46 protein-coding genes and 2 pseudogenes are annotated in these 57,671 nt (G+C 64.3%); 28 read left to right on the forward strand and 20 right to left on the reverse strand.

The genetic code is table 11. The features are described 5' to 3' along the window. The coding region (locus ACIPY3_RS17820; protein WP_397323325.1) for a hypothetical protein at window positions 1–210 on the forward strand (210 nt) is incomplete at its 5' end. Window positions 211–326: 116 nt separating this feature from the next. On the opposite strand, the gene ACIPY3_RS17825 is transcribed toward ACIPY3_RS17820, so the two are convergent. Further along, window positions 327–518, reverse strand: coding sequence for a YegP family protein (locus tag ACIPY3_RS17825; RefSeq protein WP_397323327.1), 192 nt, complete (start codon window positions 516–518; stop codon window positions 327–329). A gap of 156 nt (window positions 519–674) precedes the next feature. Here ACIPY3_RS17825 and nboR point away from each other — a divergent pair, with 156 nt between their 5' ends. Together nboR and ACIPY3_RS17835 are read left to right on the forward strand one after the other, a co-directional pair. After that, a complete protein-coding gene (gene nboR / locus ACIPY3_RS17830) occupies window positions 675–1,313 on the forward strand; it encodes a nicotine blue oxidoreductase (protein WP_400336300.1) in 639 nt (212 codons plus the stop codon). 10 nt (window positions 1,314–1,323) lie between these two features. Beyond that, window positions 1,324–1,794 (forward strand): GNAT family N-acetyltransferase, encoded by a 471-nt coding sequence (locus ACIPY3_RS17835; RefSeq protein ID WP_400336302.1) that lies wholly within the window; start codon window positions 1,324–1,326, stop codon window positions 1,792–1,794. A 58-nt stretch (window positions 1,795–1,852) separates the two neighbouring features. On the opposite strand, the gene ACIPY3_RS17840 is transcribed toward ACIPY3_RS17835, so the two are convergent. The 5 genes from ACIPY3_RS17840 to ACIPY3_RS17860 form a co-directional block, all read right to left on the reverse strand. After that, a complete protein-coding gene (locus ACIPY3_RS17840; RefSeq protein WP_400336304.1) occupies window positions 1,853–4,663 on the reverse strand; it encodes a molybdopterin-dependent oxidoreductase in 2,811 nt (936 codons plus the stop codon). Then, entirely contained in the window at window positions 4,653–5,588 is a 936-nt protein-coding gene (locus tag ACIPY3_RS17845) for an FAD binding domain-containing protein (RefSeq protein WP_400336306.1), read from the reverse strand. The genes ACIPY3_RS17840 and ACIPY3_RS17845 overlap by 11 nt, the downstream gene beginning before the upstream one ends. Continuing rightward, entirely contained in the window at window positions 5,579–6,826 is a 1,248-nt protein-coding gene (locus tag ACIPY3_RS17850; protein ID WP_400336498.1) for an XdhC family protein, read from the reverse strand. The genes ACIPY3_RS17845 and ACIPY3_RS17850 overlap by 10 nt, the downstream gene beginning before the upstream one ends. A 315-nt stretch (window positions 6,827–7,141) precedes the next feature. Then, entirely contained in the window at window positions 7,142–8,692 is a 1,551-nt protein-coding gene (locus tag ACIPY3_RS17855) for an NCS2 family permease (protein ID WP_400336308.1), read from the reverse strand. 39 nt (window positions 8,693–8,731) lie between these two features. After that, window positions 8,732–9,226 carry a nucleoside deaminase gene (locus tag ACIPY3_RS17860; protein WP_400336310.1) on the reverse strand — a complete coding sequence of 165 codons (495 nt, stop codon included), beginning with the start codon at window positions 9,224–9,226 and terminating at the stop codon, window positions 8,732–8,734. A 424-nt stretch (window positions 9,227–9,650) separates the two neighbouring features. Between ACIPY3_RS17860 and ACIPY3_RS17865 the strand changes: the two genes are divergently transcribed. Next, window positions 9,651–10,991, forward strand: a complete 1,341-nt coding sequence (locus ACIPY3_RS17865; protein ID WP_400336312.1) for an 8-oxoguanine deaminase — start codon at window positions 9,651–9,653, stop codon at window positions 10,989–10,991. 139 nt (window positions 10,992–11,130) lie between these two features. On the opposite strand, the gene ACIPY3_RS17870 is transcribed toward ACIPY3_RS17865, so the two are convergent. Beyond that, complete coding sequence (locus ACIPY3_RS17870; protein ID WP_400336313.1) at window positions 11,131–12,129, reverse strand: hypothetical protein; 999 nt, start codon at window positions 12,127–12,129, stop codon at window positions 11,131–11,133. Window positions 12,130–12,193: 64 nt separating this feature from the next. Here ACIPY3_RS17870 and ACIPY3_RS17875 point away from each other — a divergent pair, with 64 nt between their 5' ends. Continuing rightward, complete coding sequence (locus ACIPY3_RS17875; protein ID WP_400336315.1) at window positions 12,194–13,036, forward strand: hypothetical protein; 843 nt, start codon at window positions 12,194–12,196, stop codon at window positions 13,034–13,036. A 158-nt stretch (window positions 13,037–13,194) separates the two neighbouring features. Here ACIPY3_RS17875 and ACIPY3_RS17880 read toward each other — a convergent pair. Both ACIPY3_RS17880 and ACIPY3_RS17885 read right to left on the reverse strand, forming a co-directional pair. Continuing rightward, window positions 13,195–14,124 (reverse strand): annotated as a pseudogene (locus ACIPY3_RS17880) (type IV toxin-antitoxin system AbiEi family antitoxin domain-containing protein). Between the two features lie 405 nt (window positions 14,125–14,529). Next, window positions 14,530–14,706 carry a hypothetical protein gene (locus tag ACIPY3_RS17885; RefSeq protein ID WP_400336317.1) on the reverse strand — a complete coding sequence of 59 codons (177 nt, stop codon included), beginning with the start codon at window positions 14,704–14,706 and terminating at the stop codon, window positions 14,530–14,532. A 379-nt stretch (window positions 14,707–15,085) separates the two neighbouring features. On the opposite strand from ACIPY3_RS17885, the gene pucL reads away from it, so the two are divergent. The 3 genes from pucL to ACIPY3_RS17900 all read left to right on the forward strand — a co-directional run bounded on the left by pucL (window position 15,086) and on the right by ACIPY3_RS17900 (window position 18,286). Further along, window positions 15,086–16,000, forward strand: coding sequence for a factor-independent urate hydroxylase (pucL, locus tag ACIPY3_RS17890; RefSeq protein WP_397323343.1), 915 nt, complete (start codon window positions 15,086–15,088; stop codon window positions 15,998–16,000). Window positions 16,001–16,193: 193 nt separating this feature from the next. Beyond that, entirely contained in the window at window positions 16,194–17,684 is a 1,491-nt protein-coding gene (locus ACIPY3_RS17895; protein WP_400336318.1) for a nucleobase:cation symporter-2 family protein, read from the forward strand. Window positions 17,685–17,821: 137 nt separating this feature from the next. Next, window positions 17,822–18,286: a DUF2867 domain-containing protein gene (locus tag ACIPY3_RS17900; RefSeq protein WP_400336320.1), complete on the forward strand. Its 465-nt coding sequence runs from the start codon at window positions 17,822–17,824 to the stop codon at window positions 18,284–18,286. 56 nt (window positions 18,287–18,342) lie between these two features. On the opposite strand, the gene ACIPY3_RS17905 is transcribed toward ACIPY3_RS17900, so the two are convergent. Then, window positions 18,343–19,098 carry an IclR family transcriptional regulator gene (locus tag ACIPY3_RS17905; RefSeq protein WP_400336322.1) on the reverse strand — a complete coding sequence of 252 codons (756 nt, stop codon included), beginning with the start codon at window positions 19,096–19,098 and terminating at the stop codon, window positions 18,343–18,345. Between the two features lie 221 nt (window positions 19,099–19,319). Here ACIPY3_RS17905 and ACIPY3_RS17910 point away from each other — a divergent pair, with 221 nt between their 5' ends. Genes ACIPY3_RS17910 through ACIPY3_RS17925 form a run of 4 tightly spaced genes read left to right on the forward strand, consistent with a single transcriptional unit; the run spans window position 19,320 to window position 24,437 of the window. After that, complete coding sequence (locus ACIPY3_RS17910; protein ID WP_400336324.1) at window positions 19,320–20,714, forward strand: NAD-dependent malic enzyme; 1,395 nt, start codon at window positions 19,320–19,322, stop codon at window positions 20,712–20,714. Between the two features lie 34 nt (window positions 20,715–20,748). Further along, window positions 20,749–22,347 (forward strand): malate synthase A, encoded by a 1,599-nt coding sequence (aceB, locus tag ACIPY3_RS17915; protein WP_400336326.1) that lies wholly within the window; start codon window positions 20,749–20,751, stop codon window positions 22,345–22,347. A 1-nt stretch (window position 22,348) separates the two neighbouring features. Next, window positions 22,349–23,611, forward strand: coding sequence for a DUF6986 family protein (locus ACIPY3_RS17920; protein WP_400336328.1), 1,263 nt, complete (start codon window positions 22,349–22,351; stop codon window positions 23,609–23,611). A 13-nt stretch (window positions 23,612–23,624) separates the two neighbouring features. Then, the gene (locus ACIPY3_RS17925; protein WP_400336330.1) at window positions 23,625–24,437 is read left to right on the forward strand and encodes a bifunctional allantoicase/(S)-ureidoglycine aminohydrolase; all 813 of its coding nucleotides are present in this window, start codon (window positions 23,625–23,627) and stop codon (window positions 24,435–24,437) included. Window positions 24,438–24,525: 88 nt separating this feature from the next. On the opposite strand, the gene ACIPY3_RS17930 is transcribed toward ACIPY3_RS17925, so the two are convergent. Then, a complete protein-coding gene (locus tag ACIPY3_RS17930) occupies window positions 24,526–24,825 on the reverse strand; it encodes a hypothetical protein (RefSeq protein WP_400336332.1) in 300 nt (99 codons plus the stop codon). Between the two features lie 151 nt (window positions 24,826–24,976). After that, window positions 24,977–25,282 carry an MmcQ/YjbR family DNA-binding protein gene (locus tag ACIPY3_RS17935; protein WP_400336333.1) on the reverse strand — a complete coding sequence of 102 codons (306 nt, stop codon included), beginning with the start codon at window positions 25,280–25,282 and terminating at the stop codon, window positions 24,977–24,979. 51 nt (window positions 25,283–25,333) lie between these two features. Here ACIPY3_RS17935 and ACIPY3_RS17940 point away from each other — a divergent pair, with 51 nt between their 5' ends. The 9 genes and pseudogenes from ACIPY3_RS17940 (at window position 25,334) to ACIPY3_RS17980 (ending at window position 34,887) form a co-directional block, all read left to right on the forward strand. Beyond that, window positions 25,334–25,693: a VOC family protein gene (locus tag ACIPY3_RS17940; protein ID WP_397323355.1), complete on the forward strand. Its 360-nt coding sequence runs from the start codon at window positions 25,334–25,336 to the stop codon at window positions 25,691–25,693. A gap of 128 nt (window positions 25,694–25,821) precedes the next feature. Then, on the forward strand, window positions 25,822–26,406 hold the full coding sequence (locus ACIPY3_RS17945) for a DinB family protein (RefSeq protein ID WP_400336335.1): 585 nt from the start codon (window positions 25,822–25,824) through the stop codon (window positions 26,404–26,406). 124 nt (window positions 26,407–26,530) lie between these two features. After that, window positions 26,531–27,496 carry a phosphodiester glycosidase family protein gene (locus tag ACIPY3_RS17950; RefSeq protein WP_400336336.1) on the forward strand — a complete coding sequence of 322 codons (966 nt, stop codon included), beginning with the start codon at window positions 26,531–26,533 and terminating at the stop codon, window positions 27,494–27,496. Window positions 27,497–27,498: 2 nt separating this feature from the next. Continuing rightward, complete coding sequence (locus ACIPY3_RS17955) at window positions 27,499–28,722, forward strand: GtrA family protein (protein WP_400336338.1); 1,224 nt, start codon at window positions 27,499–27,501, stop codon at window positions 28,720–28,722. After that, window positions 28,719–29,357, forward strand: a pseudogene (locus ACIPY3_RS17960) (DUF4956 domain-containing protein); the annotation flags it as partial. The gene ACIPY3_RS17955 and the pseudogene ACIPY3_RS17960, both read left to right, overlap by 4 nt. Window positions 29,358–29,530: 173 nt before the next feature. Beyond that, window positions 29,531–30,319: a polyphosphate polymerase domain-containing protein gene (locus ACIPY3_RS17965; RefSeq protein ID WP_400336340.1), complete on the forward strand. Its 789-nt coding sequence runs from the start codon at window positions 29,531–29,533 to the stop codon at window positions 30,317–30,319. 31 nt (window positions 30,320–30,350) lie between these two features. Further along, window positions 30,351–31,898, forward strand: coding sequence for a carbohydrate-binding domain-containing protein (locus tag ACIPY3_RS17970; RefSeq protein WP_400336342.1), 1,548 nt, complete (start codon window positions 30,351–30,353; stop codon window positions 31,896–31,898). Window positions 31,899–32,110: 212 nt separating this feature from the next. Next, complete coding sequence (locus ACIPY3_RS17975; protein WP_400336344.1) at window positions 32,111–32,584, forward strand: sensor histidine kinase; 474 nt, start codon at window positions 32,111–32,113, stop codon at window positions 32,582–32,584. A gap of 107 nt (window positions 32,585–32,691) precedes the next feature. Continuing rightward, window positions 32,692–34,887, forward strand: a complete 2,196-nt coding sequence (locus ACIPY3_RS17980; protein ID WP_400336346.1) for a transglycosylase domain-containing protein — start codon at window positions 32,692–32,694, stop codon at window positions 34,885–34,887. An 81-nt stretch (window positions 34,888–34,968) separates the two neighbouring features. Here the strand turns inward: ACIPY3_RS17980 and ACIPY3_RS17985 are convergent, their stop codons facing one another. Beyond that, window positions 34,969–35,700, reverse strand: coding sequence for a glutamine amidotransferase (locus ACIPY3_RS17985; RefSeq protein ID WP_400336348.1), 732 nt, complete (start codon window positions 35,698–35,700; stop codon window positions 34,969–34,971). A gap of 144 nt (window positions 35,701–35,844) precedes the next feature. Between ACIPY3_RS17985 and ACIPY3_RS17990 the strand changes: the two genes are divergently transcribed. Together ACIPY3_RS17990 and ACIPY3_RS17995 are read left to right on the forward strand one after the other, a co-directional pair. Next, window positions 35,845–37,107, forward strand: a complete 1,263-nt coding sequence (locus tag ACIPY3_RS17990) for an MFS transporter (RefSeq protein ID WP_400336350.1) — start codon at window positions 35,845–35,847, stop codon at window positions 37,105–37,107. A 175-nt stretch (window positions 37,108–37,282) separates the two neighbouring features. After that, window positions 37,283–38,629, forward strand: coding sequence for an ammonium transporter (locus tag ACIPY3_RS17995; protein ID WP_400336352.1), 1,347 nt, complete (start codon window positions 37,283–37,285; stop codon window positions 38,627–38,629). A gap of 127 nt (window positions 38,630–38,756) precedes the next feature. Here ACIPY3_RS17995 and ACIPY3_RS18000 read toward each other — a convergent pair whose 3' ends face one another. Then, window positions 38,757–39,362 carry a DUF1992 domain-containing protein gene (locus ACIPY3_RS18000; protein WP_400336353.1) on the reverse strand — a complete coding sequence of 202 codons (606 nt, stop codon included), beginning with the start codon at window positions 39,360–39,362 and terminating at the stop codon, window positions 38,757–38,759. A gap of 183 nt (window positions 39,363–39,545) precedes the next feature. Further along, window positions 39,546–41,825, reverse strand: a complete 2,280-nt coding sequence (locus ACIPY3_RS18005; RefSeq protein ID WP_400336354.1) for a SulP family inorganic anion transporter — start codon at window positions 41,823–41,825, stop codon at window positions 39,546–39,548. Between the two features lie 341 nt (window positions 41,826–42,166). On the opposite strand from ACIPY3_RS18005, the gene ACIPY3_RS18010 reads away from it, so the two are divergent. From ACIPY3_RS18010 to ACIPY3_RS18025, 4 genes are all read left to right on the forward strand, one after another. Continuing rightward, window positions 42,167–44,212, forward strand: coding sequence for an FG-GAP-like repeat-containing protein (locus ACIPY3_RS18010; protein ID WP_400336355.1), 2,046 nt, complete (start codon window positions 42,167–42,169; stop codon window positions 44,210–44,212). A gap of 147 nt (window positions 44,213–44,359) precedes the next feature. After that, complete coding sequence (locus ACIPY3_RS18015; protein ID WP_400336356.1) at window positions 44,360–45,427, forward strand: acyl-CoA dehydrogenase family protein; 1,068 nt, start codon at window positions 44,360–44,362, stop codon at window positions 45,425–45,427. Next, a complete protein-coding gene (locus tag ACIPY3_RS18020) occupies window positions 45,421–46,785 on the forward strand; it encodes a PIG-L family deacetylase (protein ID WP_400336358.1) in 1,365 nt (454 codons plus the stop codon). The genes ACIPY3_RS18015 and ACIPY3_RS18020 overlap by 7 nt, the downstream gene beginning before the upstream one ends. Continuing rightward, a complete protein-coding gene (locus tag ACIPY3_RS18025; protein WP_400336359.1) occupies window positions 46,782–47,660 on the forward strand; it encodes a glycosyltransferase in 879 nt (292 codons plus the stop codon). The genes ACIPY3_RS18020 and ACIPY3_RS18025 overlap by 4 nt, the downstream gene beginning before the upstream one ends. A 207-nt stretch (window positions 47,661–47,867) precedes the next feature. On the opposite strand, the gene ACIPY3_RS18030 is transcribed toward ACIPY3_RS18025, so the two are convergent. The 4 genes from ACIPY3_RS18030 to ACIPY3_RS18045 form a co-directional block, all read right to left on the reverse strand. Next, entirely contained in the window at window positions 47,868–50,168 is a 2,301-nt protein-coding gene (locus tag ACIPY3_RS18030) for a SulP family inorganic anion transporter (RefSeq protein ID WP_400336361.1), read from the reverse strand. Between the two features lie 249 nt (window positions 50,169–50,417). Further along, window positions 50,418–50,999, reverse strand: a complete 582-nt coding sequence (locus ACIPY3_RS18035; protein ID WP_400336363.1) for an adenylate kinase — start codon at window positions 50,997–50,999, stop codon at window positions 50,418–50,420. Between the two features lie 103 nt (window positions 51,000–51,102). Next, on the reverse strand, window positions 51,103–51,600 hold the full coding sequence (locus ACIPY3_RS18040) for an SRPBCC domain-containing protein (protein WP_400336365.1): 498 nt from the start codon (window positions 51,598–51,600) through the stop codon (window positions 51,103–51,105). Between the two features lie 12 nt (window positions 51,601–51,612). Next, entirely contained in the window at window positions 51,613–51,960 is a 348-nt protein-coding gene (locus ACIPY3_RS18045) for an ArsR/SmtB family transcription factor (RefSeq protein ID WP_400336367.1), read from the reverse strand. 146 nt (window positions 51,961–52,106) lie between these two features. Here ACIPY3_RS18045 and ACIPY3_RS18050 point away from each other — a divergent pair, with 146 nt between their 5' ends. Next, a complete protein-coding gene (locus ACIPY3_RS18050) occupies window positions 52,107–54,779 on the forward strand; it encodes a Tat pathway signal sequence domain protein (RefSeq protein ID WP_400336369.1) in 2,673 nt (890 codons plus the stop codon). Window positions 54,780–55,224: 445 nt separating this feature from the next. Here the strand turns inward: ACIPY3_RS18050 and ACIPY3_RS18055 are convergent, their stop codons facing one another. Next, complete coding sequence (locus ACIPY3_RS18055) at window positions 55,225–57,225, reverse strand: rhamnogalacturonan lyase (RefSeq protein ID WP_400336370.1); 2,001 nt, start codon at window positions 57,223–57,225, stop codon at window positions 55,225–55,227. Window positions 57,226–57,671: the final 446 nt, after the last annotated feature.

Here is a 57,671-nt window from a genome sequence, read left to right on the forward strand (position 1 = left end):
CTCGGAGCAGACGGCTTCGGCTTCTCCGACACCCGCCAAGCCGCACGCCGCTACTTCAAAAACGACACCCACTCCATCGTCACCAAAACCCTGCAGATGCTGGCGGCGAGGGGCGAGGTTGAGGAGGGCGCGCCGTCGTACGCGATTGACCGCTACAAGCTGCTCGACGTCAACGCGGGCACCACGGGTGGCGCCGGCGGCGACGCGTAACAAGGCGAGGCCTGACAAGGCGACGCCTGACAAGTCGACCCGCAAAAGCGCATGAAAAAGGTGGCGGCAGTGTTCCCAACGAACACTGCCGCCACCTTTGCGTTCAACCGGAAAAGCTACGTCCCCAGATTCCTCCGGTCCACGACGAATCCGGTGGCTGCGTTCTCCCGGACGGCATTGATCCCGGCAACCACGGCTGCCAGGCTCGGGAACTGTGGCGACACTGCCACAACGGTTCCGTCGTCGGCCGTGAGCCGGAAACGGAAGGTGTTGGTTCCTGCCTTGAGAATTTCGAAACTGCCCGCCATCTTGCTGACCTCCACGCGTCATTGCACCAGAGCTGATTTGAACGTGTCCCTTCAGACAGTAATCGCCGCCGGACGCCGCCAACAGCCCTACCCATGAGTAGTTTGCAACCGATTTTGGTAGATGTCCCGGAAAGCCTCGAAGGAGCTAGAGACCGCATGGAAGCCCGCGCGTATGGTGTGTTTATGACTCAATCCGGCACGGCGCCCATCACCGGCGTCCTGCTCGCCGCCGGGGCCGGCACCCGCCTGGGCCGCGGTCCCAAAGCCCTGCTGCCTTTCCGCGGGCGCACGTTGGTTGAAGTAGTTGCCGACACCCTGTTCGACGGCGGCTGCCGCGAGGTGGTGGTGGTACTCGGTGCCGAAGCCGAGCGCATCAGGAACAGCACGGACCTTGGGCGGTACACCGTGGTGGAAAACGCTGCGTGGGCCAAAGGAATGGCGGGCTCGTTCCGCACGGGAATCGAAGCAGCATCGCAGGGCAACAGCATCATGGTTGCGTTGGTGGACCAGCCCGGGTTAACCCCGACGGCGGTGAGCAGGTTGCTGGGCAGCCACCGTCCCGGCCGGATCACCGCGGCCGCCTACCCTGATGACTCAGGCCAGCTGAAGCGTCGGCACCCGGTGATTATCGACGTCGGGCTTCGCGACGAAGCTGCGGCGGCAGCCAGCGGTGATACCGGTGCGCGATCGTTCCTGAAGGCGCACCCGGGGCTGGTGGATCTGGTGGACTGCAGCGATCTCTGCTCCGGCGAGGACCTGGATACCAAGGACCAGCTGCACTTGCTGGAGGGGTAAATTTGGGGGCATGATCCGCATCGAAACCGACGATCCCGCACGCCCTGACGTCCACACCCTCTTGAGCGAGCACTTGGCCGATATGTTCGCCACGTCGCCGGCAGAGAGCGTGCATGCCCTGGATCATTCGGCGTTGCAGCACGAGTCCATCACGTTCTGGACTGCCCGCGAAGACGGGGTGCTGCTGGGTTGCGGGGCGTTGAAAGTACTGGGTGTTCCGGGCGAAGCGGAGATCAAGTCGATGCGGACCAGTTCCGGGGCCCGGGGTCGCGGCGTAGCCACGTTGATGCTGAACCACATTGTGGCCGAGGCACGCCATCGCGGCTATGACCGGGTGACCCTGGAAACGGGGACCGAGGAGTACTTCGCTCCCGCGCGGCGCTTGTATGCCAAACACGGATTCACGGAGTGCGCTCCTTTTGCCGACTACACGCTGGATCCAAACAGCGTGTTCATGGAACTCCCCCTCGCACCCAACTAGGTCGCATTTGTGCGCGTTTTCAGCGGTCAAAACGCGCACAAATGCGACCCAGTTGGGTTTACACGGAGGCGGTGGTGCGGTCGCGGAGGGCCAGGTAGATCTTGTCCCGGGCGATCGGCAGATGGCCGAAGCGGACTCCGGTGGCGTTCCGGATGGCGTTGGCCAGCGCTGGAGCCACGGGGTTGAACGGGCTTTCGCTCATGGACTTGGCGCCGAGCGGGCCGGTGGAGTCGTTGGTGGTGGCGAAGTACACCTCGCTCCGGGGCACGTCCGCGAAGGACGGAATGTGGTACTGGCGCAGGATGTCCGTGGTGACCTGGCCGTGGTCATCCACTTTCACTTCCTCGTACAACGTGGCGCCCAGGGCTTGGGCGATGCCGCCCTCGATCTGCCCCCGGCATTGGCGCGGGTTGACCACCACTCCGGCGTCGGCCGCCTGGACACTTTGCAGGATCCGCAACTCCCCCGTTCCCGTGTTCACGGCGACGCGGAACCCATGGACGTTGAAGGCCACCGAGCGCGGCGTCCCACCCCAGTTGCCGTCGGCGGCAAGCCGGACGCCCTGGAGAGTGCCGGCGTCGTAAATCTCCTTCAGCAGCACCGAACGGTCGCCGCATTCCACGGCCCCCTCAACCAAACGGCAGTCCGCCAACGGAACACCGGTCAACGAGGCCGCCACGGTCTGGATGCGGGTAGCGAGTTCCAATGCCGCGGCAAGCGTTGCCTTTCCGGCAACCACCGTTCCGGCCGAGCCGAACGCGCCGGTGTCGTGCTCAACGAGGTCGGTATCCGACTGCCGGACCTGAATCTTGTAAGCAGAAGAAGCCAGCGCCGTGGCCGCCAATTGCGCATGGACCGTGGTGGTGCCGTTCCCGAATTCCGCCGTTCCGACGTCGACGGCGAACCTTCCGTCCGCTTCCAGGCTCACCCGGGTGTGGGCGAAGTGGCCGCGCGGCGGAACGGTATCGATCATGGACAGTGCCGCGCCTTCACCGGTGACCCACTCCGGTCCGAGGTCATCGAGGCCCGCGGCACGGTAGCGTTCCTTGCCCCGGTCCAACGCGTCGCGCACCAAGGCCACGCACTGGTCCAGCCCGTAGCTTCCGTAGTGCACGTCCTCTTCCGGCTCGGGCGTGGTGGAGAGCATGTGGTCGCCCGAGCGGACCATGTTCTTGAGCCTGAACTCCAAGGGGTCCATGCCGATCCCGACGGCGAGCTCGTCGATGGCGGATTCGATGGCGAAGATCATCTGGCTCAGGCCGTATCCACGGAAAGCTCCCGCCGGGACCGTGTTGGTATACACGGACTGGGCATCCACCTTCTTGTTGGCGCACTTGTACACAGCCAAAGACTCGCCGCAGCCGTGGAACATGACGCCCGGCGCGTGGTTGCCGTAGGCGCCGGTGTTGGTGACCACATCCAGTTGCAGCGCGGTGAGGTAGCCGTCCCGGTTGGCACCCGCCTTGAGTTTGATGGTGAACGGGTGGCGCGTGGTGGTGGCAGTGAACTGCTCGGTCCGGGTGAACTCCACCTGCACGGGTCGCTTCAACGCCAGGGCCGCCAATGCCACGAGGTCTTCCGTCAGCACTTCCTGCTTGCCACCGAAACCACCGCCTACGCGGCCTGCGACCACGCGCACGTTTTCGGGCTGGAGGCCGAAGAGCCGGACCAGCGTGCGCTTCACCAGGAACGGAACCTGGCTGGAGGAACGGACCATGAGCCGGCCGTCCTCGTCCAGCCAAGCAATGGACGCGTGCGTTTCCATCGCCACGTGCTGCACGCGCTGGGTTTGGTACGTGTGCTCATGGATGAAGTCAGCGGCCGCGAACCCTTCCTCCACACTGCCGAGTTCCGCGTGGACCTCGGCCACCACATTGTCCAGGGGCCGGGCGATCCGGGACTGGACGCCGTCCTTCTCCCCGTGGATCGCGGGAGCGCCTGGCAGGATGGCTTCCTGCGGGGTGAAGACGGGCTCCAGGAGTTCATACTCGACTTCCAGGGCACGGGCACCGGCCTCGGCAGCCCCCACCGATTCGGCCACGACGGCGGCGACGCGCTGTCCGATAAAGCGGACCACGGTGTCCAGCACCCGGGTATCGTCCGGATCGTCCGTGTAAATCTCATGTTGTGCGGTCGAGAACAGCTGTTGCGGCGCGTCCTCGTGCGTGAAGATGGCAACTACGCCGGGCACAGCCAGTGCGGGTGCCTTGTTGATGGACAGGATCCGGGCGTGGGCATGCGGGGAACGCAGCAGCTTGAGGTGCAGCAGGCCCGGAAGTTGCTCGGCAGGGACATCCAGGGTGTACCGGGCGGCGCCGGTCACCACGGCCTGGCTGGCGGGTGCGGGGACGTTGTCGCCGAGCTGGCCTGCTTTCGGTTCGACGGCGGCAGGTGCCGGTGCCCCGGAACCGTCAGTTCCGGCGTCGTGCTTATGAGCGTCGTTTGAATGCCCGCACACGGCGTCCGCGATGGAGCGGTAACCGGTGCAGCGGCACAGGTTTCCCTTGAGGTTCCGCGGCAGGTTGGCGCGCTGCTCGTCGTCGAACGTCGCGGCGGTCATCATCATGCCGGCGGTGCAGAAACCGCATTGGAAGCCTTGGCCCTCCATGAACTGCTCCTGCACAGGGTGGAGTCCCTCGGCAGTGGCGAGGCCTTCGATGGTGGTGACGGCTTTGCCTTCGGCACGGACCGCCGGGTAGATGCAGCTGTGCACGGGAGTGCCATCGACGTGCACGGTGCAGGCTCCGCAGTCGCCGCCGTCGCAGCCTTTCTTGACCCCGAAGTTGCCTTGCTCGCGCAGGAAGGTGCGCAGGCACTGGCCGGGACGGGGTGTGGCCTGCGACGAAGCGCCGTTGATCTCAATTGCCATGGGAGGCCTCCTTCGAGGTGCCTGGGATTTCGGGTTGCGTGGACGGCTGCGGCGATGTGGCGTGGGGCGGCCAGAAGTCGCCGGACACGGTCATGGATTCGTCCAGCAGCTCCGCACGGATTTCCTCGGCGAGCCGCACCGTCATGTCATGCCGCCACTCGGGCAAACCGTGGATGTCGTCGTGGTACAGGTCAGCGGGAATTGAATGTTCGACGGCGGCTGCCAACGTGGCGGCGTCCGGAACCCGGTCCGCGGCGAACCTGAGTTGGACCGGCCGTTTGGTGGAAGCCGTCACGGTGATGACCAGGCCGAAGACGGGATCGAGCCGGCCGATCAGCAGCACGCCGGAGCGACCCAGGTTGCTCAAGGACAAACGCCGGAAGGCCACGCGGGCCGAGAGTGCCTCGGCCGGAAGGTGGATGCTGCGGAGGAGTTCGCCCGGCGCAAGGACATTCTGCATTTCGCCCGTGACGAAGTCCGCAACGCTGACAGTGCGGCTGGTGCCGTCCGGGCTGAGGATGGTAGCCACTCCATCCAGGCCGGCGCAGAGGGAAATCATGGGGCCCGCCGGAAGGGACGTGCAGATGTTGCCGCCCACCGTTGACATGTTCCAGATCTTGAAGGACGCCACGAAGGAATCGCAGCTGGGACGGATCAGGGCAAGCCCGGGCCATTCGCGGTGGGCTGTTTCCGCCGCTTCAGGGAGCGCATGGAGTTCCGCGACAGTACAGGTTGCCGCGAGTTCGATGCCGTCGTCCGTGACTGTGATGGCCGGCCAGCCCGTACTCCCGAGGTCGAGCAGGCGCTTGAGGACGGTACTTCCGTAGGAGAAGAGGACAGTTCCGCCAGCCAGCCAGGCGTCACCTTCACGCCACTCGGCAGGGTCCGTGGTGGGTACCACGGCCTCGATGGTGTTCATGTCCATGGGTCCTCCTGGGTTTCAGGGTCTGTAGTAGTGCTCGAGTGGATGGGCCCCGAGCTGTCTTTGAGGGAACGGAAGGCTGCGTTGCCCGGCCGGCTCCCGCGTGAGGCCACGATCTCCGCGGTGATGGAAACGGCTACCTCGGCAGGCGTCACGGCACCGAGCTCCAGGCCAATCGGGGAATGCAAACGCTCCAGGGCCTCGGCCGGGGTGCCTTTGTCCAGCAAGGCATCGATGCGTTGCCGGTGGCTGCGCCGCGAACCCATCGCGCCAACGTAGGCGAGCTTCAGGTTCAGGGCCGTCTCCAGCAAAGGGATATCGAATTTGGGGTCGTGGGTCAGGACGCACACCACCGTGCGGGCATCGATGCGTCCGGCCGCAGCTTCGCTTTCGAGGTAGCGGTGCGGCCAGTCCGTGACCACCTGGTCAGCGCCCGCGAAGCGGTTTTGGTGGGCAAAGGCGGGGCGGGCATCGCAGAGCGTGACGTTGTAGCCAAGCAATTGGCCGGCGGGGAGCAGCGCTGCTCCGAAATCGTTGGCACCGAAGACCAGCATCCGGGCGGCAGGAAGGCGGCTCTCCACGAACAATGTGATGGGTTGGGGCTCGGGTTCTTCACGGGGGTTGTCCCACCGGTCCAGCGTGACCCAGCCATCAATGCAGCCTTCGGGCGGAGCGAGCCGCACCAAACCGGCGCGGCCGCCCTGGAGCAACGGCTCAATCTGGGCAGCGGCAGCGAAAAGCGTAGCCGGGTGGTCCCCCAGCAGCTTGGCGAGGTCCTCGGACTCCATGGCCCGGAACCGTACCGGATCATGCACGACGACGGCCCCTCCTTGGGCGTCGAGCCTGCGGATCAGTGCCAAGGGAGGTGGGTTTTGGTGATCGTGGGCCGTGGGGCCTGTGAACGCGGAGAGCTCCGGCATTCCGGCCTTAAGGGGCTGGATATGGACTTCCAGTTCCCCTCCACAGGTGAGTCCGACGGCGAACGCGTCCTCGGAACTGTAGCCGAACGACTCCAGGCGCGGGCCGCCGTCGCGCATTGCTTCCAGGGCCGCTTCAACCACGGCGCCTTCCACGCAACCGCCGGACAAGCTGCCCAGGATTTCGCCGCTTTCGGAGACCATCATGGAGGTCCCCATGGGCCGCGGCACGGACCCGCCGGTCCCCACGATCGTGGCCACAGCGCAGAGCTGGCCGGAGACCGCAGGCCGCCAGCTGCCCAGTGAAGGCATCAGATCCAGCATGGCTACACGTCCTTTTTCCAGGTGTCCCGGCCAGGTGGCCCGGCCGGAGCAGTGCGCGATCTTGCCCCATGTTCTCATTCCCGGAGGGTGTTGAGGGGTAGTCGCGATTAATCAGTAAGAAGTCATAGGTGCGGGGGCAAGGGCTTCATCTCCCTGCCCCCGCTCCATGGCGGAGCATCGGGACCCAGCCGCCGCCCGCCGTCGTTCCCGTATGGAGCGGGACGACGACGGCGGGCGCCTATTCGTGCGGTGGGATCCAACGGACCGCCGTTCGTGGTGCCGGTTTGCCCGCCGGCCCGGGGTTTCGCGCGGCCGCTAGATGCCCATCAGGGCGTTGATCGGACCGCGGGCGAAGTAGATCACGAAGCCTGCCGTGACCACCCACATGAGCGGATGGACCTTCTTGGCCTTGCCCGATGCCGCGTTGACCACGGCGAAGGAGATGAACCCCACGCCGATGCCGTTGGCGATGGAGTACGTCAGCGGCATGGTGACGATGGTCAGGAAGGCCGGCAGTGCGATGGCGAACTTGGTGAACTTGATCTCGCGGATCTGCGCCATCATCATCGCGCCAACCACCACCAGGGCCGCAGCTGCGACTTCCAGCGGGACCACCGAGGTGAGCGGGGTGAAGAACATCGAGCCCAGGAAGAGCAAGCCGGTGACCACTGAGGCCAAGCCGGTGCGGGCTCCTTCGCCGATGCCCGCTGCCGAGTCGATGTACACGGTGTTGGACGAACCGGAGGTTGCGCCGCCCACTACCGCGCCCATGCCTTCGACAATGAAGGCGGACTTCAGCTTGGGGAACGTGCCATCCTTGTGTGCCACTCCGGCGCTCTTGGCCAGGCCGGTCATGGTGCCCATGGCGTCGAAGAAGTTGGTGAACACCAGGGTGAAGACCAACATGGTGGCCGCCAGGCCGCCAATGCGGGCGAACGAACCAAAGAGGTCAAACTGGCCTACCAGGCTCAGGTCAGGAACGGACACCAGCTGGCTCGACAGGATGGGGACGTTGAGGTGCCAGCCGCCGGGGTTGTCGGCGGTGCCTGGACCGATGTGGAACACAGCCTCGGCAACAGCGGCGAGGACGGTGGTGGCGACGATGCCGATCAGCAGGCCGCCCTGGATCTTGCGTGCCACGAGGATACCCATGGTCAGCAGTCCCACGATGAAGACGAGGGTGGGGATGGACGTGATGGATCCGTCATTGCCGAGCTGGACCGGTGGGCCACCAGCCGTGGGACGGACAAAGCCGGAATCGACGAAGCCAATGAAGGCGATGAACAGGCCGATGCCCACAGTGATGGCGGCTTTGAGTTCCTTGGGTACTGCCTTGAAGATCGCCGTCCGGGCACCCGTGGCACCGAAGAGGACAATCAGGATGCCGTTGATGACCACCAGGCCCATGGCTTCGGGCCACGTGACCTCCTGGATCACTGCGACGGCAAGGAAGGAGTTGATGCCCAAGCCTGCTGCGAGTCCGAAGGGAAGGTTGGCCACAAGGCCGAAGACGATGGTCATGACACCAGCGGTGAGGCCGGTGACTGCACCGACTTGTGCTGCCGACAGCCATCCACCGGCTACATCCGTGGGGGCGTTCTCGGCAGAGAAGCCACCCAGGATGAGCGGATTGAGGATGACGATGTAGGCCATGGTGAAGAACGTGACCAAGCCGCCGCGGAATTCGCGGGCCAACGTGGAGCCGCGCTTGGTGATCTGGAAGAACTTATCCAGGAAGTTCGGCGGCTTCTTACCGCCTCCGTTGGCGAGGGCCGTAGCCGTGTGCTTTGCTTGTGCCGCTGTGGGCTCTGCGTTCTTGTCCCCGTTGGGGAAGAGCGCAGCCTGCTTTTCAGCTGCTGTCTGCATTTCTGCGTTTTCCAGGATTTCCATGTCAGCCGCCGGGCCCTAGTAGTCAATCCTGGAATCAAGCGTGTTCCATGTGTTGAACGGCTGGAGGGCCGCCGGTGCCTGGGGGTCGCCCAGTTCCAGCTTGGCTACCGGCATCAGCGCGTCCCGGTTGTCGTTCTCGAAGTACTCGTAGAAGACGGCGTCGTCGAAGCCGACGGAGGCGGCGTCGTGACGGTCTGCAGCGAAGAACACGCGGTCCACGCGTGCCCAGAGTGCGGAGGCCAGGCACATGGGGCAAGGCTCGCAGCTGGTGTAGAGGGTTGCGCCGCTCAGATCGAAGGTTCCCAGTTCGCGGCAGGCGTTGCGGATGGCCGTAACTTCTGCGTGGGCGGTGGGATCGTTCGTGGCGGTTACGCGGTTGACGCCTTCGAAGGCTTGTCCATCCGCGGTAACAATGACGGCGCCGAAGGGGCCCCCACTGTTCAGGACATTGGCCGTTGCCAGCTCAATGGATGTGGCCAGGAATTGCTCGGCCGTGACGGTTGTACTCATGTTGCGACTTCCTTAGTGCTGTGGAAGCCGGGTGACCTGTTCGGGGGCGCTGCAAAAAACAGCTCCAGTTAGCTTGGTTACCAGGCTTCAGCATGTGCGATGAAGGTTAAGTTGCGCCTGGTAGATAGCTTCCCGAGGTCCGGGTGCCCGCCTTTGGCAGTAAGAGCGTAGCACCAGATTTGTGAGCCGCGCCATAGTTTTTTGAAAACTTTATTTCGTCATGCGAAATTACGAATCCAGCGTGCCTGACTGGTCGCTGGCGCGCCAATGTGACCGGGGACCTTTCCCAAGGGCGTTGACGGCCGCCGTCGGGCGCTTTTACGCTTGGTGGACCGGCGCCGCGTTGGCGGGCCGGTTCCTGGATCAGCAGACAGGGCCGAACTGAGCTGGAACGCATTCATGCCGACCAGACAAGGAGCCCTCCGTGCTTTGGATCAAAAACCCCTTGGGTATCTTCACCGCAAACAACCTCGACGCCGGCAACGGCCTGGTGGTTTCCGACTCCGGAACGATCGTTGAGCTGGTGCCGTCCGGCGCCCGCCCGTCCATGCCCTGCACCGAATTTGATGCATCAGGCCACGTGGTGCTTCCGGGCCTGATCAACACACACCACCACTTCTACCAAACCCTCACCCGCGCCTGGGGACCCGTGGCCAACGTCCCCCTGTTCCCGTGGCTGCAGAACCTCTACCCCGTCTGGGCGCGGCTCACTCCCCGGAGCCTGGAACTCGCTGTCCAGGTGGCGTTGGCGGAACTTTTGTTGTCCGGCTGCACCACGGCCGCGGACCACCACTATCTCTTTCCCGACGGCATGGACGACGCCATCGACATTGAGGTGGCCGCCGTACGCTCCATGGGCATGCGGGCCACCTTGACGCGCGGCTCCATGACGTTGGGAGAGGACGACGGCGGGCTGCCGCCCAGGACCACGGTCCAGTCACCTGAAACAATCCTCGAGGACAGCGAACGGCTCATCCGCACCTATCACGAAGCCGGTCCCGGGGCCTCTGTGCAGATCGCGCTGGCACCTTGCTCGCCCTTCTCGGTGACGAAGGAAATCATGGCCGAATCCGCCGCCATGGCCGAGCGCTACGACGTCCGGTTGCACACGCACCTCGCGGAAACCATCGACGAAGAAGACTTCTGCCGGTCCATGTTCGGCCTCCGGACCGTCGATTACCTGGAATCCGTTGGCTGGCTGGGATCCCGTACCTGGCTTGGACACGGCATCCACTTCAACGACGAGGAGATCGCCAGGCTGGGAGCTGCGGGCACCGCCGTCGCGCATTGCCCCACCTCCAACATGCGGTTGGCATCCGGTACCGCACGCGTCCTGGAACTCGAGGATGCCGGCGTTCCCGTGGGCCTGGGCGTGGACGGCTCCGCCTCCAACGATGCGTCCAACATGATCCTCGAGGCACGGCAAGCCCTGTACTTGCAGCGGCTCCGCTATGGCGCCTCGGTTCCCGTGTCCCGGGCATTGGGCTGGGCCACCCGCGGGTCTGCCGCCGTTCTTGGACGTTCAGATATTGGGCAGCTGGCTCCGGGCATGCAGGCTGACCTGGCCCTATTCAAGCTGGATTCACTGCGCTTCTCCGGAAGCCACGATCCCGTGGCAGCCCTGTTGCTCTGCGGCGCGGATCGGGCCGATCGCGTGATGGTGGGCGGTTCATGGCGTGTGGTGGACGGGGCGATTCCCGATCTCGATGTTGCTGGGCTGATCGCGGAGCACTCGGCCGCGGCACGGAAGTTGGTGGCGGGGTAGGTTTTCCCCGTTCGTCTCGGTGGCGCGAAAACGCCGGAACGCGTCCCTTTCGTAGGGAACATTCCGGCGTTTTGGCACCTTTCCAGCGCTTTCGCGGGTTGGTTAGGTCGCGTCGATCTCCAGCTTCGGCGCGGCTTCGCTAGATCGCGATCTTGTAGATGTGGTGGGTGTACTCGTTCGCGAAGGAATCCGTGAACTTGCCGTTTTGGATGGTGATAGTGCGGTTCTCGCCCACAACCTCAACCTGCGTTCCCGTAATACCTGACGGGAGGGTGAAGGTCTTGGAGCCTGTGCTGCCATTCAGCCCGATGCCGGCAAACAAGTAGGCGTTGCCGTCCTTGGCCTTCAGCATGGTGTCAGCGCCCGCAGCGCCCGCGTTCCAGGCGTAGCTCTGTGTGTTCAAAACTGGCGCCAAGGACTGGATACCGGCCAAGGCGGTCTTGATTTTCGCCTTACGATCCGCCGGAATATCAACCAGGCTATACGTCCCGAACTGGGGATCGTTGTTGTGCTGGAAGATATTGATGCCCCTCGCCTCGTGAATGATGGCCGACCACATGGCGCCTTCCATCTGCTCAGGCGTGATGGTCCGGTCATTGTTGCTTTCCAGGAACGGACGGGCCGATTCAACAAACACCCAGTTCGGCTGGATTCCCGGACTCGACTGGTAGACCCTCATCCGGTCCGCGACCCAGCCATATGCAGCGCTGCTCGCGGCCTTGGCCCCATCAGGCCACGACGGAGTCCGATCAGCCTCGAACTGCAGGTCGGCGCGGGTATAGAAGTACTGGTCGTTGCTGCTCGCATCCACAGCCGCCATGAAGTCATCCATCAATCCCGGCGCCCAATACGTTCCGAAGATCCCCTTGCTGTAATTGGCGAAGGCCGGGCGGCCATCGTTCTTGGCGCGGATGTTGGCGACGAGTTGCTTCATGATTTCCAGGTTCTGCGCGGCTGAGACATTGCCGCAGCCCAGGCCCACCATCTCGCACTCGTCATCCGTGTCCCAGCCAACTACGCCGGGGTCCGTACCAACCTCGGACTGCTTCCACTCCCCGCCGGGAATGACCAGCATGCCGGTATCGGTGATGGACTTCATGGTTGATCCATCGTGTTCGGCGTTGTGATAGACATTCACGCCGATGTCCTTGAGCTGTGCCGCGTGTCCGGGCTTTCCGTACCAAACACCGATGGGGAACAGGTTGGGATTATTCAGCTTCGCCGCGCCCGGGAACTTGGCCCAATACGCCGGTCCGCCGTCCCACGGAATGCGGGCCAGGTTGGCGAGGCTGCCGTTGGATGGAGGCGTGGTGGGGGTCGGCGTGGGAGTAGCGGTCGGGGTCGGCGTAGCCGTCGGAGTAGCCGTCGGCGTAGGCGTGACCGTCGGCGTGGGCGTGACCGTCGGCGTGGGCGTAGCCGTCGGCGTAGCTGTCGGCGTAGGCGTGACCGTCGGAGAAGCCGTCGGCGTAGGCGTGACCGTCGGAGTAGCTGTCGGCGAAGGCGTGACCGTCGGTGTTGCCGTTGGTGACGCTGTCGACGTCGGGCTCTCGGTCGGCGTAGGCGAGGCAGTCGCCGTCGGCTCCTCCGTTGGAGAGGAGGTGGAGGTTGGTTCACTGCTCGGAGACGGTGAGGCTGTCGGTTCCGTCGTTGGGTCCGTGGGACTCGACGTCGGCTCTGACGTAGGTTCCGCCGTCGTTGTTGCAGTCGGGCTTTCGGTGGGCGGTGGCGTGCCGGGGTCCGTGCATCCTGCAAGCGCCAACGCGATCACCGCCCCCAGCGTAGCGAGGGTGGGTTTCAATGACATTGTTTTCCTTTGGGGAAGCAGCGTTCATGCTGCTGCTGGGCGGCGCCAGACCCCCAGTCCGGCTCTTTGTTTCCACCTGCCAGGGCAGGGGTTGTCAGCCGGAAATCCCAGGTTCCGGCATAGCCCGATGACGAGCGTCAGTCATTGCTCGACCTGCTGCGATGCGACGCGTGCGGACGAACGCCCGGCGCCATCGAGCCAGCAAGTGCGGCCCAAACAAAGGGGCCACGGCGACCTTTAAGACCCGAAGGGTGGCCGTTTGCCCAGCTTACGCGAAGCCCTCAGGCTCCTGCCGATTGTTACGTGGATCACATTTTGAGCCGTTTCGATAGACGCGTCCCGCTTAGACGGCTTCCTGCATGCTAGACGGCAGGGTGCGTCTAATGCGCAGCGGGTCGTCTAACCGGCCTGCCGGAGAGCCCGCACAACCTGCGCCTTCAACTCCTGTTCCCGGAACAAATCGCGCCATGTAAGCCGAATGAAGGTCCAACCCTGCTCAATAAGGGCCTTCTCCCGCTGCCTCTCCCGGAATAAGACCTCGTCAGTGGGCGCAAAGTCGAAATACTTGATCTTCCCGTCAAACTCCAAAGCCACCCTCTTTGCCCGCCAAGCCAAGTCGATCCGATGATTTCCTTCATTCGTCCGGACCTTCACCTGCAGGTCGGGTCGCTCAATGCGAAGCCTGACGATTATCTCCCTGGTCAGGGTCTCGCCGGGAGACTCCGAACGAGGATCCGCGTACTTGAGTGCGCGCCGCAAGGTAAGTACTCCATTCCGCCCAGCGAGCGCGTGGCACACATCCCACAGTTCAGTGCGATCGACACCCATGCGCAGCGCATGATCCATCAAGATCAATGCCTGCCGATAGTCGAGCATGCGGCAACAGTCCACCACTGTGCGCGCCAGGGATGTACATGGAAGTCCATCGACCAGCCCGATCTCTCCCGGTTGCAGCAGCCGCGTGTGCGGGACCACATCCTTGCCATGCGATACGGGAGATGGCGGCGTCTTCTGGGTGATATGGATCCGATCATCGACATCCCAAGAAACAGGCGATGGAGGCGGGCAGCTGAGGTGTGGCTATAGACCAGGCCACCTCCCGACGTCGATAGCGTCCCATGGGCATGTGCAGCAATGAGTTGGCGGCTCTGAACCCAGGGTTTTTGCGCTGACCACACCGCCCCCCTGATGTAACAGCCTCGCCTCAGCCTTACGAGCTCACCGGCCCGAACCAGGGTCGCGATCTTTGGAATTGAACCCGGACTCTTCCAGTTCAGCGGTACGCCAAAGTTTCATGCCGACCGGGAGTTCGTGAGGTGATTTGGTCATGCAACAAGACTCGTGGACCGTCCAGAGTGCTCAAAGACTCGACTCTTGCTATGTGGAGAAAGGCAGCCGCACGGCACGACCTGCCACGAAGACTCACGCCGCCCAGGCAACACCATTTCGATGGCTCCCTGCGCGGTAGACGACTCCTGCCGTCTAACGGGCAGCCAGGCATCGAAACGGCCGACGGCGGAGGGGCGGGGGGCAGGGTGGTGGCGGAGGGGGCGGGGCGCGGGGTGGGCGGGGGCTGGTGGTGGCGGAGGGGCGGGGGCGGGGCGCGGGGTGGGCGGCGGGGGCCCACGGGGGCAGGGTGGTGGCGGAGGCACAACAAAGCGGGCGGCACCTCCCCAGGTGCCGCCCGCCTCGTTGGCTCTGTTGCGCAGAGTCCGCGCCCCGTCAATGCAGGAATCAGGGGCGCTGCCGACCGAAGACTGGGAGCGCCCGCAGCCAGCGGGAGAATCCGCCGGCCTTGCGATCGCAGTCGGCCGGAATGTAAAAGTCCGGATCGGTAGCACCGAAGGGCAGGTACAGTTCCTGGCCCGGCGCCGGGAATTCCACGACGTTGTTCGTATCCCTCGAGTCCATCTGTTCCTCCTCTTTCCAGTGCTCGCATGCTTCAAAGTTCCGCATATTGGAAATTTTCTTTTGTTATGTGAAAAGTCTAGGAGAAGCCGAAAGCAAGCGTCAAGACCCACTTTCACTCCGGCGAAGTTGCCCCGGTCACATTTGGCTGCTTCATAACGATCCCCAGGAAGCCGTATACACATCCCCGAACCATGCGCTACTCTCGAATGAGTTCGTGGCGTAGGTCACGTAACCTGAGAGCAGCAGGCAGGGTCGTAATGAGCTGGCATCCATGGATGCCGGCTCTTTTTTGTTGGGGTCGGCTCCACCAGAAACGCAGTGGAAACACGCGCTTAATTTCATTGATGGAACGTAGTTTCCACCGCATAGAAGTTGGGATATGACCATGAGCAACAACATCGTCCTCGGCGAAAACCAGTACGGCAAAGCAGAAGTCCGCGTCGTCAAGGTCACCCGGGATACGGACCGCCACCAGATCGAAGACCTCAACGTCACCTCGCAGCTCCGTGGTGACTTCGAGGCAGCCCACCTCGAGGGCGACAACGGCCACGTCGTTGCCACCGACACCCAGAAGAACACCGTCTACGCCTTCGCCCGTGAAGGTGTGGGCTCCCCTGAGGCCTTCCTGCTGCGCCTCGCCAACCACTTCACCGGCGAGTTCTCATGGGTTACCGGCGGACGCTGGGAAGCTGAGTCCTACAGCTGGGACCGCATCCAGGCCCACGGCGAAAGCCACGACCACAGCTTCGTCCGCAACGGGCAAGAGGTGCGCACCGCCGTCGTCGTCCGCGATGGCGCAACCACCCACATTGTTTCCGGCCTCAAGGACCTGACCGTCCTGAAGACCACGCAGTCCGGCTTTGTCGGCTACCCGCGCGACAAGTACACCACCCTCCCCGAGACCACGGACCGCATCCTCGCCACCGACGTATCCGCCCGCTGGCGCTACAACACCAACCTGGACGCCTCGGCCACGGACTTCAACAAGAGCTACGAGGACATCAAGGCCCTTCTTCTTGAGGGCTTCACGGAGAACTACTCGCACGCACTGCAGCAGACCCTCTTCGACATGGGCAAGAAGGTCCTCGAGGCACATAGCGAAGTTGCCGAGATCAAGTTCTCCATGCCGAACAAGCACCACTTCCTGGTTGACCTGGGCCCGTTCGGCCTGGACAACCCCAACGAGGTCTTCTACGCCGCGGACCGCCCGTACGGCCTCATCGAAGCAACCGTCCAGCGCGACAACACCACGGCCGCGCCCGTTGCCTGGAGCGGCATCGCCGGCTTCTGCTAAGCACCGCCCGGCTTAGGCCCGCGAAGCAATCGCGGGCCTGGCCACCCGGAGTTCGTGTGCAGGTTCCGCCAGAGGGACGCCCCCGCAACAGCGGAACCTGCACCCAAACCCGACCCCAAAAACACCCACACTTTTGTTAGCCAGACACAGTTAGCCAGACGAAGGCGTCTGCCATGAACCCAGAAAGTCTGCCATGAACACCAAGAAGAAGTCCCGCCCCGCCAATACCACCGCCGCGCGTCCCGAGGACCAGCGGCTCTCGATCGGAAGCACCTTCGCTTACGGCTTCCAGCACGTTCTCACCATGTACGGCGGCATCATCGCTCCGCCACTGATCATTGGCGCGGCCGCGGGCATGTCCTCGCAGGACATCGGCCTCCTGATCGCAGCCTGCTTGTTCGTCGGCGGCCTGGCCACCATTCTCCAGACGGTCGGCATTCCGTGGTTCGGTTCGCAGCTCCCGCTGGTCCAGGGCGTCTCCTTCGCCGGCGTTTCCACGATGGTGGCGATCGTGCAGGGCGGCGGTGGTATCCAGGCGGTCTTCGGCTCGGTGATCGTGGCCTCGCTGATCGGCCTGGCCATCACTCCCCTGTTCTCGAAGATCATCAAGTTCTTCCCACCGGTGGTTACCGGCACGGTGATTACCACCATTGGCCTGACCCTCATGCCGGTTGCGGCCAACTGGGCCATGGGCGGCAACGCCAAGGCTGACAACTACGGCAGCATGGCCAACATCGGCCTCGCGGCACTGACCATGGGCGTCGTCCTGCTGCTGAGCAAGATCGGCAACGCCGCCATCTCCCGCCTTTCGATCCTGCTGGCCATGGTCATTGGCACGGTCATCGCAACCGTCACCGGCATGGCCGACTTCTCCAAGGTTGGCCAGGGCGACATCGTAGCCTTCCCCACCCCGTTCGCTTTCGGTGCTCCCACGTTCGAAGTCGCCGCGATCATCTCCATGCTGATCGTCATCCTGGTGACGCTGACGGAGACCTCAGCTGACATCATCGCCGTGGGCGAGATCGTAGACACCAAGGTTGACTCCCGCCGGATCGGCAACGGCCTGCGGGCCGACATGCTCTCCAGCGCCATCTCCCCCTTGTTCAACTCCTTCACCCAGAGCGCCTTCGCCCAGAACGTGGGCCTGGTGGCCATCACCGGCATCAAGAGCCGCTTCGTGGTCAGCGCCGGCGGCCTCATCCTGGTTGTCCTGGGCCTCCTGCCGATCCTAGGCCGAGTCGTCGCAGCGGTTCCGACGCCCGTCCTGGGCGGTGCCGGCGTCGTGCTCTTCGGTACGGTTGCCGCCAGCGGTATCCGCACCCTCGCGAAGGTCGAATACAAGAACAACATGAACCTGATCATCGTGGCCGCCTCGATCGGCTTCGGCATGATCCCGATTGCTGCCCCGAAGTTCTACGACCAGTTCCCGTCCTGGTTCTCCACGATCTTCCACTCCGGCATCAGCTCGGCCGCGGTCATGGCGATCATCCTGAACATCCTGTTCAACCACTTCAAGGCCGGCAACTCGGACAACCAGTCGGTGTTCGTGGCAGGCACGGAGCGCGTGGTCACTCCCGAGGACGTCAAGTGCCTGGAACATGGAGACCGCTTCGAGAACGGCAAGCTGATCGACGCCGAAGGCAACGAGGTCCCGCTCAAGAGCACCTCGTCTTCAGAGCACTAGCACCCTCCCGCACGCGACAGGCGGCAGTGTTTTCCTTGGGGGACACTGCCGCCTTTCGTCGGCTTAGCCGCGCCTTTGGGCAAAACGTACGACGGCGGCAGGCGCCACCGGGACCTGGTCGCCGATAGGCTCGGCTCATGACTGAGCTGCCGTGCTTCCGTTCACTGGCCCTTAGCACAATCCCCGCGCCTGACTATGCGGACGTTTGCCTGGCCGCTCTTCCCGACGGCGCCGGCACGGATCCAACCGAGTGGGCGGAGCGGTTGTTTGCCCTCGAGTCCATGCCGCGCTGGGTTGCTGGAGCAATGCGATTAAGGCAGGCGCTGGTTCCGCTGATCGGCATTCCGAAGGCCCCCAAGGACACCTTCAAGGTGAGCGAACAGTCCGGCGAAGAAGCCCTGATCTACGTCCAGGACAAGCACCTGAACTTCGCGGCCGCAGTCGGTGTTGATCCGGTGCGCCGGCTGCTGAGGGTGACCACCGCCGTCGAGCTCAAGGGGTGGCGCGGAAAGCTGTACTTTGGCATCGTTCGGGCGGTACACCCGATCGTGGTGAATTCCATGCTGAAGAAGGCCACGCGCTCAGTACGCGCGCCGAGATAACAAAAGATGGCAATGTTCACGGGGAACATTGCCATCTTCTGCCAACTTGGCGCGGGTTAGTTCTGGTTGAGCTCCGCGGAGATTGCCATGGCGGCCTCCCGCAGCATGGGAACCGCGCGGTCGGCGAAGGTCTGGTCCACACGCGTGATCGGGCCGGAAACGGAGATCGCCGTGGGCGTGGGAGCGTTCGGCACGGCCATGGCGAAGCAGCGTACGCCGAGCTCCTGCTCTTCCTCGTCAATGGAGTAGCCGCGTTCACGGATGAGCTTCAGGTCGGCCAGGAGCGAGTCGATGTCCCCGATGCTCTTGGCCGTCGGGGTGGGCATGCCGGTGCGGGCCACGATGCCGCGGACCACCTCGTCGTCCAGCTGGGCCAGGATGGCCTTGCCCACGCCGGTATCGTGCGTGTGGGCGCGGCGGCCGACTTCGGTGAACATGCGCATGGAGTGCATGGAAGGGACCTGGGCCACATAGATGACCATGTCGGAATCGAGGACGGCCATGTTGGACGTTTCGCCGAGCCGCTCCACGAGGGTCTTCAGCTGCGGGCGGGCCACGGCACCAAGTTGCTTGCTGGCGGCCTCTCCCAAGCGAATGAGACGGGGGCCCAGCGCGTACCGGCGGTTGGGCAGCTGGCGGATGTAGCCGAGCGCCACCAGGGTCCTCAAAAGGCGGTGGATGGTGGGCAAGGGCAGGTCGGTTGACGACGACAGCTCGCTGAGCGTGACATCCCCGCCTGCATCCGTGATCAGTTCCAGCAGTTCAAAGACGCGCTCAACGGACTGCACGCCTCCGGAGGCTTTTTCAGCCATTCCCTTGTCTCCAATGACTCAGATTCCGACAACTCTTATCCGCATCGTGAAAAGAATTGCTTAGAACACCCAAGATACAGCACGCCGGACACCTTCGCGACGACACCGAACATGACCGGGCAAGGGGTTGTGTTTCCACTTTGTAGATAATAATATCCATAATACGAAAACATTCAGTTTGGAACGGCGGCCCGGGAACGGGCCTAACAGGAGGAATTTCAATGGCGAATCCGAGCCCCGGTAACTCGATCACCCTGCGCGTCTCCGCGCCGTCGAGCTTCACCGCGACCAGCGAACTGGCAGCCGCGGTAGGCGCAGCCGGTGCAGCAATCACCGCACTGGACGTCACGGAATCCCACCACGAGACCATCGTCGTGGACGTCACCTGCAACACCACCGACGATGACCACGCCGCTCGCGTGAAGGACGCCCTGAACGCCCTTGAAGGCGTCAAGGTCCAGCACGTCTCCGACCGCACCTTCCTGATGCACCTGGGCGGCAAGCTCGAGGTCGTCCCGAAAGTAGCCCTGCGCAACCGCGACGATCTGTCCCGCGCTTACACTCCCGGCGTCGCGCGTGTTTGCCTGGCGATCGCCGAAGACCCGGCCGCGGCCCGCAATCTGACGGTCAAGCGCAACACCATCGCCGTCCTCACGGACGGTTCCGCTGTCCTGGGCCTGGGCAACATCGGCCCCGCCGCAGCGCTTCCCGTCATGGAAGGCAAGGCCGCACTGTTCAAGCAGTTCGCCAACGTTGACGCCTGGCCGGTCTGCCTGGACACCCAGGACACCGAAGAGATCATCAAGATCGCCAAGGCCATGGCCCCCGTCTACGGCGGCATCAACCTCGAAGACATCGCGGCTCCCCGCTGCTTCGAGATCGAAAACCGCCTCCGCGAAGAACTCGACATCCCGGTGTTCCACGACGACCAGCACGGCACCGCGATCGTCACGCTCGCGGCCCTGGTCAACGCCCTCCGTGTGGTGGACAAGAAACTCTCCGAGGTCAAGATCGTGGTCTCCGGCGTCGGCGCTGCCGGCTCCGCCATCATCCAGCTCCTCAAGGCACAGGGCGCGCAGCACATCGTCGCCGCGGGTCGTTCCGGCGCCATCCACTCGGGTGAAAAGTACGACGACGAGCACCGCAGCTGGATCGCCGCGAACACCAACGAGGAAGGCTTCTCCGGCAGCCTCCACGACGCCCTCAAGGGAGCCGACGTGTTCATCGGCGTCAGCGCCCCGCACGTGATCGGCGAAGAGCAGGTTGCCTCCATGGCCGAGAACGCGATTGTGTTCGCCATGGCCAACCCGACTCCGGAAATCGACCCCGCCATCGCTTCCAAGCACGCAGCGGTTGTGGCTACCGGACGCAGCGACTTCCCCAACCAGATCAACAACGTTCTGGCCTTCCCGGGCTTCTTCCGCGGCCTGCTGGACGCCGGAGCCTCGGACATCACGCCGAACATGCTGGTGGCCGCGGCCGAGGCGATTGCCAACCGGGTAGCTGACGACGAGCTCAACGCGAGCTACATTATCCCCAGCGTCTTCGATCCCCACGTTGCCGGAGATGTGGCCGCCGCTGTTGCAGCTGCAGCCCACGCAAACGCAGCCAGCTAGCACCAGCGCACTATAGACAAAGGAATCCGCTCCCATGGCTATTACAGTCACTGATCCCCGGCCGATCGAACGCGCCGAGGAAATCCTCACCCCCAAAGCCTTGGCCTTTATCGAGGAACTGCACAAGCGCTTCGCCGGCACCCGCAACGAACTGCTCCAGGCCCGCAAGGCCAAGCGGGATACCGTGGCGAAAACCAGCCGCCTCGATTTCCTCCCGGAAACCCAGGAAATCCGCGACGGCGACTGGAAAGTCGCCGAAGCACCGGCAGCCCTGCAGGACCGCCGCGTTGAAATGACCGGCCCGGCCACTCCGGCCAAGATGGCCATCAACGCGCTGAACTCCGGCGCGAAGGTATGGCTCGCAGACCTCGAAGACGCCTCCACCCCCACATGGCCCAATGTCATCGACGCGATCCTCAACCTCCGCGACGCCGCCCAGGGAACCCTCGCCTACACCTCCCCCGAAGGCAAGGAATACCGCCTCCGCACGGACGCTCCCCTGGCCGTCGTCGTAGCCCGCCCCCGCGGCTGGCACATGGAGGAAAGCCACCTCCTGATCGACGGCGAACCCACCGTCGGCGGCCTGGTGGACTTCGGCCTGCACTTCTTCCACATCGCCAAGCAGCTGCTCCTGAACGGCCACGGCCCGTACTACTACCTGCCCAAGATGGAAAGCCACCTCGAGGCCCGCCTGTGGAACGACGTGTTCGTCTTCGCCCAGGACTACCTCGGCATCCCGCAGGGCAGCATCCGCGCCACGGTCCTGATCGAGACCATCCCCGCCGCGTTCGAGATGGACGAGATCCTCTACGAACTCCGCGACCACGCCTCCGGCCTGAACGCCGGACGCTGGGACTACCTCTTCAGCATCATCAAGTACTTCCGCGATGCCGGCGAAGAGTTCGTCCTCCCGGACCGTGCCACGGTTGCCATGACGGCGCCCTTCATGCGCGCCTACACCGAACTCCTGGTCAAGACCTGCCACAAGCGCGGCGCCTTCGCCATGGGTGGCATGGCCGCAGTGATCCCCAACCGCAAGCAGCCCGACGTCACCGCCGCAGCGTTCGACAAGGTCCGCGCCGACAAGACCCGCGAAGCAAACGACGGCTTCGACGGTTCCTGGGTCGCCCACCCGGACCTGGTCTCCACCTGCCGCGAAGTGTTCGACTCCGTGCTCGGGGACCGCCCGAACCAGATCGACAAGCAGCGCCCCGAGGTGAACGTCACCGCCGAGCAGCTCATCGACGTCGCCTCCGCCGGCGGCACCGTCACCGAAGCCGGACTGCGCCTGAACCTCTACGTCGCCGTCGCCTACACCGGCGTCTGGATCTCCGGCAGCGGTGCGGTTGCTATCCACAACCTCATGGAAGACGCCGCAACCGCGGAAATCTCCCGCTCCCAGGTCTGGCAGCAGCTGCGCAACAAGTCGATCCTCGCGGACACCGGCAACACGGTGACCCGCGAATTGGTCAGCCGCATCCTCGGCGAAGAAACCGAACGCCTTCGCATCGAATTCGGCGACGAGAACTTCACCAAGTACTACGAGCCGGCTTCCAAGCTGATCGAGGACATCTGCCTCTCCGACGACTACACGGACTTCCTCACCACGCCCGCGTATGAGCTGGTGGGCTGAGATGGGTTCACTTTCGTCTTCCGATCTGGCCCACATCGAGTCACAGCTCGCCGGCACGGACCAGTTGCTTGACCGCAACTACCCCGGCGACGACGGCTCACGCCAGCCGATCCACACCGTCTATGTCCCGGCCGACCGCTTCACTGCTTCCTTTGCGGCCGAGTGGGGAGCCCAGGCGCTCGCGACGGCGGAGGCGCACGGTGGTCTCGAGAAGCTCGGTCAGCTTTTGGGCCAGGAGCCCGATCTTGCTGCCGCTGTCGCGGCCCGGGTTGCTGCCAAATTGCAGTCCGAGCCCATCGAGGACCTCCGCCTGGACTTCGAAGACGGCTACGGCGACCGCGGCGATGAGGCAGAAGATGCCGACGTCGTTGCTGCCGCCACGGCCGTGTCTGCTGCGGTGGCTGCCGGAACGGCTCCGCCCTTCATCGGCATCCGCTTCAAGTGCTTTGAGGCCCCCACCCGGGCACGCGGTCTTCGCACCTTGGATTTGTTTGTGTCCACGCTCGCTGCTTCCGGGGAACTCCCGGCCGGGCTGATCCTTACCCTGCCGAAAGTCACCACGGTGGCGCAGGTGCAGGCCATGGATTACGCCGTCTCGCGGCTTGAAGAAGTTCACGGACTCCCGGCGGGACGGCTTCGCTTTGAGGTGCAGGTGGAAACCCCGCAGCTCATCCTCGGCGCCGACGGAACTTCCCCGGTGGCCCAGCTCCCCCACATGGTTCCCGGCCGGATCAGCGCCCTGCACTACGGGACGTACGACTACAGCGCATCATTGGGGATCTCCGCGGAGTACCAGTCCATGGAACACCCCGTGGCCGACTTCGCCAAGGAAGTCATGCAACTGGCTGTTGCAGGCACGGGCATCCGCCTTTCCGACGGTTCCACCAACATCATCCCCGTGGGTGACGCGGTGGAAGACGCGTGGAAGCTGCATGGCCGCCTGGTACGCCGCTCCCTGGAAAACGGCTACTACCAGGGCTGGGATCTCCACGCCGCCCAGCTCCCCAGCCGTTTCTCGGCGTCGTACGCTTTCTACCGCGAAGGCCTGCCGGCCGCGGCGCTGCGACTGCGCAACTACGTCGAACGCACCGAAGGCGGCGTCATGGACGAGCCCGCCACCGCGCGTGCCCTTGCAGGCTTCGTCCTCCGCGGCGTCCAATGCGGCGCAGTGGGGACCGACGAGGTCAAGGCGCTTGCCGGCGTCGAACTTTCCCAGCTGACCGCACTGGCGCACCCGCGGCTCGCACAACCAACTTCGCACTGATTAGGAGCACCGTATGGGCAACTACTACTACCCGCAGGGCGGGCTGCCGCCGCAGACCCACCTGACCACCGAACGGGCCATCGTCACCGAGGCCTACACCGTGATCCCCAAGGGCGTCCTCACGGACATCGTCACGAGCAACCTGCCGGGCTTCACCAACACGCGTTCTTGGATCATCGCGCGTCCGATTTCCGGCTTCGCCACCACGTTCTCGCAGCTGATCGTGGAGATCGCTCCGGGCGGCGGCGCTCCGAAGGCCGAGTTCGAGTCCGGCGTTGAAGGCGTGGTCTTCGTGACCAAGGGCAAGCTGAACCTGACCCTCGACGGCGAACTGCACCACCTCGAAGAGGGCGGCTACGCCTACCTCGCGGCCGGTGCCGAGTGGGGCGTGGAGAACGTCTCCGACGACATCGTGTCCTACCACTGGATCCGCAAGGCCTACGAGCGGCTCGAGGGCTACGAGGCCAAGTCCTTCGTCACCAACGAGAAGGACATTGAGCCCACGTCCATGCCGGACACCGACGACGTCTGGAAGACCACGCGGTTCACGGATTCCAGCGACCTGGCCCACGACATGCAGGTCAACATCGTCACTTTCCAGCCCGGCGGCGTGATCCCCTTCCCTGAGACCCACGTCATGGAACACGGCCTGTACGTCCTTGAAGGCAAGGCCATGTACCTCCTCAACAACGACTGGGTTGAGGTTGAGGCCGGCGACTTCATGTGGCTGCGCGCGTTCTGCCCGCAGGCCTGCTACGCGGGTGGGCCGGGCGAGTTCCGGTACCTGCTGTACAAGGACATGAACCGCCAGGTGAAACTGACTTAGTCTGCGCCGAAGTCGCCGGAACGCTGCCCTTTCGCAGGGAACGTTCCGGCGATTTCGTCGTTTTCGGGCGGTTTCGGCGCAGCTCAGCTCAGCGGCGGCGTCGTCCAAGGGTGAAGCCGGACCAGAACGTCAGGGAAAGCAGGCCCAGCACAGCGATGAGCAGGCCGATCTGCGTTCCTTGGCTGACGAATGCCCCGCCGGATGGTTGAAAGACCGTATCGCTGAGGGGCGCGTAGGCGAACCAACCAATGGGTTCGTCTTTCCCGTTCCACGCCACGATCAGCCCGGCTATCACGGCGATCAGCGCCAGCAAAGGCACGACGACGGCACGGACTTTGCGTGCAGGCTGCGGTGAGTTGTGTTCCCCACGTGAGTTGTTGTCCCCCATGCGTGCAAGCCTAGCCCGCCCCGTTCCGCGCTGGAGCGCCGAAATCGCCGGAACACTGCCCCTTCGCAGGGAACCTTCCGGCGATTTCGTCGTTTTCCAGCGACTGCGGAGGCACGGGCCAACGGGACGGACGGAGGCGCGGGTCAAACGTTTACTTCGGGCCGCCGGCGATCCGGTACGACTCTTGGAGCAGCTCGGCGAGTTCACCGACGTCGATCTTGGTGAGGTGCACGAGGACGAGGTTCGGGGAACGGTCATGGTGGGGAGTCCAGAAGAACTTGTCCGGTCCCATGGCTGCCAGGGCTTCGCGTTCGTCGGTCTTGACCGTGACCACGCCGTCCTCCCAGATCCGGGCCATGAGGGTCTTGGCGAACCACGCGGGTTGCCCCCAACTGGGTCGCTCGGTAACCCCTGGCAGGCCAAGGCAGATCTTCCGGACGTCCTCTTCGGTGGCCATGGTTCACTGTGGCACCCACTTAGCGCCCAAACAAGGGACTACGCTGGGCACATGTTGACCATCGGCAGTACAGTCCTGGGCGTCAACGACCTCGCCCGTGCAACGGAGTTCTGGCAGGCGGCCCTGGGCTACGTACCCCGCGAGCCCGGCGATGACACGTGGGTGATCCTGGTGCCGGCCTCCGGTCCAGGCGCGCAGCTCGCCCTGATGTTCAGCGAAACCCCTGTCCAGGAACACCCCCGGATCCACCTGGACCTATACGCGGATGACCAGGCGGCCGAGATTGAACGGCTTGTCTCCCTTGGCGCCGGGCACGTCGACTGGGACCTGTACCCTGAAGACCCCGACTTCGTGGTTCTGGAAGATCCCGACGGCAACCGCTTCTGCGTCATCGACCGGGCGCCGCGGTAGCACCGCCGTCGGGCACTTCGGGGTCGCGGGAGAGGTGCGAAAACCGATGCAAATTTCCGTGCGACAGGACCGGTTTCCAGCGAAGTCGCGTCCCACACGGCGCCGCAGGGAATCGGTAGAGTGCTCCCATGGATGAGAAAGCAACGTTGCTGAACTACCTCCGCACACGCCGGGCCGACCTGCTCGGCAAAGTGGAAGGCCTGAGCGAATACGACGCCCGCCGGCCCATGACTCCCACCGGGACCAACCTGCTGGGCTTGGTGAAGCACGTGGCCAGCGTGGAGTTGGGGTACTTCGGAGAGACCTTCGGGCGGCCCGACGGGAGGGAACTCCCGTGGTACGAGGCCACAGCCGAGCCCGACGCCGATATGTGGGTTCCGGCCGACGAAAGCATGCTGAGCATTATCGAGTTGCACCACTTCTCCGCCCAGCACAGCGACGAAACCATTGAGTCCCTCCCCTTGGATGCACCCGGTGTGGTGCCGTGGTGGTCCGAGGAAAAGAAGAACGTGACCCTGCACCAGATCCTGGTGCACATGTGTGTGGAGACCGCCCGGCACGCAGGCCACGCCGACATCATCCGGGAACTCATCGACGGCCAGGCCGGCCAGCGACCGAACGATCCGAACATCCCGCCGCGGAACTCCGAAGAGCTCGCTGCCCACCGCTACCGGATCGAGGAGGCCGCGCTGCAGGCCGACCGCAGGCGCTGACAACAGCGCCGGGACCAGCCTCAGGACACTGCCGGCAAACCCTTCACAGCCAAGGGGCACCCTTCACAGCCCACGCATAAGCCCAGCAAACCTCCGGCGTAGCCTGCCTCCGTAAAAAGGAGGCATGACTCCTCCACAGACCGAACACCGAAAGGGCAGCCGGACCCGGCGCCCCGTCGTCTCCGCTGTCCTGGCGGTCACTCTCTCTGCGGGAGGCGCGGCTGCATGGGCCCTGGACCGCTTCGTCATCCCACACGCCCAAATCACCAACGTCTCCGCTTATGAGGCCAGCCAGGCCGGGACAACCACCACCTCGGACACAACCAACGAATCAGCCGTTGTCACCGACAACAGTTACACCCAAGGCGACACAGGCGTCACCATCTCCACTGTGACCACCGGCAGCGGCGACAGCACCGTGACCTACTACGTTGCCGACGTCGTCCTCAGCGACGCCACCACACTGAAGTCGGCCTTCGCGCAGGACACTTTCGGCGAGAACATCACCGAGAACACCTCGGACATAGCCGCCGACAACAACGCGATCTTCGCCATCAACGGCGACTACTACGGCTTCCGGGACACGGGCATCGTGATCCGGAACGGTGTGGTGTACCGGGACGAGGGCGCACGGCAGGGCCTGGCGTTCTACAAGGACGGCACCGTGAAGGTGTACGACGAGACCACCACCACGGCCGAACAACTCGTGGCCGACGGTGTGTGGAACACGCTCTCCTTCGGCCCGTCGTTGCTGGACAACGGCGAGATCGCCTCGGGCATCGAGGATGTGGAGGTGGACACCAACTTCGGCAACCACTCCATCCAGGGCGAGCAACCACGCACGGCTGTGGGTGTGATCGACGAGAACCATTTGGTGTTCGTGGTGGTGGACGGCCGAAGCCCGGGCTATTCCGCCGGCGTCACCATGACGGGCCTGGCCCAGATCATGAAGGACCTCGGCGCCACCACCGCGTACAACATCGACGGCGGCGGCTCCTCCACCATGTACTTCAACGGATCCCTGGTGAACAACCCGCTCGGTGAGAACAAAGAGCGCGGCACCTCGGACATCCTCTACATCGCCCAGTAGCCATGATCATCCTGATACCGGCGTACCAGCCGGACCAGCAGCTCATTTCCTTGGTCAGCAACCTTCGGGACGCGGATCCGTGGATCACCATCGTGGTGGTTGACGACGGTTCCGGCCCCGCCTTCCAGGACGTGTTCGACGGCGTCACCCGGCTTGGGTGCCACGTCCTCAGTTATGCGGCAAACGGCGGAAAGGGCCACGCCCTCAAGAGCGGCTTCGCATTCATCGCGGACAGGTTCCCCGGCCATGACGTGGTCTGCGCGGACAGCGACGGCCAGCACGGAGTGGCCGACATCCTGGCTGTAGCGGACAGGGTGCGGAGCGTGACGGCCTCGATGGTGCTGGGCTGCCGCTCCTTCAGCGGCGATGTTCCGGCGCGGAGCAAGTTTGGCAATACGGTGACGCGGTGGCTGTTCAAGCTCGCAACGGGCCAAGGGATTCCCGATACCCAGACCGGGTTGAGGGGGTACCGCGCGGACATGATCCCTTGGCTGTTGACGGTCCGTGGGCAACGCTACGAGTACGAACTCAACTTGCTCCTCGAGGCCAAGCAGGCCGGCTACGGCATTGATACCGTGGAGATCGCCACGGTGTACCTGGACCACAACTCAGGCTCGCATTTCCGCCCCGTAGCGGACTCGGTCAGGATCTATGCACCTTTGCTGAAGTTCCTGGGCTCGTCGTTCTCTGCCTTCCTGGTGGACACCATCGTCTTCCTGATGCTGACGGCGCTCTCAGATTCCCTCCTGCTGGCTGTGGTTGGTGCCAGGGCCGTCAGCGCGGGCGTGAATTTCCTGGTGAACCGCAATCTGGTGTTTGAACACGGCAAGGAGAAATCCCTGCGTTCGGCGATCTCCGGCTACGTGGCCTTGGTGCTCGTCCTGCTCACAGCCAACTACGCCATCATGTGGTCGCTGACGTCACTGGCCGTACCCGACCTGCCCGCGAAGCTCGCCACGGAGCTGGCCCTCCTCGGTGTGAGCTATGCCGTCCAGCAGCGCTTCCTGTTCGCCGGCAGGGTCCGTGCTTCGCAGCGGGCCTCTTCGGGGGAAGATCCGGCGGAGGTGCTTACGGAGGCCGGGTATGGGCAGACGGGACCTACGCGTGGACGCCCCAGGGCCGACGTCGAAAGTCATATCCCAGCCTTGGCCCCGGCACAGTTTCAGCACAGCAGCACCGGGAATCGTGGAAACCAGCCCACCAACAGATTCCGGAGAATCCGATGAACACCATCATCCTCATGGCAGCAGACCTTATTGCCATCACCATCCTCACCTTGGCCCTCTACCTGCGCCGGCACCGGCGGCGTGACCTGGTGGTTTCCTACCTCGGCATGAACGTGGGAGTCCTGGCAGTCGCCACGGCCCTCTCCGGATCCGCGGCCGGCGTTGGACTGGGGCTGGGACTCTTCGGTGTCCTCTCGATCATCCGGCTCAGGTCCACGGAACTGGCCCAGCACGAGGTGGCCTACTACTTCTCGGCGCTGGCCTTGGGTTTGATCGCCGGTATCGGAGTGGAGCCACTGTGGCTGACGTTGTCCCTCATGGGCCTGGTGCTGCTGGTGATGTTCATCGGCGACAACCCGGCCGTCCTTCCCGCGTACCGCCACCAAACCGTGGTCCTGGACCGGGCCATCAACAATGAAACTGAACTCAATGCCCGGCTGGAGGAAGTCCTCAACGGCACGGTTCACTCGGCCACCATCCAGGAGCTGGACCTGGTCAATGACAAGACGATCGTGGATGTGCGCTACGCAGTCCGGGCACGGCGCTCCGTCCAGGCGAGCGCGCAGCTCGGCTTCGACCGGCCCGCGGGTGCACTGGCCCCGGCACCGCAGGAGCTTCCGGGCTCCGTGTTCCCGGGCTCTGCAGCACAGGCAGCCCAACAGGCGGCGCAGCCCCACCAGCAGGCGGCGCAGCAAGCCTGGCACTCCCAGCAGCAAACACCGCCGGCCCACCAGCAAGAGGCACAGCCCCACCAGCAAACCGCGCAGCAAGCGGAGCAAGCCGAGCGCCACACCTCGGCAGGTGTCGCATGAGCCGCCCCGACGCAGCCCCCGTCATTCCGCACCTCAGCCAGCTTCCCGCCGTCGGGCTTGAAGAACTGACAACCGAAGCCGCGCTGCTGACCCGGGTGGACCGCAAGTACCTGGTCCCCTCGGCGAGCGCCCGCCGGATCTTCGCCGGCTTCACCACCGAGGCACGAGTGCTGGAGATGGACGGCAGCCGGACGTTCGCCTACGACTCCGTCTACTTCGACACCCCGGAACTGGACAGTTACATGATGGCGGCTCATGGCAGGCGCCGGCGGTTCAAGGTCCGTACCCGAACATACGTGGACAGCGCCGTGAGCTTCCTGGAAGTCAAGACCGAAGGAGCCCGCGAAGCCACCGTTAAGGAACGGATTCCCTACGAACCCTGCGACCGTGACCGGCTCACCGACGAAGGCCTGGCCTATGTGAACGAAACCCTGGCCGCGGCGATCGGGGACGTGGAGTTCGGCCCCATGGAGCCCGTGCTGTCCACCGCCTACCACCGCACCACGCTGTACCTGCCGGACTCGGGCAGCCGCGCGACGATCGATACCGATGTCACGTGGCAGCGTCCCGACGGCCAACCGTGGGTGCTGGACAACGCCGTGGTGGTGGAGACGAAGTCCGGCTCAGCCCCCGGGCCGCTGGACAGGCATTTGTGGGCACATGGTGTCCGCCCCTGCCGGATCTCCAAGTTCGCCACGGGCATGGCAGCCCTCCATCCCGAGCTGCCGGCCAACCGCTGGAACCAGACCCTACGACGCCGCCTGCCCCTGCGGCCCGCCAACTGACCTCTACCCCTCCCACCCTTAGGAACACACCATGCGCTCCCTCCGTACCTATCTTTCCGTTGCCGCCGTCGCCCTTGCTGTTTCGCTGGCCGGCTGCTCGTCCGCCACGACGACAGGCACCACTACCTCCACGGCCACCACTTCAACCCAGCAAGTCGTCACCGCCGCCACCATCGAGGAGGACACTCATTTCGACAGCGACGACCTCACGTGGGACACCGCCTCCGAGGTGGCAGTCACCCTGTCCGACGGCGGCAGCAAAGTGACGTCGTCAAACACCAGCGGGGTGGCAGTGGACGGCACCACGGTGACCATCAGCGCCGCCGGGACCTACCGCCTGAGCGGCTCGCTGACGGACGGAAAGATCGTGGTGGCCGCCGGTGACTCGGATACGGTGCGGATTATTCTCGACGGCGTAGAGCTGGGTAACTCCACCGGCTCGCCTTTCGTGGTCCAGAGCGCCGATGAGGCCATTGTGTATCTGCAGGACGGCACCACCAACACGCTCACGGACGCTTCCACGTACGCCGACCAAGGTGACGACGCACCCAATGCCGCCCTCTATTCCATGGCCGACCTGACCATTGCCGGCCCCGGCTCGCTCAGCGTCAACGGAAAGTACAAGGACGGCATCGTCTCCAAGGACGGATTGGTCCTGGCCTCGGGGAACGTCACCGTGGACGCCGCCGACGACGGTATCCGCGGCAAGGACTACACGGCCCTGCTGGATGGCACCTACACCGTGACGGCGGGCGACGATGGCGTGAAATCGGACAACGACACGGACGAAGGCCGCGGCTGGCTGCTGGTGAGCGGTGGATCGTTGACCGTCAATGCCGGCGACGACGGCGTCAAGGCGTACAACACACTCACTGTTTCCGGTGGGACTGTCACGGTGGCCACATCCGAGGAGGGCCTGGAAGCCCAACACATTGTGGTCTCCGGCGGCGACACCACCATCACGTCCAACGACGACGGCGTGAACGCAGCGGGCGGTTCGTCCTCCACTTCCGCTGATACGGGCATGGGCGGACCGGGCGGCGGCTCTCAGGAGGCCGGCGACTACACCGTGGACGTCTCCGGTGGAACCTTGACCATCAACTCCGAGGGCGACGGCCTGGACTCCAACGGCAGCGCCACCATCTCCGGCGGAACCATCGTGGTGAACGGTCCCACGAATGACGGCAACGGCGCGCTGGACGTGAACGGAGACCTCACCGTCACTGGTGGAACGGTTGCCGCGGCCGGCAGCGCGGGCATGGCCGTGACCCCGGTAACCACGTCCACCCAGTCCGGCGTGCAGCTGACGTTCAACTCCTCCGTTGCGGCCGGGACCCCGATCCACCTTGTGGATTCCTCCGGCAAGGTGGTGGCAACGTTCGTGACCACCAAGACCATCGCGTCCCTGGTCTACTCCTCCTCCGCCATCAGTGACGGCCAGACGTACACGGTGTACACGGGAGGCAGTGCTGACGCCAAGGCCGGGCTGACCACAGGTTCCATCGACGGCGCCGAGTCCATGGGGACCGTTACCGCCGGGCAGTACACCCAGGCTCAGGGCCCTGGAGGCCGGCGGTAAGTCTCAGGGAGATACGTCCCCGGGCGCACGAAGAACAGCGCCCGACGGCGGTACGCACCTGCCGCCGTCGGGCCCCACAAACTTGATGGGAAATTGAGCCAAACGGACCTGTTCCTTGATGTTGCGGCGTGACTCTGGTTTCAGGCGAAGCACCCATACCTGGGGGTTTCGGCAACGAATAACCAGCAGGACACAACGACGTGGGGGAAGAAATGGAACAGGCAGAAGCTCCAACGGATGTGAGGGCCGTGAAAGGCATCATCCAGGACCAGCATCCCGTGGATTTCCACGCACTGGGTGTGGCGGGATGCATCGACCGGCTGGCCGAACCACTCCGGCGCTCGGGCGTTGAGGTCCACTGGGACATCCCCCACCACGGCATCGAGATCTCTTCGGCCTCCGCAGGACTGCTCTACCACGTGGCCCAGGAGACTTTCAGCAACACCCTCAACTACGCCGATGCCAGCCAACTCACCATCCGGCTCAACGCGGTGTACCACGGCATCCAACTCACGGTCTCGGACGACGGTACTGGCTTCGAGATCCACGCGGCCCCCAGCGGACGGCGTCACGGCTTTGGCCTCCTGCTCATGTCCCTTGCAGTTCACGACGCCGGCGGGACAGTCGACATCGCATCGGAACTTGGGCGCGGCACCAGTGTGAGCGTGACGCTGCCGCTGGATTGAGTCCTTATTGGGACCTTGTTTGGCCACCCCAACCATGGATCGATGGCCGGACCGGACGTATTCTGTAGCTACTTTTCAGCCAGGAATCCGGACGGAACGGCAGGAAAATGGCACGGAACAAGGGTCAACGCATCGGTTTGGGCAGGTTCCTGTTCAGGCTCTTTGGGTTCTTCTTCATCAGCTTCCTCTGTGGCGTGTTGATCTCCGGGCTGGTGGTCCCGGTGGTTGCGTTCACCAGCACCACGGTGGGTGGGTCCATCGGTTTCTACGAGAGCTTGCCCAGCCAACTCGACGTCAACTCCCCGTCCCTGTCCAGCACCGTGGTGGCCTCCGACGGGACGCCCATCGCCACCTTCTACGCCGAGAACCGCGTCAAGGTTCCACTGGACCAGATGTCGCCGTTCATCCGGCAGGCAATCGTTGCCATTGAGGACAACCGCTTCTACCAGCACGCTGGCGTGGACGCGCAGGGCATCATGCGCGCGCTGACCTCCAATCTCACCAAAGGCACCCGGCAAGGGGCCTCCACGCTGACCCAGCAGTACGTCACCAACGTCCTCAACGAATCCCGGCTCTCGCAAGGCAGACCGGAGGACGTGGTGCTCAGCGGCCAGAAGACCATGGGAGACAAACTCCGCGAAATCAAGCTGGCATTGGAATTGGAGAAGCGGTTCAGCAAGGACCAGATCCTCGAGGGCTACCTCAACATCGTGTTCTTCAACCGCAACGCCTACGGGATCGAAGCTGCCTCACGATACTTCTTCAGCGTTTCCGCGAAAGATCTCAACCTGCCGCAAGCGGCCATGCTGGCGGGCCTGGTCAACGGACCCAGCATCTACGACCCCACGGTTGACCCCAACGCAGCCATTGCACGGCGCAACATCGTCCTGGACCGGATGCTGGAACAGCACGTGATCAACCAGGCGGACCACGACGCGGCCGTGGCAACGCCGGTGGAACTCAAGATCACCCCCTCTCTGCAGGGTTGCGCCGGGGCCGTGATCGCCACCTACTTCTGTGACTACGTATCCCACCTGATCCTGAACAACGACGCCTACGGCGCCACCATGGCAGACCGCGAGCGCCTCCTCTACCGCGGCGGGCTCGTCATCAAGACCACCCTGGACAGCCGCTTGCAGGCCGCGGCCCAGGCCCAAGTGGATGCCTCCGCCGGGGACAACCCGGACAAGTGGGGGGCGGCCATGACCACTGTGGAGCCGGGGACCGGGCGAATCCTGGCCATGGCCCAGAACACGGTGTTCGTTCCAGAGCCGGGCAAGTACGATACCCAGCTGAACTTCAACGTGGACGCCAAGGACGAGAACGGCTACGACCTCAACGGTGCGGGCGGCTTCCAGCCAGGTTCCACCATGAAGCCCTTCATCTATGCAGAGTGGCTCAATGAGGGCAAAAACCCCACGGCCGTTGTGGATGCCTCACGCAGGGTGTACCCCGTGGGCTTTCCGTGGCGTGACAGTTGCGGCCGCGTCCTTGGCGGTTACAGTTCAGCGCAGAAGGCCCAGAACCTCGGCGCCGACGATGACCTGCAGAACAACGACGCCGGCTACTACCGTCCCATGCCCATCAACTACGGGCTCTACAACTCCATCAACACGGCCACCTTCGCCACGGCTGCCCAGCTGGACTTCTGCGGCATCCAACGCATGGTGGACACCGTGGGCCTGCACAGCGGCCTCGACAACGCCCCCGTGAACATGCACCAGATCGGCAACCTGTTGGGCTCCATCGGGGTTGCGCCCGTGGTGTTGGCTTCCGCCTACGCCACCTTCGCCAATGACGGCACCTACTGCAAGCCCATCGCCATCTCCGACATCACCGATTCCCAAGGCCGCAAGTACGACGCCCAAAAAACCGAATGCCGCGATGCCGTGAAGCCGGCCGTGGCGCGGGGCGTCACCTCCGTGTTGCAGGACGTGTTGAAGATGGGATCGGGCGTCTACATCAACCCGAAGGTGCAGAGCCAGGTGCCGGTAGCGGCCAAGACAGGAACGTCCAACAACAACGGCGCCACCTGGGTTGCCGGGTACACCACACGTTTGGCCACGGCTTCGTTCTTTGGTGACACCTCGGCGGGCCAGCAGCGCGCGGGGCAGGGCGTCACCATCAACGGGAAGTTCTACAAGTCCTTGGACGGCTACATGATCGCCGGGCCGCAGTGGGCCAATTACATGATGGAGGCCACGGCGCTCTACCCCAGCGGCGCCTTCAATGCCCCGGCTCCCCCGCCGGCGCCCGCGCCCATCACCACGGCACCCGCCGTACCCCGGTTGACGGGGCGGTAAGCTCACCCGGGCGTAGCGACAGCCGCTGCGATCGACAGGCGGGTTAACCCACGACGGCGACCTGCCGCCGTCGTGGGTTGGTTAGCGGGCGTAGCGTTCCGTGAAGTTCCTCAAGACCCGCATGGGTTCGGTGATCGAGGTCTGCCGGGCGGTCTCGATGAGCTCCTCGGCCTGGTGTGGCGGGAAGTAGCCTGCGTCCTTGTAGATGGTGATCCGGGTGACCAGGCCCTCGACGTCGAGTTCGGGGTGGAACTGGGTGGCGTAGAGGTTGCTCTTGATGCGGAACATGTGCACAGGGCAGGCGGCGGAACTCGCCAGGAGGACGGCGTGGCCGGGGAGTTTGCTGCAGGCCTCCTTGTGCCCCACGAAGGCTTCGAAGGTGTGCGGCAACCCGGCGAGCAGCGGATCACGTTCACCTTCGGCGGTCAGTTTGATCTCAGCAGGTCCCACAGGTTCACCAAATCGTCGGTCGATGGTGGCGCCCTGATGTACACCCAGCGTGCCGACCCCGTAGCAGGCGCCCAGGAAGGGGAAGTCCTGCTCAACAATGCGGTCCAGGAGCTCGGAAAGTTCGGCTTCGACCCGTAGTTGGGCCGGGCTCTTCTCCTCCACAGGATCGCTGGAGGTGTAGGGGCTTCCTCCCACGATCACGCCGGAGTAGTGGCCCAAGTTAAGGGCAGGCATTGGCCCTGCTTCCAGCCTCACACGGACCAATTCAGATTCTTCGAGGCCGCAATAACGCAGATAGGCCAGGTACTCGTCGTCGGCTGCGGCGTCTTCGGCCCGGGTCGCCAGCAAAAGGAAGGGCTTCACAGCCCCAGTCTGCGGGAGGACGCCGCGACATTCCAAGTAAATGGGTCGGTCTGGCAGACACTCCCTGCGCGGGAACAAATTGCGTAGCGTTGGAATTGTTCACGCTAACGCCTCGAATACGTGATTCATCCCCAAGGAGCATCTTTGACGCAGGACCCCGCCGTGGTCACATCCCAGCACAACAAGTCACCGAACGAGGTGACGCCCCAGAATCCAGCACCCAGCCAACGCCCCACCAAGATCCCGTGGGGCGGTTTGTTGGTGCTTGCGGCCGCCGGGTTCACGGCGGTGACCACGGAACTCCTGCCTTCGGGGCTCCTGCCGCAGATCAGTCGCGACCTTGGAGTGGATGAATCGGCGGTGGGTTCGCTGACCGCTGCCTACGCAGCGATCATTGTGTTTACTGCGCTGCCCTTATCGCGCCTTCTGGGCGGCAGGGTTCCCCGCAAGACCCTGCTCATCGGCACCGTCTTGGTCTTTGCCCTCAGCAACATCCTGTTGGCACTGAGTCCGACGCTGGCTGTAGCGGTAGTTGCCCGTTTGCTCGGCGGCATCGCCCACGGCATGCTGTGGTCCAGCATGGCTCCCTACGTTGCGCGGATCGTCCCGGCGCATTCCGTGGGCAAGTCCATGGCCGTGGTGTTCAGTGGCACCAGCATCGCCTTGGCCGTCGGCGCCCCGATCGGCACCCTGATGGGGACGCTCATGACGTGGCGGGCCTCCTTCATTGTCCTTGCCGGAGTGGGCGTGCTGCTGGCATTCCTTGCGTTCTGGCTGCTGCCTGCCGCGCATGACCCCGGAAACCACAAAGCCCCCTCCATCCGTGCTGCCCTCAAGCTGCCCGGCGTCATCGCAGTTGCCACGGCCTGGCCGCTGTTGTTGCTCGCTCATTTCACGTTGTTCACCTATGTGGCCCCCTTCCTCCTGGCATCGGGACTGCCCGAGGCACTCACCGGAGTCTCACTGTCCGTGGTGGGCGTCTCCGGGTTGCTGGGCATCTGGATCGCCGGCCTGACCGCAGATTCCCACCCACGGCGTTCGGTGATTGCCGCCGTCGGGCTTCTCTTGCTGGCGTTCGCGCTGCTGCCCGTACTGGGCACCTCGACCGCTGGCATGTTCGCCCTCATGGTCCTCTGGGGTGTGTCCTTCGGCGCCATGGGTATCTACAACCAGGCGGCGATCCTCCGCGCGGGCGGCGAACACAAAGACGCGGCCAATGGGCTCACTGTGGTGACCATCCAGGTGGGCATCGCGGTGGGTGCAGGATACGGAGCCCTGGCCCTCACCCTGCTCGGTGCGCAGTTGGTGCCGCTGGCGGCCGCGCTGCCCACCGCCGTCGCGCTGGTGATCATCATGGCGAGCCGCCGCGGCGGATACCCGGCCGGGGGCCGCGAGAAGCGCCGTTAACATCACCGAAACATGCCAGTCACGCGATCTTCACGAAGGCCGGATTTCTGTAACTTTCCTGCAACTTAGCTCTTCTGAGTCGGAAACATAGCTCACCGAATATTGAACCCGGGGGTAGCGAGGGCCGACATTTCCAGGCCCGTCACGGACAGGCTTGATCAGAAGGGAAACGCAGGTGGAGATCTCTGCGCAAAACGTCTGGCTGATGTTGTCATCGGCAATGGTGCTTTTCATGACCCCGGGCCTCGGCCTCTTCTACGGTGGCATGACCCGCGCCAAGGCGGCCCTGAACATGATCATGATGAGCTTCATCTCCGCCGGCATCGTCGGTGTGGTGTGGGTCCTGTGGGGCTACTCGATGACCACCGGCGACGGCATCCTGGGCCTCTTCGGCAACCCCTTCGCACACTTCGGCCTCCAGGACCTGGTGGGCACCCCGGATCTCATCAAGGCGGGCTTCGCCGCGACGTTCGCGATCATCACCGTGGCGCTCATCAGCGGGGCCATCGCCGATCGTGCCAAGTTCGGCGCCTGGGCCGTGTTCGTCCCGATCTGGGTCACAGTGGTCTACTGCCCCCTGGCCTACATGATCTGGGGCGGTGGCCTCATGAGTGCTGGCGGCGCCCTCACCGACATCTTCGGCCAGGTCATCGACTTTGCCGGTGGCGCAGTGGTTGAAGTCAGCTCGGGAACCGCAGCTTTTGTCCTCGCATTGATCGTGGGAAAGCGTCACGGATTCGCGAAGGACCCCAACCACCGCCCGCACAACGTCCCGTTCATCATGATCGGCGCAGCCATCCTGTGGTTTGGCTGGTTCGGTTTCAACGGCGGAGCCGCGACCACCGCCGAGCAGGCCGGCCTCATCTGGATCAACACCTTGGTGACTCCCGCCGCGGCCATGCTCAGCTGGCTCGTCGTGGAGAAGATCCGCCACGGTCACCCCACGTCCCTGGGTGCAGCCTCCGGCGTCGTGGCCGGCTTGGTCGCCATCACCCCGTCCTGTGCCAACATCAGCCCGCTTGCCGCGCTGTGCCTTGGCCTCGTGGCCGGTGCCGCCTGCTGCGTTTTTGTAGACCTGAAGTACAAGTTCGGCTTCGACGACTCCCTCGATGTGGTGGGGGTGCACTTCGGCGCCGGCGTCATCGGCACCTTGTCGCTCGGCTTCATCGCACTCCCGCAGGACGGCGTCGGCGGCGGCCTCCTCTACGGCGGCGGCCCCCAGCAGTTGATCGCGCAGATCGTCGCAGTGCTGGTCACCATCCTGCTCTCCGGCTTGGGCACCTTGGTGATCGGCCGGGCCATCCACAAGACCATCGGCTTCCGCGTCACCCACGAGCACGAGGTCACCGGCGTGGACCTCACCCAGCACGCAGAGTCCGCCTACGAATTCGGGCTCACACCCCACGGGCACTTCCGGCAGCAGCAGGCGCACCTGTCCTCGCTGATCAAGCGCAAGCCTGAGCCGGCTGGTCCCGCCGCTGAGCCTGCCTCGGGTTCGGCCAAGGAAGACAGCTTCGCCTAGTCTCCCCCACGGAACAGCGGACGACGGCGGTACGCGAGTGCCGCCGTCGTCCGCTGTTGCGCCGTCCCCACCCAAGTAGGTCGCAGTTGTGCGCGTTTAGACCGCTGAAAACGCGCACTAGTGCGACCTAGTTGGGCCCGTTCCAGAGGCGCTGCCACCAACTGCGTTTCGACGGCGGTTCGGGTCCGGTTTCGGGCGGGGCGGCTGCGGCACGCCGGTCACGCCAACGCTGTACTTCCAACTCCACGTCCCGAAGCTTGGTGATCACCGGCGGGCCGCCCTGCAACTGGCGCCGGGCTTCGATCACCCGTTTGTTGAAGTCCTCGAGCGTTTCGCGGACCTGCTTCTCCATGAGGAACTGGTCCAGCTTTGACTCCAGTTCAGCGTCCTCGAGGCGCAGCAGAATGGCCGGCGGTCCCAGGCCACTGATCTGCTCGCGCTGGATGAGTCCTTTGACCCACCAGTCGGGGTCGTAGCCTTTGCCGAGTCCGGGGATGGGTTTGCCGGCATATTTGAGGTTGTCGAACTTACCCTGGGCCATGGCTTCGCGGACCAGATAGTCGGCGCGGGCGGCCTCGTTGACCTTGCGCCGTTTCTCGCGGAGGGCGTCGTCGGCGTCGAGCTCTGCGCGTTCCTGGGCGTTGCCTCCGGTGGATCGCCCGGCGCGGAGTTCGGCGGCGCGTTCCAGACGTCGTTTGCTGCCTTCATGGTCCACGGGCCCACCGCCTCTCACGAATCGTCCTGCAGCCGGAGTCGTGGTCTCTTATCCAGTATTCCCCACAGGTGCGGACTCCAAACAGCCGTGCCGCCACCACCTACTTTGGGACCGGAACGCCCCGAGCTGCCGCGTGGGACGGCGTGTCGGGGCGCTCCTGAGGTGAAAGTGGGTGGTGGCGGCACACGGTTCACCACGAAATCAGCGAACGGCCATGCTCGGATCCAGTTGCTCAATCCCCTCGGGTGTCACCAGGACAACCCGGGCCGTGCAGATGTCGTAGAACAACCCCGTGGCTTCGAGTTGTCCGGCAGCCAAGGCCGGGCCGGTGACGGGGTGTTGCTCGAGCTTCCCCAACTGCACGGCGACGTTGACCATGCTGAGCTGGTCGAGGCGGCTGAACCCGGCGGCCTCGGCTGCCAACGCCACAGGGTGGTTGTCCACCAACGCCCGGTAGCTGGGCCGCGCGTGTTCCAGCCAGGCATCGAACCCGGAGCCAAGGGCGGGGGCCGACCCCGAGGCATCAGCCAGCACCGCCTTCATGGCCCCGCAGTTGGAGTGCCCGCACACCACGATCGAGTCCACTGACAAGGCCTTCACGGCAAAGGTCAGCGTGGAATCAATGGAGGCATCGTGGTCATCGCTGCAGACCACGTTGCCGATGTTTCGCAACGTCAGCAGGTCACCTGGGCCGCTGCTGGTGATCAGGTTCGGGTTCACACGCGAATCCACGCACGCAACAAAGAGGGTGTCCGGGTTCTGTCCATCGGTGAGGTCCTGGACGAGGGGCCGGACCTTGTCTGCGTGGCGGCGGTGGTACTTGTCGATGCCCAGGAGGATTGACCGCAGCGGCGGGTGCCGGTCGCCGTCGTCGTCCGCCGTGCCAGCCGCCACGGAAGGCTCCCACGACGCCCGCGGCGGCAAGGGGAACTCCCGCAGGTCCTGGCGCTGGGGCGTGTTGTCCGCAGCATCAGTGAAGGTGGTACTGCCGTGCTCCTCGATGCTGACGGAAGCTCCCGTGCTGCGGTGCTGGGCCCGCCAGGCAAGCAAGGTCTCACGGAAGGCGTGGTCGAGGTAGTCGGCGTTGAGCTCCACCACGACGTCGGCGCCCTCGGGCACCGAACCCAGAACCCGGCTCAACCGGGGCAAAGCGAAGAAGCTGCAGGACCCGGCGATCGTCACACGCCACGGCGTCGCCGGCGCGGCCGGGGCATGGGCGTGGATCTGTGTTCGCAGTACCCGCCACAGCACGCACAGCGCCGCGAGTGCCAGGCCAATGATCACGCCTTCCAGCAGGTTCAGTACCACCACGCACACGAGCGTCACGGCGTAGACCAGGAGATCACCGGTGCGGAGGCTCGTCTTGATGTCGGCAATCTTGACCAGCTTGGCGCCGATCACCAACAAGAGCCCGGCCAGCACGGACAAGGGGATCAGCTGGATCATGCCGGCGAACAACGCCGAGAACACGAGCACCCACACGCCATGCAGGATCGCCGAGGAACGGCTCCTGGCGCCTGCCTCGACGTTCGTGGCGCTGCGGACAATCACGCCGGTTACCGGAAGGCCGCCCAAAAGACCGGACACCACGTTGGCCGAACCCTGGCCAACCAATTCGCGGTTGAGGTTGGTCCGTGCGCCGGTGTGCATTTTGTCCACGGCGACGGCGGACAACAGCGACTCGATGCTCGCAATCAGGGCCACGGTAATGACCGCCATGACGGCCCCGCGCCAGTTGCCTTCGGGGAGACTTGGCAACGCAACGGCATCAAAAATGGAACCGGTGAAACTGATCCGCTCCACGCCGGGCGCCACCGCAACGGACACGGCGGTCACGGCCACGACGGCGGCCAGCGGTCCAGGCACCTTGCGCACCGCGGCCGGGAGGTACTTCCAGCCAAGCAAAATGACGACCACTGCCAGGCCCAGGAGCGCGGAGTGCAGTTCGACGGCGGTAATCGCGGCGGGCAGCCCCGCCAGGTTTTCGACGGCGGACCCTGCGGCCTGGCCGCCGAGCAGCACGTGGATCTGCTGGAGGATGATGGTGATCCCAATGCCCGCGAGCATTGCCTTGACCACCACTGGCGACACTGCCAGCGCGGCCCGCCCAACGCGGCTCAGGCCCAGGAGCAACTGCACGACGCCGGAAGCCGCCGTGATCGCGCAGGTCACCTGCCAGCCGAACTCGGCAACCAGACCGGCGACGACGACGGTCAGGCCGGCCGCGGGGCCACTCACCTGAAGGACGGAGCCGCCGAGCGTTCCGGCGACGATGCCACCGACGGCGGCTGCGATGAGGCCCGCCATGATGGGGGCACCTGATGCGGCAGCGATTCCCAGGGACAGTGGGAGTGCTACGAGGAAGACAACCAGGGACGCCGGAAAATCGGCGCCGAGGTTGCTGAGGAAGCTGGGTTTGGCGGCGGGTTTGGCGCCGGGCGGGCTGTGGGCGTCGTTTGCTGTCTTGGATGCCTGCGGCATGGGAATCTCCTTGGCTCGGAAAGTGGACCCCTTCAGCGTAGGAAAGTTGTCATGCTGAGTGACAAGCTGATGTGACAGATTTGACAAAAGTTGTGAATGGGCGGCTTCACATGGCGACAAAGGGGAACCGGAAGCGACAGGAACGCGTTGGGGCACCCTCAGCACGCGAAACATTGGGGCGCAGATCACACCCAAACCCGTCAGGGCTGTAAGATGCGCTGGTTGAAGCGATAGTCGCGCATTTAATATTGGGGGTCGAGTCGTTGGCTGCTCTAGGTTTTTCCACGCTGTTATCCCGCACCACGGCGGGAAGGTTCACGGCCGGACTATGCGCCTTAGCCGTGACCGCGGTTCTCATAGCGACCACACCCACCTTGACCGCCCATGCCGATACTGAAGTCACGACAGTGCGCGTCGGTATCAACCCGGGGGATGCTGCAGTCAACCAGGTCACGAACAAGATCTACGTCCCCAACGAAGACGGCACCGTGACTGTAATTGATGGAGCCACTAATCAGGCCCAGACCATTAGAGTCGGGGGCTGGCCAGGAACTGTTGCAGTCAATTCGAAAACGAACAAGATCTATGTCGGGCACCAGGGCGGCGACGTGCTCTCCGTCATAGACGGAGCAACCAATGCCGTAACCTCCGTAGCCATAGGCTCCAGCAGTTGGGGCGTGGCAGTCAGTGAAACAACCAATAAGATCCTTGTCCCCTCAGACGGGGCCATGAACGTCATTGACGGCAAGACCAACGCCATAAAGGTCATACCTCATGTTATTAAAGGCACCGGTTATCGATACAAAATAGTCGTGAACAAGGTGACCAACAAAGCATACTTTGGTGGTGAAGGTTTCTTCGCTGAGTTTGATCTTCTGACCAACTCAGTAACCCCTATCGAACGGGGAATTTACATAGACGACTTGGCCCTGAACACCAAGACGAACAAGATCTATGTAGCTGGCCAATACATACCATCGGGAAGCCGGACTTTGGTGGTTGATGGGGCTACTCGCGCCGTCCATGGTATCGATACGGGGCGCGCACCAGCGGTTCTTGGCATCAATGAGCAAACCAACACCATTTTTTCCTTAAACCCAAACACAAATTCTCTAATTCTCATAGATGGCCTCTCCGAGTCGCAGAGAATTTTCCCGGTAGATGATTCCGCCAGGGACATTGCAGTTAATGCGATGACGAACAAAGTGTATGTTTCATCACCGCAGGGACTTAGCGTCCTCAACGTTGTGACGTCAACTCTAGGGCGCGTGCGAACCAGTTCGAACGTTTTCCATGAGATCACCATCAATGAGAAGACCAACAGAATTTACGCCAACGATGGATATACCACTACCGTCATCGACGGAACGGACGTAGCCCCGAAGTTTATCCTCGGCACGCCGCCGAACGGACGAGTCGGATCTTCATACGCTTACGGTTTTAGTACCTCGGGGTCGCTCACGCCCGCGGTGCGCCTCAAATCAGGATCAATTCCACCAGGACTGTCGCTCAATGGTGACTACCTCAGCGGGATACCGACGGTGCCAGGGACATATAGTTTCAGCTTGGCCGCCACGAACGGTATCGCGCCCGACGCGGCGACGCCCACGATTACGATTACGATCAAGCCCCGGGACATCCGCAGCGACTACAACGCCGACGGAAAGACGGACATCCTCGCCCGCGACGCCGGCGGACTCCTCTGGCTCTACCCGGGCAACGGCAACGGCGGCTGGCTACCGCGCTTACAGGTTGGGCAGGGCTGGAACGTCATGCGTGAAATGGCGGCTCCCGGAGATTTCACCGGCGACGGTTTCGATGATCTCCTGGCCCGCGACAGTACAGACACGCTATGGCTCTATCCAGGTGACGGGCATAGCGGCTGGCTTCCACGCAGAGCTGTCGGCTGGGGCTGGGGTGCCATCAACACGATGTTCCCAGTTGGCGACTTCGATATCGACGGAAACGCAGACATCGTCGGTCGTAGGCACGACGGCTCACTCATCCTCTACCGCGGCAACGGAGGAGGCGGCTGGTCTGGACAGATCGAACTGGACAAGGGTTACGGGACGCTGAACTTCCTCGGCGGCGTGGGCGACATCAACGACGACGGCAACGAAGACATCATCGGCAGGGACGGCAACGGAACGCTGTACAACTACGCGAGTCGTGGTGGACGCGTTACTTACAGCACTGCGGTCGGCTGGGGCTGGAACGTCATGACAGCAATAGCAACGCCCGGCGACTTCAACGGCGACGGCAACGTTGACCTCCTGGCCCGCGATGCCGCCGGAACACTGTGGCTGTACCCGGGCAACGGAAAGAGCGGCTGGCTGCCCCGAGTTCAGGTCGGTTCAGGCTGGAATGTCATGAACGCGATCATTTAACCCACGCTGAACATCAGGAGCGTTGCAAGGGCGACGACGGGACCTCCCGCCGTCGCCCTTTCTGTTTCAGGGCAAAAAACTAAGGCTACTTAGGGTAGCTTGGTTCCAAACAGGCAAGACCAAGAGTCGACAGTTTGGAGGCAGTCCATGGATGAATCCACGAGCACAGCCCAACCCGTCCGCATCAACTCGGAACCGGCACAACTGCAGGCCCTCCAGCCCCTCATCGAAGCGGTGGGCGAACTCGTGGGCGATGTGCCGGCTCTCCTGGAGATTGCCAAGGATATCGGCCGAACCGCGCCCCATCCCGGCGAGGGCAGCACAGGCAAACTGTGGGAAGTCCTGGCGTCCGTCACGGCAGTGGACGTGGCAGCAGGCCGGGTCCTGGAACCGCATCTCGACGCCGTGCACATTCTGGCCCAGGCAGGACAACCCGAACCAGAGGGGGCCTGGGGAGTCTTCGCCGCAGAAGGCCCGGGCATGAGGTTGGAAGCCACGCGGGACCAATCCGGGAACTACGTGCTGAACGGTGCCAAACCATGGTGCTCACTCGCGTCGCAACTCGATGGCGCGGTCATCACGGCCCACCTCCCCGGAGGGCAGGGACGGGCAGCGTTCGCCGTCAACCTGCAACAGCACGGCGTCACCTGCGAGACGCCCGAATGGACCAGCAGGGGCCTCCGGGAAATCCCCAGCGGGACGGTCCACTTCGAGCAGATTCCGGCCACGCTGCTCCAAGGACCCGGCTGGTATCACGAGCGGCCCGGCTTCGCCTGGGGTGGTATAGGAGTTGCCGCCTGTTGGCTGGGCGGGGCCGTGGGTCTCGCCCGGGATTTCGCCGGGGCCCTGACTGACGCTGCAGACAAGGGCCGCGAACCGGACCAGCTCGCGCTGGCGCACCTCGGCGAAATCGATCGGCTCATTGCTTCGGCGGCAGCCCTCCTCGCCCGCACCGCCGAACGGATCGACGCCAACATGACCGGCGCCGGCCCCAGCGCGTGGAGCGAGGCCCAGCGTGCCCGCGGAACCGTAGCTGCCGCCGTCGAGCGCATCCAGGCGCTGGTGTCCCAAAACCGGGGACCCGGCCCACTGGCGTTCGACGAATGGTACGGGAAGCAGATGGCGGACCTTTCCCTCTACGTCCGGCAGCATCATGCCATGCGGGACGACGCCCAACTCGGTTCCCTGGCGCTGAAGGGTGACCGGGCATGGTGACGTTCTCGCACACTGACACCGGGACACCGGAAGCAGCCTGGTCCGCCAGCGGCGTGCGGACGCTGCCCGAACTGCCCCTCAGCGCCGGCGATCTGGCGGCCACCACGTTCGTGGTGCTGGCCGCCCATCCCGACGACGAATCGCTCGGCGCCGGCGGCTTCCTTGCCAAGCTCCAGGCAGCAGGCGCGTCGATCCGCCTGCTGTTGTGCAGCGCCGGTGAGGCGTCGCACCCCACTTCACCAACGACGACGGCGGACCGGCTTGCCGCTGTCCGGCTCGCGGAGTTCGAAGCGGCTGTGTCCGGGCTGGCACCCGCAGCCACGTGGCGGTATTTGGAAGTTCCGGACGGACAATTGGCAGCGTCGCGCCAGGCCATTGCCGAGTCCCTCCGGCAGGCCATCGCGGATGAAGGGGTAGAGGCAGACCAGGTTGTGATCGTGGCTCCGTACCGGGCCGACGGGCACATTGACCACGACACCCTTGGCAGCGTGGCCGCCGAAGTAGCTGGCAAAGATGGTCATGGGCTGTTGGAATACCCCATTTGGTACTGGTTGTGGGCCGGACCCGAGGATGTCACGTGGAAGGAGTGGGTGCGGGTCCCTTTGTCTTCCGCGGAACGGGTGGCCAAGGGCAGGGCAATGCGCGCCCACGTTTCACAGACGGAACCACTCTCCGATCAGGCGGGAGACGAGACGCTCCTGTCCCCCGCCTTCCTGGAGCACTTTTCACGATCCTGGGAAACCTTCGCATGGCACCCACCCGTGGCTGGATCCAACAGGGCTGCCGATGCCGAGGAAATCTTTGACGCGGTCCATGCCCGCGAGGAAGACCCGTGGAACTACGCCACCAGCTGGTACGAGCGCCGGAAACGGGCGCTGACACTGGCCGCGCTTCCCGAGGAACACTATGGCTCCGGCCTGGAAGTGGGCTGTTCCATTGGCACTCTCAGCGAGGAGTTGGCGCCGCGATGTGGGCAGTTCCTTGCCGTGGACGCCAGCAGCAAAGCCTTGGCCCAAGCCGCGGAACGTCTTGCCGACTTGGAGCATGCGCGGACGCAGCAGATGACGGTGCCGCACGAGTGGCCCGATGGCAGCTTCGACCTGGTGGTGGTCTCGGAAATGGGCTACTACGTGGCACCCGAAGAACTGGCTGAGCTTCTGCAGCGCGTGAAAGCCTCCATGAACCCGGGAGGCACTCTCCTCCTGTGCCACTGGAGGCATCCGATCTTGGGGTGGCAATTGGACGGCGAGACAGTCCACGCGACGGCACGCGAGCAGTTGGACTGGTCCAACCGAGGGATCTATCGGGAGAAGGACTTCCTCCTGGAGGTACTCGTCTCGCCGGACGGCCCGGCATGACCGGCCATGAGGGCTGGCAGGGCTCAGGCAGCCACCTGGACCTGGGCGGCCAGCCGGGTGCGGGGAACCACGCGGGCATGGGCAGCCAACGGGACGCAGGCAGCCACCTGGACTTGGGTAGCCGCGGCGACGAACCCCTCTCAGCGGCTATCCGTCACGTGGCTGTTGTTGTTCCGGCACACAACGAGGAGCAACGCCTAGGACACGCGCTTGGGTCCCTGCTCCGGGCCGCCCAGAGCTTGGAACAGCATTTCCCCGCAGTGACCACCAGCATCTCTGTGGTCCTGGACAGTTGCACCGACCGCTCGGCACGCATCGCCGCGTCCTTTGCAGCAACCCACCCGATCCTCGCCACCCTTGAGGTGAAGCTGCGGAGCACGGGTGCCAGCAGGGCAACGGGAGTGGCCTTCGCCCTGGAGGTTGCGGCGGAGGACCCGAAGGGCGTTTGGCTGGCCAACACCGACGCCGACTCAACAGTCCCGGCAGACTGGCTGGTCCGGCAGGTGGAACTGGCCAATTCAGGAGCCGATGCGATCCTGGGCTCGGTGGAACCGGATCCGGCAGACAGCGACGCCGCCGTGCTTCTGCGTTGGCTGGAACTCCACCCCTTCAAGGAGTCCCACCCGCACATCTACGGCGCCAACCTCGGGGTCAGGGCATCCGCCTACCTGCAGTCCGGCGGATTCCCCGCTGTCCGCGCCCACGAGGACAGGATGTTGGTGGAGAGGCTTCGTCGGCATGGATTCCGGGTGCAGGCAACAGACTCCATCCGTGTCACCACGTCGGGCCGTACACATGCCCGGGCCCCACAAGGATTCGCAGCTTACCTCCGCTCGCTGGCACAGGATGTTCCCGTGGTTGCCGAGTCGGCTTAGGTTGACCACCAGCCATGTACCGCCACGACCCACTTTGAGGTCCGGGCTGCCCCGACACGCCGTACATCATGGCGAGACAGGGAGTTCCTTGCTCAAAGTGGGTCGCGGAGGCACACGGGGCGAGCACTCAACGTTGCCGAAGCACACAGCGTAGCCACGCGGGGCCAGCAATCAGCGCCGGACCAGCAATCAGCGCCGGACCAGTAATCAGCGCAGGGCCATGCTCGGATCCAGCTGTTCGATCCCCTCCGGCGTCACCAGCACCACGCGGGCCGTGTTGATGTCGAAGAACAAACCCGTGGCCTGCACGTTCCCCGAAGCCAAGGCGGGTCCGGTGGCGTGGTGCTCGCCCAGCTTGGCCAACTGGACGGCAACGTTGACCATGCTGAGCTGGTCAAGTCGGCTGAATCCGGCGGCCGCGGCAGCCAAGCCCACCGGGTGGTCGGCAAGGAGGGCCTGATAGCTGGGACGGGCATGCTCCAGCCAGGTATCGAACCCGGAACCCAAGGCCGGAGTGGCGCCCTCGGCATCTGCCAGGACGGCCTTCATGGCCCCGCAGTTGGAGTGCCCGCACACCACGATCGACTCCACCGAGAGGGCCTTCACGGCAAACGTCAGCGTGGAATCGATGGAGGCATCGTTGCTGTCGCTGCAGACCACATTGCCAATGTTCCGCAGCGTCAACAGGTCGCCGGGGCCACTGCTGGTGATCAGGTTCGGGTTCACGCGCGAGTCCACGCAGGCAACAAACAGCGTGTCAGGGTTCTGCCCGTCGGTCAGGTCCTGTACCAGAGGCCGCACCTTGTCTGCGTGGCGGCGGTGGTACTTGTCGATGCCCAGGAGGATGGACCGCAAAGGCGGCTGACCGTCGTCGTCCGTTTGCCCGGCTACCTCCAACGATTGCCAGGACGTGCGCGGCGGAAGCGGGAACTCCCGCGGGTCCTGCCGCTGCGGCGCACTGTGGGCGGCATCGGTGAAGGCCGTGGTTCCGTGCTCCTCGAAGGTCACGGTGGCTCCGGTGTTCTCCCGCTGTGCACGCCAGGCCACCAAGGCTTCACGGAAAGCATGGTCCAGGTAGTCGGCGTTGAGCTCCACCACGACGTCCAGGCCGGCGGGCACGGCCTGCAGCACCCGGTTCAGCCGCGGCAGCGCGAAGAAGCTGCAGGATCCGGCGATGGTCACACGCCATGCCTGGCCCTCACCCGCAGGAGAATGGGCATGGATTTGGGCCCGCAGCACGCGCCACAGCACAGACAGCGCGGCAACGGCCAGCCCGATGATCACGCCTTCAAGCAGGTTCAGCACCACTACGCAGACCAACGTCACACCGTAGACCAGGAAATCTCCGGTCCGAAGGCTCGTCTTGATATCTGCCACCTTGACCAGCTTGGCTCCGATCACCAACAAGAGCCCGGCCAGCACGGACAAGGGGATCAGCTGGATCAGGCCCGCAAACAAGGCCGAGAACACCAGCACCCACACGCCATGCAGGATCGCCGAGGAGCGGCCCTTGGCGCCGGCCTCCACGTTGGTCGCACTGCGCACGATCACACCCGTCACCGGCAAACCACCAAGCAGGCCGGAGACAACATTGGCCGAGCCCTGTCCTACGAGCTCACGGTTGAGGTTGGTGGGCGTTCCGCCATGCATCTTGTCCACTGCCACCGCGGAGAGCAGGGATTCGATGCTGGCAATGAGCGCGACCGTCACAACGGCCATGGCCACGGAGCCCAAGCTGCCGTCGGGCAGCCTTGGCAACGCAATCGCGTCGAAGATGGAACCACTGAAGCTGATGCGTTCAACACCCGGCGCCACAGCAACGGAAACGGCAGTGACCACGACGACGGCCACCAACTGACCCGGCACTTGGCGCACCATGGCCGGGGCGTACTTCCACAGCATGAGGATTCCCACTACCGCGATGCCCAGCAGGGCAGATTCCACCTTCATGCCCGCCATCGCGGCCGGCAGGGTCACGAGGTTTTCCACAGCGGAGCCGGCTGCCTTGCCGCCCAGCAGGACGTGGAGCTGTTGCAGGATAATGGTGATCCCGATGCCGGCAAGCATTGCCTTGACCACCACCGGCGAGACAGCCAGCGCGGCGCGGCCCAGGCGGCTGACGCCCATGAGCAACTGCACGACGCCGGCCGCTGCGGTAATGGCGCACGTCGCCTGCCAGCCGAACTCCTGGACCAAACCGGCGACGACGACGGTCAGGCCGGCCGCGGGGCCACTCACCTGGAGGACGGAGCCCCCGAGGCTGCCTGCGACGATGCCGCCCACAGCCGCGGCGATGAGGCCCGCCATGATCGGCGCACCGGATGCGGCCGCGATACCGAGGGACAGCGGCAGGGCTACGAGGAACACCACCAGCGAGGCCGGAAGGTCGGCGCCAAGGTTGCCCAGGAGCCGTGGTTTGCCGGGGCTGGGCTTGGCTCCGGAAGGCTTGTTGCCGGGCGGGCTCAAGGTGTCGCCGGGCACGGCAACAGGACCCGATAAGTGAGACATGATTATTCCTTTTGGCTCGGAAAGATTATTTCCGCAGCCTAAAAAGACACCTAATCATCGTCAACAATATGTGACGAGAAAAACTAAAGTTGCCATTCTTTGCAAATTTTTGGTATTCAAACCATTCATCCGGCCAAGCAATGAAACCAGCCTTCGAATAGCCAATATAGACCAGAAACGTAGGTTTATGAAAAATCATCATTCAAAAACGTACGTTATTTCCCTAAAATACTTCAGTGTTTTTGGGAATTACCCATCGGCCAGCCTCGACCGGGCCGCGGCAATCGCGGAAGCCGTAACGGCGTCCCTGTCCCCTGAGCCATCCACCGTCAGCAGGATTCCGCGCTGGGAGTAGGCCATGATTACGGGCTGCGTCTCGTCCCGGTAAAGTTCCAGCCGGCGCTGGATGACAGCCTCGGTATCATCGCTGCGGCCTTGTTCGCGGGCTCGGCGGAGCATCCGCTCCACCAGTTCGTCGTTTGACACCGTCAGGGCCAGCACAACTTCCAGCGCCTGCTGCCGTGCGGCCAGCAACTCGTCCAAGGCACCAATCTGGGCCACCGTCCGGGGGTAGCCGTCCAGCAAAAAGCCCGCACCGGCGTCGTTGTTTTCCAAGCGTCCGCGAAGCATTGCAGTGGTGACGTGGTCCGGGACGAACTCGCCATGATCCATGTACCTGCCGGCTTCTGCGCCCAGCTCGGTGCCATCGCGGACGTGCGCCCGGAACAGTTCGCCCGTGGAGATCGCAGGAACACCGAAGTGCCGCGCAATGTACTCAGCCTGCGTACCTTTTCCTGAACCGGGAGGGCCCATGATGATCAGTCGCGCCATGACTCATGTCCGTTTCGAGAGGCGGCCGGGAGTTAAACCATAACGCCGGCGACGACGGGTGGCTCCCGTCGTCGCCGGCTTTTCTTTGAGGCTGATATGGCGCTCAGGCGTTGGCCGCTTCCGCGAGGAGGGCGTCGATCTGTTCTATAGCCAAACGCAGCCCTTCCTCCATGCCCATCCCGGCCATTTTCTCCATCTGCTCTTGGGACTCGAAGACCGAGGTGAGGGTCATTCGGGTCCTCCCGCCCAGGGGTTCGAGCGTCACAGTGGCATGCGTGGTGCCAAGGTGGTCCACGGGTTCACCGTGCTCGTCCGCAAAGCCGTCGTCGAACTCGAGGTGGTCCGGAGCGCTGATGGCCGTGATTGTCCAAAAGCCATGTGCCTTGGTGCCATCCGGGCCGGTCATGTAATACGCCGCTTTGCCGCCGGGAGTGAAGTCGTAGCTGGGGAAGGTCGCCGGCCAGGTGGGCGGTCCCCACCAGCGCTCCAGCTGGCGCGGGTCCTCCCATATGCGCCACACACGTTCAACCCCGGCATCGAATTCGGTGACAATGGTGAAGCTCAGCGCCTCAACGTTCTTGTCCACACTGACAACAGCCATGGCAGATCCCTTTCAGTTATCTTCAGCGAGAATGTCGGCAATCCGGCCGGCACGTTGCCGCCAGACGTCTTCGAATTGATCCAACAGGTGCCGGGCTTGGTGCAAGCCATCATGGTTGCCCCGCACAATCTGCTCCCTCCCCCGCTTTTCCTTGGACACCAGGGAGGCCCGTTCCAGGACCGCGACGTGCTTTTGTACGGCCGCGAAACTCATGGCGTAGAGCGCAGCCAGCCCGGATACCGTGTACTCCCCGGCAGTCACGCGGGCCACGATGTCGCGGCGCGTCGCGTCAGACAACGCCTGGAAAAGGCGGTCCAGTTCGGCGTCGGACGTTTTGCTGCTGAGCTGATCTACAACCATTTGGTTGTACGATACTGCGGGCGGCCCGGGGAGTCAATGGCCTGCCAGCTTCTCCAGACTCCCCTTGCGGCCCGCATCTCACCCGGGGTAAGTTTTTTGAAACGTCACAAAGAAAGCGTTTTCCCAGACTCTTGAGGTGAATCTCCATGACCCAGCACGCCCCGGCAACGTGGATCGACGGCGAACCCCCGGCAAGCCTCAGCGGAGGTGCCACGTGGGGGATGCCCTTCCCACGGGGTGCAGTTCAGGCGGCCTCCGCGGTTTCAGTCGAAGACCAGGAGGGCACCCGCGTCCCTGCCCAGGCCTGGCCCCTCGCAACCTGGCCGGACGGGACCCTCAAGTGGGCCGGACTTGCCATCGCGGCAACGGAGCAGCCCGCCTCGGCATACACCGTCCGGTACGGCTCCGGCGAGCCGGACGCAACGGAAGCGCACGACGGCGGCGCGCCGGCCGCCGTCGTACGCTCGCCCCAGGTGACCGTCACCGAAACCGGAGAGACGGTCACCGTCTCCACGGGACCTTTGGAGATGGTGATTCCGTGCAGCGGGCAGTCCTTGTTCTGCAGCCTGTCCCGCGACGGCTCGGTGGTGGCATCCAACGCCAGATTGGTGAGCCTCCTGCAGCACGGAGTCATCGAGGAGGCCGGCAGCACAGTCCGCGACGGCTACACAGGACACGTCCGCTCCGTCACCGTGGAACAGCGCGGGCCCATCCGTGCCGTGGTTCGCCTTGAGGGTGCACATCAAGCGGATGCCGGCACGCGTGAGTGGCTGCCCTTCACGGTGCGCTTCACCTTCCATGCCGGCGCCCGAAGTGTTCGCATGATGCACTCGTTCGTGTGGGACGGCGAGGCTGAACAGGACTTCCTGGCGGGACTCGGCGTGCGGTTCACGGTGCCGCTGGAGAACACACTGCACGATCGTCACGTACGCATTGCAGGCGCTGACGGCGGCTTCCTGGTGGAAGGCATCCGGGGTTTGACCGGGCTGCGGCGGGATCCGGGCGAGGCCGTGCGGCAGGCCCACGTGGCCGGGCAAGCCACGCCGGCGTTGAGTACGTGGAATCGGGAAGTCTCGGAACGGCTGCACCTCATTCCCTCGTGGAACGACTACACCCTGACGCAGTTGTCCGCCGACGGGTTCGAACTCCGGAAACGCACCGCGCCCGGGCACGGATGGGTGGGGATCTCGGGAGGCACGCGCGCCGCCGGGTTCTGTTCGCTCAGCGATCTGCGGGGCGGGTTCGGAGTTGGCGTGCGCGACTTCTGGCAGTCGCACCCGGGACAGTTGGATATCCGCGGCGCTGCCTCCGAGTCCGCGGAGCTGACCGCTTGGCTCTACTCCCCCGAAGCCCAGCCCATGGACCTGCGTTTCTACCACGACGGCCTGGGCCAGGACACCTTCGAGGAGCAACTCGAAGGCCTGGAAATCACCTACGAGGACTACGAGCCGGGCTTCGGAAACCCCACCGGAATCGCGCGCACCCACGAGCTGACCCTGTTCGCCTACGAGTCCACGCCGTCCACGGAGTCCCTTGCCTCGGACGCCCTCGCTGCATCCACTCCCCCGTTGCTGCAGCCCACGACGTCGGTCCTGCACGCGGCCGGCGTCTTCGGCGACTGGACCCCCGTGGACCGCAGCACCCCGGCCCGCGCCGAACTCGAGGACAAGCTGGACTTCCTGTTCGACTTCTACGCAGGCCAACAGGAACAACGCCGCTGGTACGGGTTCTGGAACTACGGCGACGTGATGCACACCTACGACTCCGACAGGCACGTGTGGCGCTACGACGTAGGCGGCTACGCCTGGGACAACTCCGAGCTCTCCCCCGATCTGTGGCTTTGGTACATGTACCTGCGCTCGGGCCGCGCCGATGTGTTCCGTTTCGCCGAGGCAATGACCCGGCACACGGGCGAGGTGGATGTGTACCACTCGGGACCTTGGCGAGGGCTGGGGTCACGGCACAACGTCCAGCACTGGGGCTGCAGCGCCAAGCAGCTGCGCATCAGCAACCCCGCCTATCGGCGCTTCTACTACTACCTGACCGCCGACGAACGCACCGGCGATCTCCTCACCGAACTCGTGGACAGCGACCAGAACTTCCTGGGCCTGGACCCCGTCCGCAAGGTCCGGCCCGACGCCGACACCTACCGCCCGGACCGCGGCGCGCTGGGCGTCGGCCTGGGCACGGACTGGGGATCGCTCGCCGCCACGTGGCTCACCGACTGGGAACGCACCGGCAACCCCCGCTCCCGCGACCGGCTGCTGGGCACCATGGAGGACATCGGCGCCCTGAAGTACGGCTTCCTTACCGGTGAGGCGCTCTACGACCTGGACGCCGGAAGGTTCGACGCCGGCAGGGAGGTCATCAGCGTCTCCCACCTCAGTGCCGTGTTCGGTTTGGTGGAAATCTGCAGCGAACTCATCAACCTGGTTCCGTCCCCGGCCTTTGAGCAGGCGTGGATGCAGTATTGCCGGTTGTTCCTGGCCTCCCCCGCAACGCAGGCGTCGGAGGTGGGGCAACCCTTGGCCGGCATCTACCTCACCCAGGCCCACAGCCGCCTCACCGCGTACGCTGCGGCCCGGCTGGGTTCGGCGGAGTTGGCTGCTGCGGCTTGGGAGAGCTTCAGCGTGGGAGGCGAGAACCTGAACCACGCGGAGGCCTTTACCGTGCAGAAGATCCTCCCGCCCTACGTCCTGACACCGGTTGACGAGGCCCCCACCGTCTCCACCAACGACGCCGCACAGTTCGGCCTCGCGGTCATCCAGAACCTGGCCCTCGTGGGCGGGCACCTGCCCGCGGCAGCCTCACAGCAGTAGCCCGGCGCGGCGGCTCTCCGCCCGCCGCTGGAGGCTCCGGCGTCGTACATCCCTCGCATGGCAGCCCGGCGCGGCGGTTCTCCGCCCACCACGCCCCACGCCCGACCCTCTCTCACGAAACGACCCCTTTCCGGCAGCGCTCTCTCATCGACTGGCGAGAGGGTTGGCCTGAAGGGGTGGTTATGTGAGAGACGGTCCGGGGAAGTGGGGTACGGCGCGGCGGTTCTCCGCCCGCCGCTGGAGGCTCCGGCGTCGTACGAGCTGTGCCGCCACGACCCACTTTGCCGCGTGTCGAGGTGATAAGCAGCCCACAAGGGTTGATGTTTCCGCGATCCGGGCCGAAAGAAGGTCGGGAAGGTACACCCGGAGCCGCAAAACCACCGGTCGCCGCACACAACAAAGCCGCCCGCCTCCGAAAAGGGGCGGGCGGCTTTGTCGTTCGCGCTTACTTCTTGCCGGTATAGACGACGGCGGGTGCGGCCGGAGGCTGCATGCCCTCACCGATGAAGAAGCTCGGGTGCGGCGGCTGGTTGTACGCCACGTTCTCGCGGGCGACGGCCGTGCGGTACACGGTGTCGTGCATCAGGGTCCGCAGGCGAACCTCGCTGGGAGCCGTGGTGGTGTAGATCCGCAGCTCCGTGCTGTCCGTGGACGGCCAGGCGATTTCTTCGCGCCAGTCACCCAGGATGTCCGCCTGGACGGACGGGTTGCCCTTGGTGGTGTTGTTGCTGCGGGCGCCATCGGCGGTCAGCAGGCGATCGCTGGTTTCGGTTTCCCAGTTCCACTTGGAGATGGTCGGAACGCCGCGGGACACGGTGGCGTCGTAGTCGTGGTCCACGATTTCGCGGAGCAGGTCGCCATCCCACCAGGCAAGGAAGTTCGCGGCGGGGATGTTCTCCGCGATCAGCTCGCCCTTGGCGGACATCAATTGGCCCCGCGGAGAATCCCACGCCGCCGTCCCGCCCACGGCCCATCCTTCGGCCCCTTCATAGCGGGGATCGATGTCACCCGCAGCGCCACGCCCCGTGTCCTTGGTGGCCGGGATGCTCCACAGCACCTCGCCGGTGGCAGCGTCCCGGAACGTGGCGCCACGGTTGCCGCTCTGGCTCATGCTCTCGTGGACGGCGAAGGTTTCCAGGCCGGGCCGCGAGGGATCCAGATCGCCGGTGTGGATGGCGTCGCCGTGGCCGAGCTTGGTGTTGTAGAGGGGCTGGCCATTGTCGTCGATGGTCATGGAACCGAAGACGAACTCGTCCTTGCCGTCCTGGTCAACGTCAGCCACGGAAAGGTTGTGGTTGCCCTGGCCCTTGTATTGGTCGCCCGCCACGTTGGAATCGAAGGTCCAGCGCTTCACGAGCTTGCCGTTCACCAGGTCATAGGTCACCAGCACCGTACGGGTGTAGTAGCCGCGGCTGAACATCATGGACGGGTGCTCGCCGTCCAGGTACGCGACGGCTGCGAGGAAACGGTCCACGCGGTTGCCGTAGTTATCGCCCCAACTGGCCACCGATCCGCGCTCAGGCTCATAAGCGACCGTGTCCAGGATGGTTCCCGTCTCACCCTTGAACACCGTCAGGAATTCCGGGCCGGACAGCACGTAGCCGGCGCTGTTGCGGTAATCCGCGTTGGCGTCGCCGATCACTGTTCCTGAAGCATCCGTGGTTCCATCGGCCGTCTTGAACGAAACCTCGGCCTTGCCGTCGCCGTCGAAGTCGTACGCCAGGACCTGCGTGTAGTGCGCACCGGCGCGGATGTTGCGGCCAAGGTCGATGCGCCACAGCTTGGTGCCGTCCAGCTTGTAGGCGTCCACATAGACGTTGCCCGTGTAGCCGGACTGCGAATTGTCCTTCGCGTTGGACGGCGACCACGTCTGGATGACCTCATACTTGCCGTCGCCGTCGAGGTCCGCCACGGTGGCGTCGTTGGCCGAGTAGGTGTAAGCCTTGCCGTCGGGGGTGACGCCGTCCGCTGGCTTATCCAGCTTGATGGCGAGGTAGTTTTGGGCCAGCGGCGTGACAGCCTCGGTCAGCTTGTCCTGGCCTTGGCCATTGCCCACCGTCTTAATGACGTAGCTTGAGCTGGCCGTTCCCGTGGGATCCACGAAGAAGGTGGAATTGCGGATGGGTTCGGGCGTGATGTTGACGCCGTCGCGCAGCACTTGGAACCCGATGCTGTCTTTGTCCAGGCCCAGCATGCGCCAACTGACGCTCACGCCCTGGTCAGTCAGGACCGCCACCGGCGCGCGGTCCAGGTTTTCCACTTGCCGCTTGGGCGTTTGGTCCTTCGTCGCGCTGACGACGGCGGGTGCGTTGCCTGGCGCTGTTTGGGTGGTTGCCGCTTGCGCGAGGGGCACACCCGTGAAGGCCAGGGCTGCTGCGGCGAGGGTGGCCGTGGCTGTGAGGGAAACGAGTGGTTTTCGGGAGGAACATTTCGAGGGGTAAGCCAAAGAACATCTCCTTTGATGCTGGACAGCGGAGGGTCCGCTTGTCTTTTTGGAACGTTTCACTAGCGCATCCAGGTATCCCACTCCACGAATGGCGAGATCCGACGTTGCGCACCCAACCGGGTCGCCAATGATGCCGCTTTCAACGCTCATAACGAGATCAACTGCTGCTTGACTGGGAAGTGAAAACGCTTTCCGGGGTCTATATTTACAGCGCTCCACACCCTGGTCAAGGGTTTGACTGGAAATTACTGGGAGTTTTCGATTCTTGATGTTCACTTTTGTTCCCCTCCCATCTCCCCTCGCCGCACGCCCCACGCCCCACGCCCACCGGACGCTCTCTCACCGAATACCCCTTCCCTCCCGTCCCTCTCTCACCAATACCCCTTTCCTGCCGTCCCTCTCTCACTCGGCCCACGGCTCTCCGGGGTACTGACAGTCACTCCCTG

The organism is Paenarthrobacter sp. NPDC089714 (assembly GCF_044748905.1).
Taxonomy (GTDB): Bacteria; Actinomycetota; Actinomycetes; order Actinomycetales; family Micrococcaceae; genus Arthrobacter.

Bases quoted from the DNA above. Each gene is read 5' to 3' on its own strand.
- ACIPY3_RS17980 (WP_400336346.1), top strand. From the start codon at position 32,692: ATGGCACGGAACAAGGGTCAACGCATCGGTTTGGGCAGGTTCCTGTTC.
- ACIPY3_RS17965 (WP_400336340.1), top strand. From the start codon at position 29,531: ATGAGCCGCCCCGACGCAGCCCCCGTCATTCCGCACCTCAGCCAGCTT.
- ACIPY3_RS17825 (WP_397323327.1), bottom strand. From the start codon at position 518: ATGGCGGGCAGTTTCGAAATTCTCAAGGCAGGAACCAACACCTTCCGT.
- ACIPY3_RS18035 (WP_400336363.1), bottom strand. From the start codon at position 50,999: ATGGCGCGACTGATCATCATGGGCCCTCCCGGTTCAGGAAAAGGTACG.
- ACIPY3_RS17850 (WP_400336498.1), bottom strand. From the start codon at position 6,826: ATGCTGGATCTGATGCCTTCACTGGGCAGCTGGCGGCCTGCGGTCTCC.
- ACIPY3_RS17925 (WP_400336330.1), top strand. From the start codon at position 23,625: ATGGGCAACTACTACTACCCGCAGGGCGGGCTGCCGCCGCAGACCCAC.
- ACIPY3_RS17910 (WP_400336324.1), top strand. From the start codon at position 19,320: ATGGCGAATCCGAGCCCCGGTAACTCGATCACCCTGCGCGTCTCCGCG.
- ACIPY3_RS18045 (WP_400336367.1), bottom strand. From the start codon at position 51,960: ATGGTTGTAGATCAGCTCAGCAGCAAAACGTCCGACGCCGAACTGGAC.
- ACIPY3_RS17920 (WP_400336328.1), top strand. From the start codon at position 22,349: ATGGGTTCACTTTCGTCTTCCGATCTGGCCCACATCGAGTCACAGCTC.
- ACIPY3_RS18015 (WP_400336356.1), top strand. From the start codon at position 44,360: ATGGATGAATCCACGAGCACAGCCCAACCCGTCCGCATCAACTCGGAA.
- ACIPY3_RS18050 (WP_400336369.1), top strand. From the start codon at position 52,107: ATGACCCAGCACGCCCCGGCAACGTGGATCGACGGCGAACCCCCGGCA.
- ACIPY3_RS17900 (WP_400336320.1), top strand. From the start codon at position 17,822: ATGACTGAGCTGCCGTGCTTCCGTTCACTGGCCCTTAGCACAATCCCC.
- ACIPY3_RS17905 (WP_400336322.1), bottom strand. From the start codon at position 19,098: ATGGCTGAAAAAGCCTCCGGAGGCGTGCAGTCCGTTGAGCGCGTCTTT.
- pucL (WP_397323343.1), top strand. From the start codon at position 15,086: ATGACCATGAGCAACAACATCGTCCTCGGCGAAAACCAGTACGGCAAA.
- ACIPY3_RS18040 (WP_400336365.1), bottom strand. From the start codon at position 51,600: ATGGCTGTTGTCAGTGTGGACAAGAACGTTGAGGCGCTGAGCTTCACC.
- ACIPY3_RS17945 (WP_400336335.1), top strand. From the start codon at position 25,822: ATGGATGAGAAAGCAACGTTGCTGAACTACCTCCGCACACGCCGGGCC.
- ACIPY3_RS17935 (WP_400336333.1), bottom strand. From the start codon at position 25,282: ATGGCCACCGAAGAGGACGTCCGGAAGATCTGCCTTGGCCTGCCAGGG.
- ACIPY3_RS18025 (WP_400336359.1), top strand. From the start codon at position 46,782: ATGACCGGCCATGAGGGCTGGCAGGGCTCAGGCAGCCACCTGGACCTG.
- ACIPY3_RS17885 (WP_400336317.1), bottom strand. From the start codon at position 14,706: ATGGACTCGAGGGATACGAACAACGTCGTGGAATTCCCGGCGCCGGGC.
- ACIPY3_RS18020 (WP_400336358.1), top strand. From the start codon at position 45,421: ATGGTGACGTTCTCGCACACTGACACCGGGACACCGGAAGCAGCCTGG.
- ACIPY3_RS17895 (WP_400336318.1), top strand. From the start codon at position 16,194: ATGAACACCAAGAAGAAGTCCCGCCCCGCCAATACCACCGCCGCGCGT.
- ACIPY3_RS17930 (WP_400336332.1), bottom strand. From the start codon at position 24,825: ATGGGGGACAACAACTCACGTGGGGAACACAACTCACCGCAGCCTGCA.
- ACIPY3_RS17855 (WP_400336308.1), bottom strand. From the start codon at position 8,692: ATGCAGACAGCAGCTGAAAAGCAGGCTGCGCTCTTCCCCAACGGGGAC.
- ACIPY3_RS17840 (WP_400336304.1), bottom strand. From the start codon at position 4,663: ATGGCAATTGAGATCAACGGCGCTTCGTCGCAGGCCACACCCCGTCCC.
- ACIPY3_RS17845 (WP_400336306.1), bottom strand. From the start codon at position 5,588: ATGGACATGAACACCATCGAGGCCGTGGTACCCACCACGGACCCTGCC.
- ACIPY3_RS17835 (WP_400336302.1), top strand. From the start codon at position 1,324: ATGATCCGCATCGAAACCGACGATCCCGCACGCCCTGACGTCCACACC.
- ACIPY3_RS17940 (WP_397323355.1), top strand. From the start codon at position 25,334: ATGTTGACCATCGGCAGTACAGTCCTGGGCGTCAACGACCTCGCCCGT.
- ACIPY3_RS18030 (WP_400336361.1), bottom strand. From the start codon at position 50,168: ATGTCTCACTTATCGGGTCCTGTTGCCGTGCCCGGCGACACCTTGAGC.
- ACIPY3_RS17975 (WP_400336344.1), top strand. From the start codon at position 32,111: ATGGAACAGGCAGAAGCTCCAACGGATGTGAGGGCCGTGAAAGGCATC.
- ACIPY3_RS17955 (WP_400336338.1), top strand. From the start codon at position 27,499: ATGATCATCCTGATACCGGCGTACCAGCCGGACCAGCAGCTCATTTCC.
- ACIPY3_RS18005 (WP_400336354.1), bottom strand. From the start codon at position 41,825: ATGCCGCAGGCATCCAAGACAGCAAACGACGCCCACAGCCCGCCCGGC.
- ACIPY3_RS17950 (WP_400336336.1), top strand. From the start codon at position 26,531: ATGACTCCTCCACAGACCGAACACCGAAAGGGCAGCCGGACCCGGCGC.
- ACIPY3_RS17860 (WP_400336310.1), bottom strand. From the start codon at position 9,226: ATGAGTACAACCGTCACGGCCGAGCAATTCCTGGCCACATCCATTGAG.
- nboR (WP_400336300.1), top strand. From the start codon at position 675: ATGGAAGCCCGCGCGTATGGTGTGTTTATGACTCAATCCGGCACGGCG.
- aceB (WP_400336326.1), top strand. From the start codon at position 20,749: ATGGCTATTACAGTCACTGATCCCCGGCCGATCGAACGCGCCGAGGAA.
- ACIPY3_RS17970 (WP_400336342.1), top strand. From the start codon at position 30,351: ATGCGCTCCCTCCGTACCTATCTTTCCGTTGCCGCCGTCGCCCTTGCT.